Source organism: Frankia sp. AgB32, assembly GCF_023243045.1.
Classification (GTDB): Bacteria; Actinomycetota; Actinomycetes; order Frankiales; family Frankiaceae; genus Frankia.
The window spans coordinates 57,672-110,607 of the sequence record NZ_JALKFX010000007.1; the positions used below are offsets into that span (position 1 = coordinate 57,672).

Here is a 52,936-nt window from a genome sequence, read left to right on the forward strand (position 1 = left end):
TGTGGATGGCAGCGCCCACGAGGCGGCGGTCGCGAGTGTTGATCAGTTCGATGCGCCGGTAAGACCTCGGCGGCTGGAACGATCCACCCCGGTCGCTGCCGCGTCCGGCTCGCCTGCCCAGGCCCGCGGCCCGTCCGACAGCGTCCACGGCCCCGCCGGCCGGGCGCTGAACAACCCGGGCAACGGCGGCGGTCAGGTCACGGAGGATCGCGCTGATCCGGCGGATGCGCCGGTTCCGGACCGCCCGGGGGGTGGCGATGACCAGGGCGATGATCAGGGCGCTGTGCACCGCGCCGACGCGCCCGGCGACCCAGGCCGCGGCGACGCGGAGGGCGACGGCGACGGTCAGGACCCGACCGCTCGCGCGCCCGACCGGAGTGGCGGAGTGTCATCCCGCGGTGGTGGGTCGTCCCGCGGCGAGGTGACCATCCCGTCGGCGTCGCGACCCGCCAACCCGCCCCGCTCGTTCAGCCCACCCCCACCCCCGTCAGCGCCGACGCCGGCCGGCGCGGGCCCCGGCACCGAGAGTGTCTCGGTGGCGGTCCCGGGCGCCGTGCCCACCGGCCCGGCGCCCGCTGACCCGCCGGCAGAGCGTCCGCCGGCAGAGCGTCCGCGGAACGTGGGTCGGGAGACACCGGCCCGGCCGGTCGCGAACTCGGCCGAGACGGGCTCTGCCGGCCCGGAGCGGACGGGGACGGACGCCCTCCGCAGGGATCGCCGGTCGGATCTGGCCCATCTGGTGGGCGAACGATCGGGGCCACCCCGGTCCGAAGCGGCGGCGCCGGATGCCGGCGTGCTGCTGGACGTGGCTGACGGGGATGTGGGTGATCGTGGCCGGGACGGCTCCGACCGGAACGGCTCCACCGGCGTGGCACCGACGGACGACGCCGCGGGTGCGGGCTGGTTGGTGCCCCGTCGGCCGTCTGTGCCGCCGCCGGGTGAGGGCGGGGACCGGACACGCACGGCGCAGCAGGGCCCACGTCACGGCCGGCATTCCGGGCGTAGCGGCGGGGTCGGCGCGCCGGTGACCGCCGAGGGACCGGAACGGACCGGGCGCGGTGGCGGGCGGGCGTGGAGCCTGCGGGCCAGCGCCGAACGGGTGGCGCCCGCGATGCTCGGCAGATCCGCGGCGTCGGAGGGGCCGGCCAGCCGGGTCGAGCGCCCGGCGTCGGCGGCGCGCGGTGTCGAGTCCAGGTCAGCGCACTCCGGATCGTCACCGTCCGGCGGGCCGTCAGCGGGCTCCGCGGCCGGTGTCTCCGAGGTCGCCGGCCGTCTCGGCGGCCGGGACGCGACGGCGGACGCCGATCGGGTGTATCGCGCCCGCCGCGGCGGCGGGACCGTGACCATGCTGCGGCCGGGCGGCTCCGGACGGTCGGTGGACGGCGGCGCCGAGGGGTCTGTCGCGGTCGACCCGTTCCTCGACCTGGATGGCGACCGGGCCCACGACGCCGGGTCGTCGGCGGCCGGGGACAGGCGACAGACGCCTGGTCGGGCGGTGGCGGGACTGACCGGGCGGCCGGTCCAGCTCGGCTGGCGGGTGCTGCTGGCCTGCCTGCTCACCGCGGCGCTGCTCGGCGGCGGGGTCGGCGGGTTGTTCGTGTCCATCACCACCGGTGACACCACGGTGCAGCCGGTGAAGACGCTGGGTGTCGGCGACCCGGCGCCGGTCACCGATCGCCGATCGGTCGCCGCGATCGCGGCCGCGGCGCTGCCCACCGTGGTGACGATCGACGTCGGCGATGCCGGCGGCGACGGCGGCACGGGCTCCGGCGTGATCATCGGGTCGGACGGTTTCATCCTTACGAACAACCACGTCATCGCGCCCGCGGTCGCCTCCGGCTCACCGATCTCGGTCCGTCTGTACCAGGAGTTCGGCCAGATCCCCGCCCAGCTGGTCGGCCGGGATCCGCAGACCGATCTCGCCGTGCTGCGGATCACGACCACGTCCCACCTGCCGGCGGCGACCCTCGGCCAGTCCGGTTCCCTGGTCGTCGGGGCTCCGGTGGTGGCCATCGGCGCGCCGCTCGGGCTGTCCGGGACGGTCACGACCGGCGTGGTCAGCGCCCTGGACCGCAATCCGACCGTGCCGGCCGGCGAGGGGGTCGATCCGACGGTCCTCATCGGTGCCATCCAGATCGACGCGGCGATCAACCCGGGCAACTCCGGCGGCCCGCTGCTCGACGCGCTGGGCCAGGTCGTCGGGATCAACGCGGCGATCGCCGCGGTGCCCGGGCACGAGGACCAGACCCAGAGCGGCAGCATCGGCGTGGGCTTCGCCATCCCGATCGACTTCGCCCGCTCCGTCGCCCAGGAGATCATCTCGACCGGCCGGGCCACGCATCCGTATGTCGGCGCGTCCTCGGCCACGATCACCGCCGGGGAGGCGGCCGCGACCGGTGGGGTGGCGGGGGCCCGGATCGTGGCCACGGTTCCGGACGGACCGGCGGCGCGCGCGGGGCTGCGGCCCGGCGATGTCGTCACCCGGATCGACACGAGCACGATCCGCGGGACGAACGATCTTATCGTGGCGGCACGGCTGCACCGCGTGGGCGACCGGGTGTCGGTCACCTACGTGCGGCAGGGAGCTACCGAAACGGCGCAGATGACACTGCAGGAACAACAAGGGTGAGTATCCGACACCTTTTCGTTGCCCGGCGGCCTCTCCCGGCAACACCGGGGGAGGTACGCTCAGCCCGTGTTCAACGGTGTCGGGTGGGGTGAAGTCGTTGTCCTGCTGCTGATCGGGCTGTTCGTCTTCGGCCCCGACCGGCTGCCCAAGGCCGCCCAGGACGCGGGGCGGATGCTGCGTCAGCTCCGCCAGATGGCGAACGGGATGCGCAACGACCTGCGTTCGGAGCTCGGCCCCGAGTTCGACGATCTCGACATCCGCGACCTGCATCCGAAGACCTTCGTCCGCAAGCACCTGTTCGACGACGAGCCGATCCCGCCGTACCTCACCAAGCGCAGCTCGCTGGACGCGCTGCTGCTGGGAGACGACACCCCGGCCACCCCGTCGCTGACCAAGTCCTCCTTGCAGAAGGACCCCGTCGCGGGCCGACCCGCGGTCGACGGCGTCGCGTCGCCGACGTCCCCGCTGCTGTCGAAGTCCGCCTCGGTGAAGGCGATCGCCCCCCGGTCCGTGCCCGCGCAGCCGAGCCCCCCGACCGACGCCGGCCCGGTCCCGTTCGACCCCGACACCACCTGACCGACGCCGCTGGGCAGCGTCCGGGCGATCTTGCTTGTGGGTGAGTCGTCTCTGTGTGGGCTGTGGTCTGGTTGGCAGGTCGGGTTCCGTGGAGGGGCCCGGCCGCGCTGCCGACCGGTCGCTGTGCAGGGGTAGGTGCCCGGATGCCCTCACCGTGATCGGCCGGACACGACCTGGCGCCCTCGCAAAGACCGCACATCCCGTTCTGCGCGGCGGCGGGTGACAGCTTGCGGGGATCCGGTCGGTCGGTTCCGGTTGCCGTGCCCGTCCGGCGGGGTCAGGCCCTGCCGGACGGGCACGGCCGAGGTCAGCGGCCGGCCGGAGTCAGGTTGAGACTGCGGCCCGCGAGTCCGCGGGAGCGGTAGGTGAGGCGCTCGGCGACCGCCCGCAGCGCCTTGCTCGCCTCGCTGTCGGGCTCGCCGACGACGAGCGGCACGCCGTTGTCGCCACCTTCGCGCAGCCGGACGTCCACCGGGATCTGCGCCATCAGCGGCACGTCGTGGCCGAGCACGCGGGTGAGCCGTTCGGCGACCGCCGCTCCACCGCCGGAACCGAACACGTCCACCCGCTCCCCGCAGTGCGGGCAGGGCAGCCAGGCCATGTTCTCGACGACACCGACGACGTTCTGCCGGGTCTGCACGGCGATCGTGCCGGCACGCTCGGCCACCTCGGTCGCGGCGAGCTGCGGCGTGGTGACGACCAGCAGCTCGGAGGACGGCACGAGCTGCGCGAGCGAGATCGCGATGTCCCCGGTGCCGGGCGGCAGGTCCAGCAGCAGGACGTCGAGGTCACCCCAGAAGACGTCGGACAGGAACTGCTCCAGGGCCCGGTGCAGCATCGGCCCGCGCCAGGTGACCGGCTCGTTCCCGCGGGTGAACATGCCGGTGGAGATGACCCGCACCCCGTGTGCCTGGGGCGGCATGATCATTTTTTCCACCTGGGTCGGCGGCCGGTCGATGCCCAGCATGCGCGGGACGGAGTGACCGTAGATGTCCGCGTCGAGCACACCGACGGCGAGGCCCGAGCGGGCCATCGCGGCGGCCAGGTTCACAGTGATCGAGGACTTGCCGACGCCGCCCTTGCCGCTGGCGACGCCGTACACCCTGGTCATCGACCCCGGTTGGGCGAACGGGATCGCCTTGGGCGCGACACCGCCACGCAGCTTGGTGTGCAGGGCCGTGCGCTGCTCGTCGTTCATGACCTGGAGGTCGACCCGGACGGCACGCACCCCCTCCACAGCGCTGACCGCGCGGCTCACGCGGCTGATGATCTCATCGCGCATCGGACAGCCCGACACGGTGAGCAGCACCGTGACGTCGACCGAGCCGTCGTCGAGTACGTGGACCGACGAGACCATGTCCAGCTCCGTGATGGGGCGGCCGATCTCGGGATCGTGCACCGTCGCCAGAGCCGACTGGATCGCGTCGGAGGAAGGCCGGGATGGGGACAAGGGAAACCTCAGTCGCTGATTGGCATCAGAGATGCAGCCTTCGGGCCGCCTGTGGCTCCACGATAGCCCGCGGCGGGCCCGGCAGCGCCCGGCCGGCACCCCGGTGTGACCGGCCCGGCGACCCGCAACACAGCCAGGGCCGCCTCGCCACCTGGATGTCGTCTGGACGACGTTTACGGGACTTTGTACGCCGGCCCGGACTGTTGTGAGGAAGGGGGAGAGGCGACACGGCGGCATAGGCTGATCGAGGCGGCAGCGGGAGGGCGCATGGTGGTCAAGGAGATATTGGGCGCCAGTTCGGAGACGGACGTCGACTGGGTGGACGCGCGCGGCATGCGGGCCTGGCGGTCGCTGCTGCAGGCGCACGCGCACATCACCCGGGTGCTGGAGGCGGAGCTGGAGGCAGCGCACCAGCTGCCGCTGGCCTCCTACGACGTCCTGGTCCAGCTCGCCGAGGCGCCGGGCCGTGAGCTGCGGATGAGTGAACTCGCTCAGGCGGTGCTGCTGTCCCGCAGCGGCCTGACCCGCCTGGTCGACCGGATGGAACGGGAGGGACTGGTCGTCCGGCGCGCCTGTCCGTCCGACGCGCGGGGCACGCTGGCCACCCTCACCCCGGCGGGGCTCGACCGGTTGCGGGACGCCTCCGGCACGCATCTGAAAGGCGTCGGCCGGCACGTGCTGTCCCATTTCAGCCGGGCGGAGCAGGAGCTGCTCGCCGACCTGCTCGGGCGGCTGAACCCGCAGTCCGTCGAGCGCCGCGATGCCCGGGAGAGCGCCTGACCCACCGCGGCGGCGGTCTCAGGCCGCCGCGGTGATCGGCGCGGCGCCGCACGCCGCCGCGACCAGCCGCTGGTAGGCCGCGGGAGAGGTCGACTCGGCGCCGAGGCCCTGGGGTTTGCTGCTGCCGTGGAAGTCGCTGGAACCCGTCACGACCAGGTCGAGGTCGGCGGCGAGAGCGCGCAGGCGGCGCCGCTCGTCGCCGTCGTGGTCGGGATGGTCCACCTCCAGGCCGGTGAGTCCGGCGCCGGCCATCCGTTCGATCACCTCCGGCCCGACGGTGACGCCGCGGCGGCTCGCGAAGGGATGCGCGAACACGCTGACCCCGCCGGCCTGGCGAATCAGCCGCAGCGTCTCCCAGACGTCCGGCTGCCACTTGCCGACCCAGTAGGGCCCGCCGGTGCCGATCCACTCGCGGCTGAACGCCGCCGACACCGTCGGCACCAGCCCGGCCTCGACCATGGCCGCCGCGACGTGCGGGCGCCCGACCGTCCCCGCGGCCAGCTCGCTGACCCGTTCCCAGGTCACCTGGTGACCGTCGGTGGCGAGCAGGCGCACCATCTGGCGGGCGCGGGTCGCCCGGTGTTCGCGGATCTGGGCGCGCACCGCGGCGAACGCGGGCTCGGTGGCGTCGAAGAGGTAGGCGAGCACGTGCAGCGAGACCGACCGGCCGGCGACCTCGACGAAACAGGAGATCTCCGCGCCCGGTAGGAGGGTGAGCCCGGCCGGCAGCGCGGCGGCGGCGCGGGCGTGACCGGCGGTCGTGTCGTGGTCGGTCAGCGCCACCACGGTCAGACCGGCGTCGGCGGCGAGGCGCATCAGATCGTCCGGCTCGACCAGTCCGTCGGACGCCGTGGAGTGGGTGTGCAGGTCGATGCTCACCCGGTCATGCTGGCAGCCGCACCCGGGTGAGCGCGGCGACTTCCTCCCGGGCGGGCCGGTCTCACAGATCCAGACCGGTGAGGACGAGGACGCGCTCCTCGGACAGATCGGTCATCGCCGAGCGGACCCCCTCCCGGCCGATGCCGGAGCCCTTCGTGCCGCCGTAGGGCATCTGGTCGGCCCGGTAGGACGGGACGTCGCCGACGACGACCCCGCCGACGGCGAGTTCCCGGTGCGCCCGGAACGCGGTCGCCAGGTCGTGGGTGAACACGCCGGCCTGCAGGCCGAACGCGCTGTCGTTGATCCTCGCGAAGCCGTCGTCGAGTCCATCGACGGGGGACAGGACGATGACCGGGCCGAAGACCTCCTCCTGCACGACGCGGGCGTCGGCGGGGACGTCGGTGAGCACGGTCGGGGCGAGGTTCGCGCCGGTACGGGTGCCACCGCAGACCAGGGTCGCCCCGGCCGCGACGGCCTCGCCGATCCACGCCTCGACCCGCTGCGCGGCGGCGACGTCGATGAGCGGGCCGACATCGGTCGCCGGGTCGGCCGGGTCGCCGTCGCGCAGCGCCCCCACGGCCTTGACGACCTGGTCGAGCAGCTCGTCGTAGACCGACCGGTCGGCGTACACCCGCTGCACGGCGATGCAGGACTGGCCGGCCTGGTAGTTCGCGAACAGGGCGATGCGCCCGGCCGCGCGGGCGAGGTCGTCGGCGGCGCGGAAGTCGGGCGCCACCAGCACCGCGCCGTTGCCGCCGAGTTCGAGCACGACGTGCTTGCGCGGCACCGCGTCCCGGATCGACCAGCCGACCGGGCCGGAGCCGGTGAACGACACCACCGGCAGCCGCGGGTCCGCGACCAGCGCGCCGACGGCGTCGTTCGGCACCGTCAGCACCGACCACGACCCCTCGGGCAGGTCCGTGCCGGCGAGCAGCTCGCCGAGGAACAGCGCGGACAGCGGGGTGCGCGGCGCCGGCTTGATGATGATCGGCGCGCCGATCGCGAGCGCCGGCGCGACCTTGTGCGCCACCAGGTTCAGCGGGAAGTTGAACGGCGTGATCCCGAGCACCGGGCCGCGTGGGAAGCGCCGGGTCAGGGCGAGGCGGCCCTCCCCGGTCGGGTCGGTGTCGAGCCGGGTCAGCTCGCCGGCGAAGCGCCGGGCCTCCTCCGCGCCCCAGCGGAACGTCGAGCTCGCCCGCGCTACCTCGGCGCGCGCCCAGGTCAGCGGCTTGCCGCTCTCCGAGGTGATGATCCGGGCCAGCTCGTCGCCGCGGCGGGCGATCTCCTTGGACACGTGGGCCAGCGCCGAGGCGCGCACGTGCGCCGGCAGCGCGGAGAGCTGCGGGGCGACCGACGCGGCGGCGGCCACGGCGAGCTCCACCTGGTCCGCGCCGGGTTCGGCCACCGTCGCGAGGATCTTGCCGTCGTAGGGGCTGCGGACGGTGAACGTCGACGCGCCGGCCGTCAGGCGGCCCGCGAGCCAGAACTGGGTGGGGTCAGGCATCGTACGCCCATGTCGTCGCCATCACGACTCATCCTAGGCGCATCCCGATGGTCCAGGCCGGATTGCGGCCACCGGCGGGGCGATCGGCCAACGCGCGTCTTCCGGCACATCAGTGCTGGTAGGACGCTTGCATGTGGGTTGTGACGGTTGCCAGGGGTTGGCGGCGGGCACAGTTCTCCCGGATCCGCCGAAGTCCGGCGGCCGCGTCGACCCGATCCCTAGGAGGCGCCCGGTGACCACTGCCGCGGCCTGTCCTCGTTGTCTCGCTCCGCTCCGTCCACCGGACCTGTGGAGTAGTCAGTACCGGTGCGACGGGCACGGGGAGGTGACCCCCTACCGCACGGCGGCGTCCAGCCGGGAACAGGCGATGCACGCCATGGCCACCACCTCGACGGTGCCCGTCTGGCTGCCCGAGCCCATGCCGGTGCACTGGTACGTCAGCGGCGTCGGCTGGGCCGGCGACGAGCGTACCGGGCCGCGGGCCGCCGCCGTCGCCGCCGCCGGCCCGTCCCCCCTCGGCGGCCCGGCGGAGAGGGTGCTGGTCGGGGAGGCCCCCGGCATCGGCCTCGGCGCGCGCCTCGCCGGCAGCGCCGGCCCCGACCCGGAGACCCTGCCCGGGTCGGCGGAGGCGAAGGTCGAGGCCGCCGGGCGTCCCACCGCCATGTGGCCGGTGGCCGCCCCGGCCGACCGCGCCGCGTTCGTCGGCGAGGCCCGCGGGGTCTGGCTGTGGCTGGTGCTCTGGCCCGCCGACGCCGCGCTGATCCTGCTGGAGCACCTCGTCCTGCGGGACGTTCGGGACGCACCGGAACTCGGCGAGCGGTCGTTCTTCGGCGCCTTCAGCGAACACCTGGCCGCCCTGCCGTCGACGCTGCGCTGATCGCCTCCCCGGCGGCCATAGGCTGATCCCCGATCGAGCCCGGCCGGCGAAGGGGACCAGCCCACATGACGAATCCGCCTTCGGCGCCACCCGCGACGGGGTCCGGTTGCGTGCCGCCCGGTTGCGTGCCGATCGAACCGGCGCCGGCGGGGTGCGTGCCGGACGCCGCGATCGAGCCTGGTCGGCTCACCGTGGTGGTGAATCCGAGTGCCGGCCGCGGCCGGGCGCTGCGCCTGCTCGGCGAGGTGGGCACCGAGCTCGCCGGCTGGGCGGCGGACGTCCGGGTCACGCCGACCCGTGACCTAAAGCATGCCCGCGCGCTCGCGGTCGAGGCCACCGCCGGTGGCCGGGTGGTCGTGGCGCTCGGCGGCGACGGTCTGGCCGGGGCGGTCGCCGGGGCGGTGGCGGGCGTCGGTGGCGTGCTGGCCGTGCTGCCGGGCGGTCGCGGCAACGACTTCGTCCGCGGGCTGGGGCTCTCGGCCGACCCCCGCCGCGTCGCGGCGGACCTCGCCCGGTCCCGGGAGCTGCGGGTCGATCTGCCCGAGGTCGGCGGCCGCCCGTACCTGGGGATCGCGAGCGTCGGCTACGACTCCGACGTGCAGGTCATCGCCAACCGGACCCGCCTGCTGCGCGGCCGGCAGGTCTACACCTACGCGGCGCTGCGGGCGCTGGCCGCCTGGCGCCCGGCCCACTTCACCGTGACCCTGGACGACGAACCGCCCTTCGACCTGCACGGCTGGACGGTCGCCGCGGCCAACGCCCCGTTCTACGGCGGCGGAATGCGCTTCGCTCCCGCCGCGGACCTCACCGACGGCCTGCTGGAGATCGTGCTGGTCTCCCGCGCCTCCCGACTGACCTTCCTGGCGCTGTTCCCCCGGGTCTTCGCCGGCCGGCACGTCGACACCCCGTACGTCCGCGTCCTGCGCGGCCGCCGCGTCCGTGTCGAGGCCGACCGCCCCTTCGCCGTCTACGCCGACGGCGACCCGCTCGCCGACCTGCCGACAGAAATCATCATCCGCCCCCGCGCCCTACGCCTGCTGCTCCCCGCTACCTGAACCCCGCGGCCCCGGCTGGATATCCGATGAGCGCGCCGCTGCGATCGCGGTCCCATGACTATGGCTGGTCAGGTACTGCGTCGCCGCTGCCGTCACCGCTTACCGTGATGCCGAGGACGCCAGCTGGGTCGCTCGCGGTCGGATCCTGCCCGGCAAGCCGCAGCTGGCCCAGCTCGCCACCCTGCCGGCAGACGACGTACAGGACGAATACGCGGTCACCGCGGGTTCGGGTAACCCAATCAAGCACGGCGAGGACGTCCGTGTCGGTGATCTCGTAGGTGGTGGAATGCGGAGCGACGTGCGGATTACTATCCGGCGCCGACCAGAACTGAACGCGATACGCGGGCCGTTCCACCTCCCACCGAGTCTCCCGTGGGTCCACCATGCGCAAATTCATTGAAGAATTGTAGCACGGGCAGTGACTCGGTCGGCCGAACCTGGATTGCCCGACCGAGTCACTGCCACGAAATCCTGCACTCGACCAGCGTCATCCGCCGGATTCCTCGCCCCGCATGGGATTCGCCGCCGGAACCTACCGGCCAGATAGAAATTCACCTGGAGGATCGGGGAGTAGCTCGGCGACCGCTGTCGAGCTCACTGAAGAATTACGGCGTTGTTACGTAACGCAGAATCGAGCGGAAGTCTCCGTATGTTCCGCCGACGAGTCCGACGCGCGATGCACCTTGATACCAGGCGGTACCCTTAATGCTTGTCGGGGCGACATCCGGGGTGTAGAACGTATTATTCGAGGGAACGTTGACGGTCCTCTTCTCGGAGCTCGTCGCCTTGCTGATAAGCGGCCCGGCGGGCGGGGATCCCGGGCCGCCGCTAATCGAGCCAAGATTTCCGTAGAAGTCGATGGTCACGGGAGTGACAGTGCCTGTGCAGTTCACTCTTGTCTTGTAGATGACGCTGCCGGCGCCATTGCCCGAGGTGTCCGAGAAGTGCGGAGCATCCGCACTTACTGAGCACACCGTCGTTCCTATGCCGGGCGCCGCCGCTGCGCTGACGCCACTACTCCGCTCCGCCGGACTGGTGATTGTGATGGCCGTGGTACCCGAGGCAGGGCCAGGGACTGGCGGGGCCGCCTGGGCGGCGGCCGCAGGAACCCCGACGGTCGCCACTGCAAGCGCGACCGGCGCGCAGGCTCCGAGCGCGAGGCGTGCGGCATTTCTTCGCTGCATCTCTACTCCTTTAGTTCCTTCGTTTGCAAGGCCGATCATGGAACGGAGGTCCCTGTGGCCTCATGGTCGGCGCCACTAGCTAAAATGGCCATATGAATAGGTGACACGTGCGGGCGGCCGAGTGAAAAAAGACACCACGCGCTCTATTTTTTCGGGCTGCACGGCGAAAGTAATCACGTCTATTCCGGAAAGCGTTTCGTGGTCCCTGGAGTCCCGCATTGACCACCGAAAGCAGGCATAGCGGTTGTGGACATCAAGGTCGCCGACTCGCACCGGCCGGACTCCTGGAAAATCGCGCGATATATCGCCCAGGAGCGTCGAAATCGCTTCGGCTCCGCTGACCTGCGCCAGTGGGTTCGCGTAGATTACTGCAGAACTGCAGCAGCCCGCTAGGGTGGAGGTTCGAGCCGCCTGATCCGTCTGGGTCCACGCCGAAAGTAGGCTGGCGACCAGACGGGCTGCGATATTCTCGCTGACCGGCTGGGGAGAATCGGCATCTCCCGTAACAGCGCGGTCCTGGACCCGGTCGGCCCTGTACTCGGCTGTAGACGCCGATCGGCCGCGTGGTTCAGCGTCCGTCATGGTGCGTACATCCGAGCGGCCTCAGCCCGCTGAAGTTTCCCGGATGGCGTCTTTGGAATACTCCCCGGCGGAAGGACCCTGACGATGTGTGGGCGTACACCCACGTTCTCCCGCACCTCGAGTACTATCTTGCGTTGAATTTCGGCGATGCTTTCGGATCGACTCTCCACCGCGATCCCCAGGCATTCCCCGGACAGCGGGCCGAGTCGGCGGTAGGAAAATGCCACGGCATTCCCGGCGCGGACCTCGGCAACCAGCGTCGCGGCGCGCTCAACCTCTTCAGGATAAATATTTCGTCCGGCCACAATTATAACATCCTTACGGCGCCCGGTTACGACCAGCTCACTATCGACGAGGTAGCCAAGGTCGCCCGTGCGCAGCCAGCCGTCCCTCCCGGTCGCAAACTCCATGGCGGTTGGGCCTTTGCGATATCCGACAGCCACGGAGGGTCCCCGAACCTCGATCTCGCCCACGGAGCGCTCCGGAAGGACTCGGCCTGATTCCGATTCCACGACGCGGACGGACATCCCGGGGATCGGTGGACCAAGCAGCGGAAGTCGGCGGGCGCGGGTGCTACTGGCACCGGGTGCGACGGGAACAGCACGTGCCTGCTCGGCCAAAGCAGCACCGTCGACCGGGTCGCAACGAAGGCCGCGTCTCACGGGAGACATCGTGACCGCGACAGTTGCTTCGGCCAGCCCATAGGCGGTGACCGGGACGGCAGGACTCATGCCGTGCCTGGCACCCGCCTTAACGAATGCTTCCACGGCCTCGGGGTCGATGGCTTCACCGCCCGACAGAGCGATCTTCAGTGAGGACAGGTCTAGAGCCGGACCGGTGGACAGCAGCCTCGCGGCGAGGGAGTACGCAGAGTTCGGCGCGACGGTGGCGGTCGCTTGAAACCGTGACAACTGGCGCATCCAGTCCTCCGGACGAGCCAGGTAGTCGACCGGACTGGACAGCACTGTATCGCAGCCCCCACAGCTCATTGGGATGATGAGTCCGCCGACCAGCCCCATATCGTGGGACAGCGGCAGCCACGAGAGCATCCGCCCATGGATCTCGTCGTGACCTGTGGCCGTTTTAATGGCCTGGATGTTCGCCGCCAGGTTCCGGTGGCTGATCGTGACTATCCTTGGTGTGTCGGTAGTCCCGCTCGTCATCTGCAGAATTGCAGGATCGTCCTCGGAGATGTCCGGCGGCTGGCAGGTCCGCTCTCCCTGCGCAATGGCCTTGGCGACGAACACATCGAGGTCGGCGACGGTGCGTCCCGGGACGCGTAGGGCGGCCATGTCCTGGACCCATGGCTGGCCGACGAGAAGCAGCTGAGTCCCCAGGGCGGCCAGCCTTTCTCGGGTGGCGGCCAGATAGACTTCGGCTGTCATCGTGCGAGCTGGTGTGGGAGCGAATGTCACGCTTGCACCGGAAAGCCATCCGGCGAGTGCGGCGGTGACCGCGGCGCGCGAGGTGAGTGCCAGGATCACGAGTGGTCGGCCGGGCCCAACTCCGCGGACAATCAGGCCCGCTGCCAATCTGGCGGCGTCCTCATAGAGCTCGGTCCAGGCGACTTGGCGCGCCTCGCCGCGGACCAGGAATATAATTGATCCAGATTCTCTCGCCGCGCGGCTTACAGCGTCGAGGAGATAGACCACCGGAAGCCTCCCTTACCTGGGTCCGTGAAAAGGGGCAACCTGCTCCGCAACTCCGATCCTGCCTGCGTCGGCAGAGGGAGAGAAGCCGACGGTGAGCGGCTGGCGCCGTCTGACTGCGAGGATGAGCCTGTCCCAGTATCGGCCGCCGTAATAATCATGATCTTTGAGTCGCGCCTCGATCTGAAAATGCTCACTCTGTGCACTTGCGAACTGCTTGAAGTTGAATTCGGGAATTTCAAAGTACAATTTTCGAAAAGGCCAGACATCGAAGAGATACCGGATGAAGAGCTGCACCGGCTCCAGTGCGATTCCTGATCCACGGTAGCGGTTGATCATTGCGGCCCCGACGTAGGCATGGCCCAGGGTGAAGTCAGGGTTGTAACAGATCACGTTCCCGACCGGCTCGCCGGACTCCACGGACTCCACGACGAACTGGGACAGCGTGCTTGCCCAAAGTTCCTGCTCGAACTGGTGAACGTTTGGGACCGATCCTCGGTATCTCCACCTGAAACCCACATCTGGAGCTATCGCGAGCTCGTAGAGAAAGGCAGTCGAGGTCGGTAGCACGGGAGTCAGTCGGAAGAGCTTTCCATTCCACGTCGGCGGTTCGGCAGAACCGGTCGCAACGTCGAGCTTGTCGGTTTCCCTCTGCGGGTCGAGGTGAAGTGCGTCGTGGGGAGGCGCCAGCGAGCTTGCCCTTGGCCAGTCCTGAGCCCCCCGGTTTGTCGCGGGATCGAGGTGCGCCACGCCTTCCGGCTCTTGGGATTGGCATGCCTGGTGCAGCTCGGCGATGCTGTCGATGGCCAGCCAATCTCGTTCCGTAAGCTCTATTCCGAGGTCGGCCAGGCCGGCATGTAGCTCAAGGAGAACGAAGGAGTCGAAACCCAGTTCTGCGCCGAATCGAGCACTGTCGGAAAGTTGCTCCGGGTCTATCCCTGTAACCTTCGCGACAAGGTTTCTTACAGCGTCCTGGGAAGGCATCTCACCTCGTCTGGTCCGACGGCGAAAACTACTTTCAGCACCGACACCGGTGGTAACGATCTATTCGACGGATCGAAGATTCAAAGAGCGGTTGATGAAGGAGATGAACATCTTCACACGTCGGAGGATAGGTGATGGCAGCATGTGTCCGCGACATTCTAACGTCGGTGTGATGCTTGCCACGGTGGGGTTCATCGTGGTGAGGGTGTGGATATGGATCGCCAATCAGAGATCAAGGCTCAGGGGGTTTGGCCTGGACGCACGGACGCTTACGGCTGTTTGTTGTGACTTTTGAACGCGGAAGCGCCCTCTGAGCTGGGAGAATGGGAGTTCTCTGGGCTTCCGTCCACCAGAAGCCCCCACCTGTGCACGAAGGTCAACAGCAGGGTCGGGGGACTGAGCTGTGGCGAACATCGGCGAGATCGCCTACACGTCAACCTATAGCTCCTGGCTCAACCGCCTAGAAGCCCAGTTCACCGCCTTGCGCTCCTTCGCGCTCGACGGAACCGCCCACCGAGCCCAAGCGTCCGTGATCCGCCGCTACGTCGTCTGGCGGAACCAGCACGCCCACGACAAGGACCTCCGCGCGGTCGTCGCACGGGCAATCATTGCCTGTCGCGGCACTAGGGTGCAATCTTATTGAACGCCGCGCTGGGAGCCGCCTACCTTGATTTTCCCAATAGAACTGCTTGGCGAATTTCGAGCACTTCCGCTCCGAACCGAGCGGGGCTTCGGCCTGGGCGAGCGGGAACGGGCTGCCGGTGAACACGGTGTGATAGCGCCAGGTGGGGAACAGTTCTGTCTGGCCTGTGGTGTTCTGGTCTCGGACCCGGCGCACGATCAGGCGGCTGGGGTGCGGTGCGGCCGGATGCGAAGGCGGTGTGGCCGACTTCAAAGATGTCCGCGTCGGAGATCCAGGCCCCGGTGGTCTCGTCCCAGATGGCGCGGTAACGGATCGGGGTCCAGGCGTCCCGTGTGATCCCGTCGACGGTGCGGCGGATCTTCTCGTCGACGGGGGTGGTTATGGAGAACCGGCCGCCGGCAAGGCTGCAGGCTCAACGGCGAGACCGTCCACGCAGAGGATCACGGTCGGCTGCTCACCCGCCTCGGGACGACATGGCCCGTCTGCGATCGCTCGGAGGCGCTCGACCCGGGCCTTCTTCGGTTCGTACTCCGGATCCGTCGACCCTCATGGCTGATGTCGTCGACCACCTCTCGGCGACAAGGAGCTCCACTAGCTTCGACAGGCTCCAGGTCGAAAACGGCAACTGGTGCTCCGACGGGCGGAACTGTGCGATCCTCTTGATATCTCGACGTTCCGGGAGGGTGAACGTCCGCGGCTGGCCGCCGGCGTACTTCGAGTAGAGCGAGATAAATCCGTCGGCGTGGAATTGTGGATCACGTCGCGGGCCCGGTCCTCCGACGGGAACGTCACCGCCGCGATCTTCCCCGGGTTCGCAACCGCAGAGGCCGGAGATCGTTCGGTCGCGCCTCAGTCCCGGCCGGGGTGCTGCCGGTTGACGGCACCACTGCCCCTCTCACTATGGCGCGACTGTGGCGAGGACTGGCGATCCGTGAACCCGGCTGGTCCGCCCGGCTCCTGCCCTGGATCGTCGATCCGGTTTCCGGCCCCTGTCCGAAGAGGTGGCCGGCGCTATGGTTGCCGGCGCTGGCCGAGCGGGGGTGCGTCGCCGCCGCCGGTGAACTCGGGGGTCGCGTGGAAGTCGACGCGGCCGGCGACCCGGGGGTAGTGCAGGTCGAAGGCGGGTCGTTCCGATCGGATCGGCGCCAGTGAGTGGAAGTTGTGCCGCGGCGGCGGGCAGGACGTCGCCCATTCCAGCGAGTTGCCGTAGCCCCACGGGTCGTCGACGGCGGCGATCAGGCCGCGCCGATAGGAGTGCCACAGGTTGTACAGGAACGGCAGGGTCGACAGGGCGAGAAGGAACGAGCCGGCCGTCGAGAAGGTGTTCAGGGTGGTGAAGCCGTCGGCGGGGCCGTAGTCGGCGTAACGCCGCGGCATGCCGCGCAGGCCGAGCCAGTGCTGCACGAGGAACGTCGAGTGGAAGCCGAAGAACACCGTCCAGAAGTGGACCTTGCCGAGCCGGTCGTTCATCATCCGGCCGGTCGCCTTCGGGAACCAGAAGTAGGTGCCACCGAACGCGGCGAAGACCACCGTGCCGAACACGACGTAGTGGAAGTGGGCGACGACGAAGTAGCTGTCGCTGACGTGGAAGTCGATCGGCGGGCTGGCCAGCAGCACCCCCGTCAGCCCGCCGAACAGGAACGTCACGAGGAAGCCGAGGGCGAACAGCATCGGCGTTTCGAAGGACAGCTGCCCGCGCCACATCGTGCCGACCCAGTTGAAGAACTTGATGCCGGTCGGCACGGCGATGAGGAACGACAGGAACGCGAAGAACGGCAGCAGCACCGCGCCGGTGACGAACATGTGGTGCGCCCACACCGCCACCGACAGCGCCCCGATCCCGATGGTGGCGAACACCAGGCCCTTGTAGCCGAACAGCGGCTTGCGGGAGAACACCGGCAGGATCTCGCTGATGATCCCGAAGAACGGCAGCGCGATGATGTAGACCTCGGGATGCCCGAAGAACCAGAACAGGTGCTGCCAGAGGATCGCCCCGCCGTTGGCGGCGTCGAACACGTGCGCGCCGAAGCGGCGGTCCGCCTCCAACGCCAGCAGCTGCGCGGCGAGCACCGGGAACGCGATGATGACCAGGATCGACGTCACCAGGAACGTCCAGCAGAACATCGACAGCCGGAACATCGTCATGCCGGGGGCGCGCATGCACAGGATCGTCGTGATCATGTTGACGCCGCCGAGGATGGTGCCGAGACCCGAGACCGTCAGTCCGAGGATCCACAGGTCGCCGCCCGGCATCGGTGCGTACGTCCTGCTGTTCAGCGGGGCGTAGGCGAACCAGCCGAAGTCCGCCGCGCCGTCCGGGGCGAGAAACCCGGAGATGACGACCAGGCCACCGAACAGGAACAGCCAGTACGACAGCGCGTTCAGCCGGGGGAAGGCGACGTCCGGCGCGCCGATCTGCAACGGCACGAGCAGGTTCGCGAACGCGAACGCCAGCGGGGTCGCGAACATCAGCAGCATGAGCGTGCCGTGGATGGTGAACAGCTGGTTGTACTGCTCGTTGGAGAAGAACTGCAGCCCTGGCCGGGCGAGCTCGGCCCGCATCATGACGGCCAGGATCCCGGCGAACAGGAAGAAACCGAGCGCGGACACGAAGTACATGACCGCGATGTCCTTGTGGGACGTGGTGCGCAGGTAGCCGAGCAGGCCCGCCCGTGGCCGGGAATGGGCCGCGACGATGTCCTCCGCGCGGATGCGGGCGACCTCGTGCGGCTTCCGTGGCTCCTCGAGGGTCGTCACGCCGGCTCCCGTTGCTGTCGTCGGTCACGGGCTGCGGGGTGCGGCGCGGACCTGTGGGACCGCCTGGTCATCGACCCGCGGCCGAGCAGCTGGAATCCTATCGTGACGATCGAGATGCGAAGCGTAACTAGGCATCCGGAAGGATGGCCCGGCGCCGACCGGGCCACGGACTACGCGCGCTGGGCGCCCGGCCGGCCGTCCTCGATCACCCAGGAGGTGTCGGTGGTGACGGGGGAGTCGCGGTGCGAGATGTCCGCGACGACGCGCAGGTCGGCCTGGCACTCGTCGGCGCTCAGGCGGAAACGGGTGTAGCCGCGACGGTCCCCGCGGAAATAGCGGACGTGCGGGTTCAGCCGAGCGTTGTTGTCCCGGACGAAATCGTCGCTGATCAGGAAGAACGCCGAGCTGATCGAGGTGCAGACGAACTCCGAGGCCACGACCGGCGTCTCCGGCCGGTCGAAGTCGACCCGTAGGTCGTTCACCCACGCGCAGTGCAGGTCCCCGGAGAGCACGACCGGGTTGCGCGCCCCGCTGTCGCGCATGCCGGCGAGGATGCGCCGCCGGTAGGGCCGGTACCCGTCGTTCTGGTCCAGGTTCGTCAGGGTCTCGCCCTGGCCGATCGGCAGCTGGCCGTCGAGCTGGGCCATCATCGTCTGCTGCGCGATGATGTTCCAGCGGGACCGGGAGGCGTCCAGGCCGTCCCGCAGCCAGCGTTCCTGCTCGGCGCCGGCCATCGTGCCGCCGGCGTTGTCGCTGCCGAGGTCGGTCGCGCCGATCGCGCTCGGGGAGCGTCCCGGCGTCGGCGTGCGGTACTGCCGGGTGTCCATGACGTGCATCGTCGCCAGGCTGCCGAAGGACAGCCGCCGGTAGATCCGCAGGTCCGGGGAGCCCGGGTTCAGCTCGGCGCGGATTGGCATGTGCTCGTAGTACGCCTGGTAGGCGGCGGCGCGCTGACGGGCGAACACGGTTGGGTCCTGGTGGCGCGGGCCGGTGTCGCCGACCTCGTCGACGAGCCCCGCATAGTTGTTCTCGACCTCGTGGTCGTCCCAGGTGACGACCCAGGGCGCTGCCAGGTGCGCCGCCCGCAGCGCCGGATCGGCCTTGTACTGGCCGTAGCGGTTGCGGTAGTCGGCGAGGGTCTGGAGCTGGTCCAGGCCCGGGGTCTGCGGGGTGGTGTGCCGCCGGTCCGGGAACCTGCTGCTCGGGTCGTACTCGTAGATGTAGTCGCCGACGTGCACGACGAGGTCGGGCCGGTCCGCGGCGATCGCGTCGTAGGCGGGCCAGTAGCCGTTCTGGTAGTCCTGGCAGGACACCAGCGCGAAACTCAACGACCCGGCGGCCGCGTCCGGCCCGGCGCCGGGCGCGGCGGCCGTGCGGGTCCGCCCGACCGGGCTGAGCACCGTGCCGGCCCGGAACCGGTAGAAGTACTCCCGCCCCGGCTCCAGGCCCCGGACGTCGACGTGCACCGAGTGCGCGAACGCCGTCTGCGCGGTCTGCGTACCGGCCCGTACCACGGACCCGAAGCCCTCGTCCGTGGCGATCTGCCAGTCGACGGGCACGTCCCGGGCCGGCATCCCGCCGCCCTCGCTCGGCTTCGGCGCGAGCCGGGTCCAGAGGATCACCCCGTCGGGCAGTGGATCGCCACTGGCCACCCCGAGCGCGAACACCCCGTCCGTCACGCCGGGGACGGGCGTCGGCGCCCGCAGGGTCGGCGCCGGGGACGGCGTGGTGCCACCGGAGCTCGAGCAGGCCGCGGCCAGCGCGGCGCCGCCAAGGCCCAGCCCACCGAGCAGCACGGCCCGCCGATGCGGCCGGCCCCCACCGCCGTCGGCACGGTTGCTACCAGGAGGAAGCGGGATTCCAGCACCGTCGCGGCTCACAGAACCAGCACCTTAGACCCGAGATCGGGCGGCCGGACGGCCAACGGGTGTCAGGATTCCAACGAATCAGTACGAAGCTTCCCGGCCCGTCCCGAAGGCACCATCAACCGTGATCGGAAAGGTGTGCGGGGGCTGGACGGGCTCGGCACGCCAGCCCGATCCGAGAGGAGGAGCGGTGGCCGACTCCGGACGACCGTCAGGGTCCCCACGGGACGAGGGGGACCACGTACCCGGCGCGGTCCGCGCCTGGTGGGCGGCCGGCGAGGCCGGCGACCCGGCGGCCGCCGCTGCGTGCCTCGCCGATGTGGTGGTCGTGGACCTGCCGAAGATCGGCAGGTACCGGTTCGCCGGCCATCGCTCGATGTGGCTCATGCTGATGGCCGCCTTCGACCGCATCGAGGATCTCCGCCATGAATCCGTCTCCGGTGCGGACGACCAGTGGACGCTGTCCTTCCAGGCCCGTCTCTGCGGTCACCTGACCGCGGCGACCCAGCGTCTTACGCTGGACCCCACCGGCCACATCCACGAGCTGATGCTGCCGGGCCCCGCCCCGATGGATTTCCGCCTCGCGATGGAACGGTTCGGCGCACTGCTTGTCTCGCCGTTTCCGCGCCGTCCCGGCCAGCGTCGCGCCCACGGACGCCCTCGTCCCCACCGGACAGCGCGAGTCCCGCTGGTGGACCGGCCGGATCCGGCCGCGGAACCGCCCTGCGCCGAGTAGTGGGCCGCGGCGCACTCGACGGCGCGTCAGGTGAGGGCGACCTCGCGCCGCGACGGGTCACGCAGGTCGGTGCCGGCGGCGAGCCAGCGCTGGTGCAGCGAGTCCGGGCCGTGGACGCGCTTGTGGGCGGCCTCGTTCGCGGTCATCGGCAGCACCGGCAGGAAGCGCACCGGCGCGGCGGCGGGCTCGTCCGGCACGGTCAGGTCGGGCAGCAGGCCGCCGGGTTCGGCGACGAGCACGGCGCTGAACGGGGCGCCGTCCCACAGGGGTTCGCCGAGGTCGAGGACGGCGCCGGGGGCCACCGGGCGGGCCTCGACGACGGGGATCGCCGCGAGCACGGCGAGGCGGCGCAGCACGCTGTCGCGCCGGCCGCGCAGGGACAGCACCAGCTCGGCCCGCGGGCCGGCCGGGTCGCGCACGGCCGAGTCGGCGGCCGTCATCGGCTCCCGGGACATGCCCAGCGTGAGGTAGCGGACGATGCCACCGCGGTCGGGGCCGAAGCGGAGCACCTCGATCTGTTCGGTGCCGAGGAACGTCACGGCGGCCCGGCCGGTGTCCGGCCCGAACTCCCGCGCGGCGTGCCGCTCGACCGCCCGGCTCAGGGCACTGTCACTCACCGGACGACCACCTGCGCCGTGTCTGTCATGACATCGATCGTAGGGTCAGCCGGGAGAACGCGAGGTGCACGAGTGGGAACCCTCGCGACAGGTGGGGCCGTTGGACCCGGCAGGCGACCTTGCCGGGGCGGCGAGCGTGACGGGGCCGCGATTTTGGAGGGTCTATGGGACAGGCGTTGACGAAGGGCGGCAACGCGCCGCTACCCACTACCGACGTGCGGGTCGAGATCGCCTCGTCGAGCCCGCTGGACATCGCCGCGATCCTGGTGAACGCCGCGGGCAAGGTGCGCTCCGACAGCGACTTCGTCTTCTTCAACCAGCCGACCGGGCCGGGGGTGCGGCTGCTGCCGCCGTCGGCGCTGGAGTTCACCCTCACGGCCGTCCCGCCGGACATCGACAAGGTGGTGGTCACCGGCAGCCTCGACGGCAGCGGCCCGCCGACCTTCGCCGGCGTGCGCGGGCTCGGCATCGTGGTGCGCGACGCCCGAGGTGGCGCCGAGCTGGTCCGTTTCGACCCGCCCGGCTTCGGCCAGGAGACGGCGCTGATCCTCGTCGAGCTGTACCGGCGGGCCGGCGCCTGGAAGGCACGGGCGGTCGGGCAGGGATACGCCGCCGGACTCGCGGGAATCGCCACCGACTTCGGCATCTCCGTCGATGATCCCGGGCCCGCCGGCGCCGGCGCCGGCGCCGCGCCGACCGGTCAGCCGCAGTTCTCCTCGCCGCCCGTCCAGTCGCCGGCGTCCGGTCAGCAGTGGGCGCCGCCGGCCGCGCCACCGATGCCCCCGCATGCGCCGGCGGCCGGAACGCCCGGCGGTCAGCAGTGGGCGCCGCCGCCGGCGCCGCCCACGGCGCCGCAGTGGGGCGCGCCGCAACCGCCGCCGGGCCAGCCCTGGGGTCCGCCGCCGGGTCAGCCGCCGCCCGGCCAGCCCTGGGGTCCGCCGGCCGGCGGACAGCCCGTGCCGCCGCCGCCGCAGTGGGGCCCGCCGCCGCCCCCGCCCGGTCAGCCGTGGGGCCCGCCGCCCGGCCAGCAGCAGCCCCCGCCGCCGGGCCAGCAATGGGGGCCGGGGCCGGGTGCGCCCGTCCCCGCCGGCCCGCCCGCGGGTGGCGCTCGGGTCAACCTGGACAAGGGGCGGGTGTCGCTCACGAAGGGGCAGAGCGTCTCGCTGGTGAAGACCGGCGCGCCGCCGCTCACCCGGGTGCGGATGGGGCTCGGCTGGGATCCGGCCCAGCGCGGCCGGTCGATCGACCTGGACGCCTCCTGCATCCTGTTCGACGAGCGCGGCAAGGACGTGGACAAGGTCTGGTTCATGTCGAAGAAGGGCGCCCGCGGCGCGGTGCGTCACTCCGGCGACAACCTCACCGGTCAGGGCGACGGGGACGACGAGACGATCGCCGTCGACCTGTCCGCGCTGCCCCCCACCGTCATCACGTTGATCTTCACGGTGAACAGCTTCCAGGGCCAGCCGTTCACCGAGGTCCGCAATGCCTACTGCCGGCTCTACGACGACGTCACCGGGCAGGAGCTGGTCCGGTTCGACCTGTCCGAGTCCAAGCCGGCGACCGGGCTGGTGATGTGCCGGGTCCAGCGGGAGCGGGGCGCGCCCACCTGGGCGATGACGGCGATCGGCGAGTTCCATGACGGCAAGACCGTCCGGGCGATGGTCGCTCCGTCGAAGCAGTACCTCTAGACACCAGCCTCCGCCGACAGGCGATGGCTACCGTGAGTGACTACCATCCGACTCGGTGGTGGCCGCGGGAGGTGTCTACGGCATGGGCGGCGCGAAGGAGACGGCCGGCACCGGCGCGCGGCGTCGGGAGTCGGTGGAACCTGGACGGACCGGGCGGCCCGCCGCGGCGGTGGCGCTGCTCGCCGCCGGGATCTCGCTGGTGCTCGCCGTCGGTCCGCCGCTGTTTCGTCCCGGGTTCGGCGTGGGGGGGGGCCGCGGGGGCGCCCCCCCCGGGGCCGGGCCCGGCGGGCGGGGGGGGGCGCCCCCGCGGACCCTGATCGCGACGCTGGGGCGGAACGTCCCCCACTACCTCGAGCCGGACGGCACCGCGGTGGGCATCGTGCCCGGCCGGTGGCGCGACGCCGTCGCCGCGCTGCCCGTCATCGACCAGCGGCCGGGCTGGCTGCGGGTCCGGCTCGCGCAGCGGCCCAACGGGTCCACCGGCTGGGTGCGGCGTTCCGACGTGGGCCTGACCACCAGCCCCTACCGGATCGAGATCGACGCCCGGTCCGCCCGGCTGCGGCTCTTCGACGACGACGCCAAGGTCATGGACGTGCCGGCGGGGGTGGGCACCCTCGAACATCCCACGCCGACCGGCAACTACTTCGTCGCGCTGCTCGCCCCGTCGCCCGGCCCCGGGTACGGCGACGTGGTGCTGGTCACCTCGGCGCACTCGCCGACGACCACCGACTACGACGCCACCCTCGACGCGAGCGTCGCCATCCTTGGCCCGCTCGGTGCCGACGCCCAGATCGGTGTCGACGACCAGGCCGGTGTCGAGGGCCCGAGGCGGCAGGCCGGAGCACGGGTGTCGCGGGGCTGCGTCCGCCTGCACCTGGCGGACCTCGGCCGGCTGCGGGCGGTCCCCGCGGGCACCCCGGTCGACATCATCGCCGAAGCCGCGGTCTGAGCCCGGGTGGGCCATTCGGTCGGTGGGGGCGCGGGCGCGGGTTGCGCGACCGGTGTGGACGGGTAGCCTCCGGCCGTGAACAGGTCCGTAGCGTCCCACCGGCGCGGTATGTCCGCTCGCACGCGTAGCGGTCGGTGAGGGCGGCATGCCCCCGCGTCCGGCGCAGTCCCGCGTGTACTGCCGGCGCCTCGCCGGCCTGCTCGTCCTCGACCCCAACGGCGACCAGGTCGGCCGCGTCCACGACGTCATCGTGACCCTGCGGCTGGGGCACGAGCCGCCGCGGGTGCTCGGCCTCGCGGTGGAGGTGCAGCGCCGGTCGATCTTCGTGCCGATCGGCCGGGTCACGGGGGTGGAGTCGGGCGCGGTCGTGCTGTCCTCCGCCCGGCTGAGCTGGCGGCGGTTCCAGCAGCGGCCGAACGAGACCCGGGTGCTCGGCGAGCTGCTCGACCGGCGGGTGACGTTCATCCCCAACAGCGACGAGGCCGTCGGCGAGGAGGTCACCGTCGTCGACGCGGCGATCGAGCCGATCCGCGGCGGCGACTGGGTGCTCGACCAGGTCGCCGTGCGCACCGGGCGGGGACGGCGCGGCGAGGTCCGGACGGTCTCCTGGGACGAGGTCACCGGGTTCTCGCTGCCCGAGGAGGGGCAGGGCGCGGCGAACCTGCTGGCCGCGTTCGAGAAACTGCGCCCGGCGGACCTGGCCACGCTGCTGCACGACCTGTCCGGCAAGCGCCGCGCCGAGGTCGCCGCCGCCCTCGACGACGAACGGCTCGCCGATGTCCTGGAGGAGCTGCCCGAGGACGAGCAGGTGGAGCTGCTCGGCGGGCTGGCGGAGGAACGGGCCGCCGACGTGCTGGAGGCGATGGGGCCCGACGACGCCGCCGACCTGCTCGGCGAGCTGCCCGCCGAGGACGCCGAGCGGCTGCTGCGGCTGATGGACCCGGGCGAGGCCGCCGGGGTGCGCCGGCTGCTGCTCTATGCCGACGACACCGCCGGCGGGATCATGACCAGCGAGCCGGTGGTGCTCGCGCCGAGCGCGACGGTGGCCGAGGCGCTGGCCCGCATCCGCGAACCGGAGCTGACGCCGGCGCTGGCCGCCCAGATCTACGTCGTCCGCCCGCCGTGCGAGACCCCGACCGGGCGCTACCTCGGCCTCGCGCACTTCCAGCGACTGCTGCGCGAACCGCCGTCGACGCTGGTCGGAGGCGTGATCGACGTCGACATCACGTCGCTGCGCCCGGAGACCCCGCTCGCCGAGGTGACCCGCCACCTGGCGTCCTACAACCTGGTGGCGGCGCCGGTGCTGGACGCCTCCGGGCGGCTCGTCGGCGTGGTGACCGTGGACGACGTCCTGGACCATCTGCTGCCGGCCGACTGGCGGGAGCAGCAGCTCGACGCCGACGCGGACGTCGGCACCGCGCCTGGTGGGCTCACCCCACCGCCGGCCGGCGGGGTGGCACCCGGGGACCGCGGTGAGGTCGGCGCGAGCAGGCCGGCGACGCCGTGATCCGGCGGCGGCGTGAGCCGCGCCTGGACCAGCCGCGGCTGTCGCGCCGCACCCTGGTGCGCCCGCCCTACGAGTCGGACGCCTTCGGCCGGCTCGCCGAACGGGTCGCCCGGTTCATCGGGACGGCGCGCTTCCTGGTCGTCCAGAGCATCGTCATCGTGCTGTGGATCATCTACAACCTGGTCGCGCCGGCCGCGGTCCGGTTCGACTCGTTCCCGTTCATCTTCCTGACCCTGGCGCTGTCGTTGCAGGCCGCGTACGCGGCGCCGCTGATCCTGCTGGCGCAGAACCGCCAGGACGACCGGGATCGGGCGAACCTCGCCCAGGACCGGGAGCAGACCGTGCGGACCCGCGAGGACACCGAGTACCTCGCCCGTGAGGTCGCGGCGATGCGGATCACGATCGGCGAGCTGGCGACCCGTGACTTCCTGCGTTCGGAGCTGCGTGGACTACTCGCGGAGCTGGAGACCCCGCAGTCGCAGCGCGGCGACCAGTCCGACCGGGACCGGCGCGAACGGCGCCGGCGCCGGGACGGCGAACGCTCGTCCCGGCGTGACCGCGACGCGACCGGCGGCCCGGCGCGCTAGGTCGTGTCCGGCCGATCATGCCAGGGGCATCCGGACCCCGACCCCTTCACAGCGACCGGCCGGCGGCGCGGCGGGCCCTGCCGCGCGGGCACACCGGGCACCGAGCCCCAGCAGCCAACTGGAAACGCGCCCGGCCCCGCTAAGGGGCAATCCGGTCACCGGCCCCTGCGAAGCGACCAGTCGCCGGCGCCGCCGGCCCCTCCACGGAACCCGACCAGCCAACCAGGCCACAGCGCACACAGCGACAACTCGCCCACCAGCAAGATCGCCCGGACACGACCTGGGCCTGCTCAGGAACTAGGCCTGCCCAGGGACGCCGCGGCACAGGGTGAGCACCGCCATCGCGATCTCGACGCCGCGCGGGCCGAGCTGGTCGGCCCAGGCCGCGATGATTTCGTTCTCGCGGGCGTGCTCGATGCGCGGGCCGCCCTCGACCGACCGCAGGGCCTGGATCTGGCCGGACAGGTCGCGACGGCTTGCCAGCAGCGCGCGTACCTGGGCGTCGATGTCGTCGATGAGCTGGCGTCCTTCGGCGATCGTGCTGATCGTCGGCGCGCCGTCCGGGACCGGCAGGTGGGCGAGGACGCCGTCCGCGGCGGCCGGTGCGGGGATCGCGGTGTCGGGACGGTCGACGAGGTTCTCCACGAATGGACCTTTCGGTCGGAGGTCCGGCGCGCCCAGGCCACAACGACCCGGGTCGGACCGGGCCTGGGTCTGATGCTTGATCCGCGAGAGGTCAGCGGTTCAGCGGGGACCGAGCCCGGTCCCCATAAAACGGAGGCAGCAGCACGCCGTAGCGCGTGGTGCGGCTGCTCTCCATGGCGACAAGCATGCCAGCCGGGCGCGAATCCGTCCAGGAATGCGGGGGCGGCACGGCCACCTGCCGGTGTCTCCCGATCGGTTCCGGCGCCGTGAACCCGTCCCACACGGTGGGGTCAGGGGATGGTCGGGATGCCTTCGAACTCGTCGGCGGCCAGCCGGGCGCCTGGGCCGGGGACGTGCCGGATCTGGGTCACGTCCACCTCCTGCCGCACGTCTCGCAGCGGCGGCGCTCGTCGACGGGTCCGCCGCAGTCGCGGTGGATGATCCGGAACGGCGCCTGGCCGCCCATGACGTGCTGGTCACCCCACGTCATCAGGGCGTTCAGGACCGGCCAGACGTCCCGGCCCCGCCGGGTGAGCAGGTACTCGTGCCGCTCGGGCTGCTCCTGGTAGCGGTGACGCTCGAAGACACCCTCGGCGGTGAGCCGGGCCAGTCGGTCGCTGAGGACGGTGCGGGCGAGTCCGAGGCGGGGACTGGAAGGCGGCGAAGCGGGTGACCCCCAGGCAGGCCCCGCGGACGATCAGCAGCGTCCAGCGGTCACCCAGGATCTCCAGGCTCGCGGCCAGGGGGTCGGCCTGGTGATCCCGACGCTCGCGGCGGCGATCTCCGCGTCGCTGCCGGCCGCGCGACGGGCCACCGGCAGCGCCGTGTTCGCGATGTCCCGCCAGCTCGGCACGGTCCTGGGGGTGTGGCGCTGATGGCCGGTTCCGCCAACGACTCCAGCGCCGCCGGCTATGCGCGGGTGTGGGTGTTCATCGTGGTCGCCGAGGCGGGCGCCGCCGCGGTGTGCCTCGCCCTCGCGGGACGCCCCGGGCCGGCGACCGGCGCCGGTGCGGGGCGTGGTCGGCCACCCCGGCCAGCCGGCCGAGGTGGTGGAGGCGGCACCGGCGATCGGTACCGCGGTGCCGGAGCCGGTGGGATGAGGTAACCGGATTCGTCGGGCCGGGCCGATGCGATGATCGGGCGATGGCACAGATGGAGCTCGCCGGCATGCCCCGCAGGCTGTTCGCCTGTACGCCGTCGCGGCTGGCGGCCTTCGAGGACTGCCCCCGCCGGTACCGGATGATCTATCTTGACCGCCCGCGGCCGCCGAAGGGCCCGGCCTGGGCGCACGCGTCCTTCGGCGTGAGCGTGCACAACGCGCTGCGCAGGTGGTGGGAGGAGCCGTTCGAGCTGCGCACCCCCGCGCGGGCCGCGCAGCTCGCGCGGCTGCTCTGGGTCGATGAGGGCTTCCGGGACGCCGCGCACTCGGCGAGCTGGCGGGAGCGGGCGGCCGAGATGGTCGCCGGCTACGTCACCGGGCTGGATCCGGCGGCCGAACCGCGCGGCGTCGAGCGCTCGGTGGCCGCCCGCACCGAGGCGCTGGCCTTCTCCGGCCGGGTCGACCGCCTCGACGAGCGCGACGGGGAGCTCGTCGTCGTCGACTACAAGACCGGCCGGCGGCCCCTCACCGACGCCGACGCCCGCTCCTCCCCGGCGCTGGCGCTCTACGCCCTCGCCGCCGGCCGGATGCTGCGCCGGGCCTGCCGCCGGGTCGAGCTGCACCACCTCCCCACCGGCCGGGTCGCCGTCGCCGAGCACACCGAGGACTCGATCGCCCGCCATGTCCGGCGGGCCGAGTCGGTCGCCGCCGACGCGGTCGGCGCCACCGAGGCGCTGCGCGCGGGTGCCGACCCCGACCAAGCCTTCCCCCCGCGCCCCGGCAACCTGTGTTCGTGGTGTGACTTCCGGGCGCTGTGCTCCGAGGGCCAGGCGGTCGGGCCGCAGCGGCAGCCCTGGGACGCCCTCGGCGACGAACCGGCGGCCGCCGACGCCTGACCTGACGCGCCGCCGCGGGGAGCGCCGGGATGCCACCATGGGGCCGTGCCCGAACAGACCGCCCCGACCACGACGCCGCGGGTCTCCGCGAAGGCGATGACCTTCACCGAGTCCGTCATTCGGGAGATGACCCGGCTCGCCCTCGCGCACGACGCGGTGAACCTGGCCCAGGGCTTCCCCGACTTCTCCTGCCCGCCGCAGCTCAAGGAGGCGGCCAAGGCCGCCATCGACGCGGACGTCAACCAGTACGCGATCACCTGGGGCGCGGCGGAGTTCCGCGCCGCGATCGCGGCGAAGGTCGCCCGGACGTACCCGGGCTGGACGGTCGACCCGGACACCGAGCTCTGCGTCACCTGCGGTTCGACCGAGGCGATGATCGCCACGATGCTGGCGCTGGTCGACCCGGGCGACGAGGTCGTGGTGTTCGAGCCGTTCTACGAGAACTACGGCCCGGACACGATTCTGTCCGGCGCCCGGCCGCGGCTGGTCCGCCTGCACGCCCCGGACTGGTCGATCGACCCCGCCGAACTGCGCGCGGCCTTCAGCGATCGCACCCGCGCCATCATCCTGAACACCCCGCACAACCCGACCGGCAAGGTGCTGCGCCGCGACGAGCTCGAACTGGTCGCCGAACTCTGCCAACGGTATGACGTGCTGGTCATCACCGACGAGATCTACGAGCACATCCACTATCTCGGGCCCGGCGGCCACCTCCCGCCCGCCACCATCCCCGGGCTGGAGGACCGCACCGTCACCATCAACGCGCTGTCGAAGACCTACGCGGTGACCGGCTGGCGGGTGGGCTGGACGATCGCGCCGCCGGCCTACACCTCGGCGATCCGCAAGGTCCACGACTTCCTGACCGTCGGGGCGGCGGCGCCGCTGCAGGCCGGTGGCGTGGCGGCGATGGGGCTGCCGGCCGCCTACTACGACGAGCTCGCCGCGGCCTACCGGGCCCGCCGTGACCTGCTCTGCGCCTCGCTGGCGGCGACGGGCTTCACCTTCCGCGAGCCGGACGGCGCCTACTACGTGATGTGTGACACCACGGCGGTCGACCCGGCCGGCGACGACGTGGCCCTGGCGCGGCGCCTGATCACCGACATCGGCGTCGCCGCGGTGCCCGGTTCGTCGTTCTTCGCCGACCCGGCCGACGGGCGGCACATCATCCGCTTCGGCTTCCCGAAGAAGCTCACCACCCTGCAGGCCGCCGCCGAGCGCCTCACCCGGATGACCGCTGGCTGACCCCCCGGGACGGCCCCGCGGGACGGACGTGATCAGCTCTCCGGGCCGGTCGGCGCCTCCGCCCGCACGCCAGCGGGTCCCGTCGCCGGCGGGCGGGGCACGGGATAACCGGTGGCGGCGGCCCGGGCGTGCCCTGCCCGCCGCTCCCGGTCCCGCTCGGCGCGGGCCGCGCGGCCCGCGCCGCCGCGGCGCGGACGGCCGGTCGCGGTGGCGGCGTCCATCGCCGCGGGCTCGGGCAGGGCGTACCGCCCGCGCAGGTACTCGCCGATCCACCGGCCCTGCGCGGTGGCCAGCTCCGGCGGGTCGGTCACGTGGAAGGCCCAGACGACCCGCCGGTCGAACACGCCACCGAACCGGGGCGATCCCGTCCTGACCGGCAGCAGCCGCTCGGTGTGGCCCGTCAGCACCACCGCGTCGAAAATCCCGAGCAGATCATCCGCCGCGGTGTCGGCGGGCGTCGGGTCCGGGCCCGGGTCGGTGGGCGGGTCCGTCCGCACGCCGTGGATCGCGAACGGCGGGGTCGCCGGGTCGGCCGTCGCCAGGCGCAGCGTGTCGGTGGCCACCCCGACGAGCCGGTCCTCGCAGCCATATGCGGCCAGGGCGGCGCGGGCGTCCGAGGGGATCGGCCCGCAGGCGAAGGTGGTGACCTCCAGTCCGCCGTCGACCAGGGAGATCGTCGCGGCGGCGGAGGCGACGTCGAGGCCAAGGACGGCGAGCCGGGGAAGTCCAGTCACGTCCGCGCACTCTAGTGGCGTGTCGCACCGGTCGGCGCACTACGGTGAGGAGATGAGCGTCGTCAAGATCAACGCACTGACCGTTCCCGCGGAGATGCGGGCCACTCTGGAGCAGCGGTTCGCGGGCCGAGCCGGGATGGTCGAGCAGGCCGACGGGTTCGAGTGGTTCGAGCTGCTGCGCCCGATCGAGGGCACGGACTCCTACCTCGTCTACACCCGGTGGCGCAGCGAGGAGGACTTCCAGAAGTGGCAGGCCTCCCAGGCGTTCGGGGAGGGCCATCGCGGGGCGGCATCCGGACCCGCGCCGCAGGGCGGCCAGCACGGCGGCCCGTCGGGCGGCCCGGGCGGGCACGGCGGTCCGGCCCCGGCGGCGACCGGGGCCACGCTGTGGTCGTTCGAGGTGGTGCAGTCCGCGTCGCCCGGCACGAACTGACCTGGTCGCTCAGCCCGCATCGTGATCGCTGGCGTCGTGATGGCTGGAGTCGGTGACCTCGCCGACGAACTGGACGACCACGTCCTCCATCGCCACGACCCCGACGGTCCGCCCCGCGGCGTCGGTCACCCGGCCGAGATGGCTGCCGGTCCGCTGCATCCGGCGTAGCGCCTGGTCCAGGGGAGTGTCGGCGGCCAGCTCCGCCATCCGGTGCAGCCGCCGCGGGGCGAGCGGGGCGTCGACCTCCTCGGGCGTGATGCCCAGGACGTCCTTGGCGTGCAGGAAGCCGGCAAGGCCCGCTCCCTCCTCGGTGTCGGCGGGTGCGAGCACCGGGAACCGGGAGAATCCGGTGCGCACGACGACCGCCTCCAGCTCGCGGGCGGAGGTGGTCCAGGGGACCGTCACCGTCCGCGCGAGCGGGATCATCACGGTGCCGACCGCGTGCTCGGAGAGTTCCAGCGCGCTGGTGAGGCGCTCGTGTTCCGCCTGTTCGAGCAGGCCCTCCTGGGTCGACTCGGCGATGAGCACCGCGAGTTCCCGCGGGGTGTAGGCGGAGGCGAGCTCGTCGCGCGGAACGACCCGAAGCAGCCGTAGCACCCGGTTGGCGAACCCGTTCAGCAGCAGCACGAACGGTGAGGTGGCCCGGGCGAACACGATCAGCGGCGGGCCGAGCCAGCGCAGCGCCTGCTCGGGCCCGGCGATCGAGAGGTTCTTCGGCACGATCTCGCCCAGCACCATGTGCACCGCGGAGACGATGGTGAGGGCGACCGCGAACGCGATGGCATGCCGCCCGGCGTCGGGCACCCCGACCGCGTGGAGCAGGCCCGCCAGCAGGTCCGCCACGCTCGGTTCGGCCACCGCGCCGAGCGCCAGCGAGCACAGGGTCACGCCGAGCTGGGTGGCGGCCAGCAACGGCGAGAGGTGCTCCAACGTGCCGATCACCGCCCGCGCCCGCCGGTCACCGGCCTCGACCATCGGCTCCAGCCGTTCCCGGCGGGCGGAGACGAACGCGAACTCGGCGCCGACGAAGAACGCGTTGCCGGCGACGAGCGCGAACCCGACGACGATGGCGAGCAGCGTCATCATCGGTGCACCTCGTCCCTCGCCCGCCCGCCGCGGGCCGCCGGGCGGTCGGCGGGCGCCGTCGCCGGGGCGGTCAGCCGGATCCGGTCGATGCGGTGCCGGTCGAGCGCCACGACCGTCAGGGTGGCGCCGTCGACGTCGACCGTGTCCCCGACCGCGCCGAGCCGGCCGAGCCGGGTGAGGACCAGGCCGGCGACGGTCTCGAACGGGCCCGCCGGCAGCCGCACCCCGGTGCCGTCGGCCGCCTCGTCCGGTCGCAGCAGGCCGGAGAGCAGCCACGAGCCGGGCCCGTCGGGTACCACGCCGGGCGGCGCGGGCAGGTCATGCTCGTCGGACACCTCGCCGACGAGCTCCTCGACGAGATCCTCCAGGGTGACGATGCCGGCCGGGCCGCCGTACTCGTCGATGACGGTCGCCAGCTGCAGCCCCTCGCGGCGCAGGCGGGTGAGCAGGGAGTCGCAGTCGAGCGAGGCGGGCACGAGCAGCGGCGGCGTCATGATGTCGCGCACGGTCACCGCGGTGCGGTGCGCCGTCGGGACCCGGAAGACGTCCTTGACGTGCACGACGCCGATCACTCCGTCGACGTCCACGATCTCCTCGGCGTCGGCGCCCGTGCCCGTGCCCGCGACGGGGCGGCCCAGCACGGGGAAGCGGGAGTGGCCGGAGCCGCGGGCCACCTGCAGCAGCGCGGCGACGGGTTCGTCGGCGTCGGCCCAGACGGTGCGCACCCGGGGGGTCATGACGTCGGAGGCGTCCCGGTCGCCGAATCGCAGCGACCGGCGCAGCAGCGCCGCCGTCGACGGCGCAAGCGTGCCCTGGCGGGCGGAGGCGCGCACGATCGATCCCAGCTCGGCCGAGGAGCGTCCGCTGTGCATCTCGTCCTGCGGCGCGACACCGACCGTGCGCAGGATTGCGTTCGCGACCCCGTTCAGCACGGCGATCAGCGGCCCGGCCAGCCGCGAGAACCACACCTGTGGCAGCGCCACGGCCCGGCCCACGCGCAGGGGCTCGCTGATCGCCCAGTTCTTCGGCACCAGCTCGCCGAACACCATCTGGCCAACGGTGGCGACGACGAGGGCGATGGCGAGGGCGAGCACCGAACTCGGCGCCGCCGGCAGGCCGACGGCGCGCAGCACCGGGCGCAGGAGCGCGGCCAGCGCCGGCTCCGCGAGGAAGCCGACGGCCAGCGACGTCACGGTGATGCCCAGCTGCGCGCCGGAAAGCTGGAACGACAGCGACCGCACCGCCCGGGCGAGGGCCCGGGAACGTCGATCGCCACCGCCGTTCCCGCTGTCCCCGCCGTTCCCGCTGTCCCCGCCGGTGGCGGACCGCTCGGCCTGGTGCGGCTCGATCGCGACGAGGGCGAACTCGGCCGCCACGAACAGCGCGTTCCCGACGATCAGCAGCAGCACGATCGCGAGCCGGATGACGGCCTCGATCACCCGGCGGCACCCGTGGCGGGCCTCGTCATCGTCACGTCCGTCCGTCTCGCGGGAACGTCGCCGTCGGCCACCGCCCCGATCCGGGCACGGCCGCAGGCGGGGCCGGTCGCGGGGGCGCCGTCGACAGCGCTCGACGCAGGGTCCGCTACCCCGCCGCGCCGCCGCCCACACCCGGCCGGGGGCCGTGCCGGAGGCGCGCTGAGATTTCCGCCCGTCAGATGTTGTGACCACTCGATTACGCAGCCACACTGATCGGCGTGGCCCACATACTCACGGTAGCTAATCAGAAGGGTGGCGTTGCCAAGACGACATCCGTGGCCAGCCTCGGCGCCGCCCTGACCGAACTGGGCCGCCGGGTGCTGCTGGTCGATCTCGACCCGCAGGCGTGCCTGACGTTCTCCCTCGGCCTCGATCCCGACGCCCTCGAGCTGTCCGTGCACGACGTGCTGCTCGGTCGGCTGTCCGCCGGCATCGTCGTCACGACCACCGTCGACGGCACCGACCTGCTGCCCGCGACGATCGAGCTGGCCGGTTGTGAGGCGGTGCTGCTCTCGCGCCCCGGACGCGAGCACGCACTGCGCCTCGCTCTCGCCGAGGTCGTCGACGGCTACGACTTCGTGCTGGTCGACTGCCCGCCGTCGCTCGGCGTCCTCACGATCAACGGGCTCACCGCGGCCGACGAGGTCATCGTGCCGCTGCAGTGCGAGACGCTGTCGCATCGCGGTGTCGGCCAGCTCCTCGACACCGTGCACGACGTGCAGCGGCTGACGAACCCGCGGCTGCGGGTGCGGGGAGTGCTGCCGACCCTGTACGACGGGCGCACGGCGCACGGTCGCGCGGTACTGGCCGACGTGTCCGCCCGTTACGGCCTCGCGGTGCTCGCCCCGCCGGTCGCCCGGTCGGTGCGGTTCGCCGAGGCGCCCGGCACGGGACGGTCGGTTCTCAGCACCGCCGGCCGGTCGAAGGGCGCGGAGGCCTACCGAGCACATGCCCGCGCGATCGCCGGCCTGCCCGCGGTGCCCGTGGCGTCGGCGGTTCTGCCGGCGCCGACACGTCCGGCGACGCTCCCGATCGGGGCGCCGCCGGTGGCCGCGGGCCGAGCGGCGCGCGGTCGGCTGCCGGCGGCGGTTCCCGTCGGCGCGGACAGGCGCGGTCAGTGACCCCGAGAACAGCGGGCGCCCCGAAGGCAGCGGGAGGCCCGGCGAAGGCGGTGGGGCCGGGGCAGCGCACGGCAGCGCGTCCGCAGCCGTCGACGCAGCAGCGTGCCTCGGCCGGATTCGACCGGCTGCACCGGCGCGGTGATCGGCCGCCGTCGGCGCCGCCCGCCAGGGCGGGTTCGGTCGTCGGGCGCGACGCGCACGGCAAACGCGTCCTTTACAGCGGGGTGCGCCCGGCGACGGCTGCGGTCGCGCGGCTGCGCGTCGACTGTTCCCGCTGCGGTGAGACGTGTCTGCTCGGCGGATGGCGGGCGCTGCGGGCTCTGACGCCCAGCGTGCACCTGCCGGTGATGCGCCAGCGGCACTTCTCGCTGGTCCGTTGCCCGGCCTGCCGGCGGATGAGCTGGGTGCGGCTGGCGCTGCACCTACGACCGGCCGGCTGATTCCGGGCAACCACCGAGGTCCCTCGCCGGCCCGGGGCCACGTGGGCTGGGCGAGGGTCGCGGCGGTCAGCACCGTCGCGTCGGGTCCTGCTCCGACAGCCGCTTCGCGGCGGCCGGGGGCGGGACCAGTCAGGCGGATTCGGCGCGCGGGGCGTTTTCCTCGACGGTCCGGTCGGCGTCGACCTCACTCAGGTCGGCTCCCTCGGCCCGGATCGTTCCGGAACCGCGTCCGCGGTTGCCGCGCCGACGGCGTCGGCGGGTCGACTCGCCGGCTTCGGGAGTCAGCGTCGACACGACCTGGGCTGTCTGCACGACACCGGTCGACGCGTCGCCCTCGGCGGCCGGCACCGAGCTGTCCCCCAGGTCGGGGGTGGTGTCGGCGGCGGTGGTGGTGTCCTCGGCGATGGACAGGCCGGACGCGGCTGCGGCGGCACCTCCGCCGCGGGTGCGCTGACGGGCCCGGGTGCGAGGCTGAGCCGGCGGCGGGCTCTCGGCCTTGGACGGTTCCCGCCCGGGACGCGATCCGCGCCGTCCGCGGCGGGATTCGCCCAGGTCCTCGAGGTCCTCCGCGTCGAGGCCGGCGCGGGTGCGCGCGGCGTGCGGGAGGGTGCCGGTCGCCCCGGTCGGGATGTTGAGCGCCTCGAACAGGTGCGGCGAGGTCGAGTAGGTCTCGAGGGGACCCTCGAAGGGCAGCCCGAGAGCCTTGTTGACCAGCGTCCAGCGAGGCAGGTCGTCCCAGTCGACGAAGGTGACGGCCGTGCCGCTCTCGCCCGCCCGGCCGGTGCGGCCGATGCGGTGCAGATAGACGTTCTCGTCCTCGGGGCACTGGTAGTTCACGACGTGCGTGACGCCGCTGATGTCGATACCGCGGGCGGCCACGTCGGTGGCGACCAGGACGTCGACCTTGCCGGCGCGGAACGCGCGCAGCGCCTGCTCGCGCTGGCTCTGCCCGAGGTCACCGTGCACGGGGGCGGCGGCGAAGCCGCGCTTGTCGAGTTCCTCGGCGACCTTGTCCGCGGTGCGCCGCGTGCGGACGAACACCATCGCCAGACCGCGGCTGGTGGCCTGCAGGACCCGGGCGAGCACCTCCATCTTGTCCAGCGCGTGCGCGCGGAAGACGTGCTGGTGCGTCGTCGGCACCGTCCGGGTCTCGTCCGGCTGCTCGGCGCGGACGTGCACGGGGCGCTGCATGAACCGGCGGGCCAGCGAGATGACCGGCCCCGGCATGGTCGCGGAGAACAGCATGGTCTGCCGGCCGTCGGGCAGCTGCGCCATGATCCGCTCGACGTCGGGCAGGAAGCCCAGGTCCAGCATCTCGTCGGCCTCGTCGAGCACGAGGGTGCGCACGGCGGCGAGGTCGAGGACGCGCTGACGGGCCAGGTCGAGCAGCCGGCCGGGGGTGCCGACGACGACGTCGACGCCCGACCGCAGCGCGGTCAGCTGCGGTTCGTAGGCGCGGCCGCCGTAGACGGACAGCACCCGTACGCCGCGTCGCGCACCGGCCCGGGTGACGTCCGAGGTGACCTGGACACACAGCTCGCGGGTCGGGACGACGACGAGGGCCTGCGGGCGGCCGTCGGCACCTTCGCCGGGGGCCAGCACCGTCTGCACGACGGGGATGCCGAACGCGAGGGTCTTGCCGGTACCGGTGCGGGCCTGACCGATGATGTCGTTACGGGCCAGCGCCAGGGGAAGCGTGAGCTCCTGAATGGGGAAGGCGTGCAGGATGCCGGCCTCGGCCAGCGCCTCCACCGTCTCGGCGCGAACGCCCAGCTCGGCGAAGGTCGGCCGGACGGGTGCCGCGGGGAGGTCGCTCTGCGGATTGTTCGTGGGTGTTTCAGCTGAAGATGTTGCGGTTGTGACGGACAGCGGGACGCTCCTGGTCTTCTCTGAGCGGTGTCTACGCTGAACCCGCTCGCGGTGAGCCGCGAGGCGCCCGCGGCCCGATGTCCGTGTGCCCGGTGCCCTTCAACGGCAACTCTGGGTGCACAGGTGACGAGGCGACGCCCTGCTACGCGGCAGCCGAGGTGACATAACGACCCCTGGCTACGTACTAGCATAGCGGCTCGAAGGCCGGGACGGGGGCTCCTTCGCGGAGGATCGCGACCGCTGCCGCCGGCGGATGCCAGAATCGCACTGTGACGCAGACATCCTCCCCGCCGTCCGGCACGCCGGCACCGGACGGGGCGGCCGCCCCTGACCAGGCCACTGTCGACCTGTTGGGCCTGCTTGCCTATGGCGAGCTGACCGCCTTCGAGCGGATGGCCACCGACGCACGGATGTCCCCGACACTCGGCGACAAGATGGCCCTCGCCGCCATGGCCGCGGCCGAGTTCACGCACTTCCAGGCGATCTGTGAGGAACTTGACCGGCTCGGGGTCACCCGAGAGTCGGCGATGGCACCGTTCGTCGCGCCGCTGACCGCGTTCCACAACTCCACCGCGCCGGCGGACTGGCTGGAGAGCCTGGTCAAGGCGTACGTGGGCGACAACATCGCCGCGGACTTCTACCGGGAGATCGCCACTCGCCTGCCGTCGCCGTCGCGCGAGCTGGTGCTGCGGGTGCTCGACGACACCGGGCACGGCGCGTTCGCGATCGAGCGGGTGCGGGCCGCGATCGGGGAGAACCCCATCGTTGCCGGCCGGCTCGCGCTGTGGGCCCGCCGGCTCGTCGGCGAGGCGCTCACCCAGGCCCAGCGGGTCGGGGTGGACCGCGACGCGCTCACCGGCCTGCTCGTGGGAGTCGGCGACCTGGACGCGCTGGCGGCCATCTTCAACCGCATCATGGCGGCGCACAGCGCCCGGATGGCCGCCCTCGGCCTGTCCGCCTGAGCGGATACGGGGGTAGGAACAGCGGTGGCCGGCCCGGGCGGGGTTCTACCCGCCCGGCCGGCCCACGGTCACGTGGTGGTCAGGCGCCGAAGCCGACCCGACGGCCCGAGCTCGCCGCGATCTCCACATAGGCCAGGGAGGCGATGGGAACCACCACCTGGCGACCCTTGTCGTCCGCGAGGGTCAGCACGCCGTTGTCGGCCTTGACAGCCTCGTCCACCAGCGCGGCCACGGCCTCCGCGGACTGGTCGCTCTCCAGCACCAGCTCCCGGTTGCTCTGCCGCACGCCGATCTTGACCTCCACCGATGACCTCCGCCTTCGTCGGACTGCACGCCGGCGGACACCCGCCGCCGAGCTTGGATCACCGCCCACACTATGGCTTCCGGGACTTCTCCACCGGGGCAGGTGCGGCGTGTTCGCTCCGGGCACACCACGGGTGGTACGCGCGGGCCGACCGCAATGTCACGGCTCGGAGGCGGCTGGTGCCGATCCGGCACCGTCGGGCGGCCCGGCGGCAGCGTCCAGGCCGTCGGCCTGATCCGGCTGCCCGGGAGGGCGTTCCTGCCGTGGATAGCCGCTGATGCCGCGCCAGGCGAGCTCGACCATCGACTCGACCGCGCGTTCCTTGGACACCGTGCCGCCACGCACGAGCCACCAGCGCGAGGTCGTCTCGGCGAGGCCCACCAGCCCGACGGCGAGCAGGTCGGCCTCGTCCTGCGTGAGCCCGGTGTCGGCGACGATCGTCGCGGCGATGGCGCGCACGCACCGGGCGAACGCGGTCTCGATGAGCTGGCGCACGGCCGGCTCGCTGCGCAGGTCGGACTCCAGCACGAGCTGGTGCGCACCTGAGGGATCGTTGACGAAGTCGAAGTACGCCTGCACCGACCGGACGATGCGGGTGTGGTTGTCCGTCGTGGACTCGAGCGCCTCCTGGACGCTGGTGACCAGCTGGGCGGAGTGTTCCTCCAACAGGGCCAGGTAGAGCTCCAGTTTGCCCGGGAAGTGCTGGTAGAGAACGGGCTTGCTGACGCCGGCGCGCTCGGCGATCTCGTCCATCGCGGCCGCATGATAACCCTGCGCGACGAAGACCTCGCGGGCAGCTCCGAGGAGCTGGAAGCGCCGGGCGGTGCGAGGCAGCCGGGGCGTCCTGCCCGGGCGCGTGCCAGGCGAGGCTGGCTCGGCGGTCACCGGCGCACCTCCTGATCGATGTGGTCAAACAGTACCCGCGCGGACCCGAAAGCCCGGCGGGCCGGCGGCTTCGCGGCACCGCTGCGGGCTCAGGCGGGAAGCACCACTTTCGCACAGCTGACGGTCGGCACGCCCGGGCCACCGGATGCCGGCCGCAGCCGCGGGACGCCCATCGCCGGCGCCTCGACCGGCCCCGGCAGGCCGGGCGCGGATCAGCGGTAGTCGTCCTCGTCTGTTTCCACGATGATGCTCTGCTCGACCAGGTCGAACTCGTCTACCTCGACCGTCGGCGCGGCGGGAACCGCCGGCGCGACCTGCTGCGGCGGACGAACCTCCCTGGCCTGCTCGGCGGCGTCGGCGTCCGGCGCCTCCAGCGGCAGCTCGGAGCCCGGTAGGTCGGTGGGTGCTCCCATGGGAACGTCCTCCTGCGCTCGTGGGTGGGGGCGTTGCGCGACGGCGCGACGCCCGCGATGGACGGTCCGGACCCGCGGGGGTCCGGACCGCGGTGTGCCCGGGATCGGCCGGTCTCACGCGGAACCGTCCGACTCGCCTGCCCGGGCCTCCCCGTCCGCCCCGGGTGGGCCGCCGAGCAGGGGGGCGAACAGATCGCCGTGCTGGTCGACCCGGCGCAGCACGTCGGCGGCGGTGAAGACCAGATCCTCGGGCCGGCGGCAGTCGCGGATCTCCTCCCAGGTCACCGGGGTGGACACGGTGGGCCGCTGCCGACCGCGCAGCGAGTAGACGCTCACCGTCGTCTTCGCCGGATTGTTCTGCGACCAGTCGAGCAGCACCCGCCCGCCGCGCAGGTCCTTGCGCATGTTCGCCACCACGAGGTCGGGATGGTCCCGTTGCAGCTGGGTCGCCACGGCCCGCATGTCGGCGCGCACCTCCATCGAGGTCCGCCCGTCGGTGACCCGGCCATACACCTGTAGGCCCTTCGACCCGCTGGTCTTCACGCACAGTGGTCCGGGCAGGACCTCGCGCAGCAGCAGAGCCACCTTCGCGCAGTCGACCGCCCTCGCCGGCGGGCCGGGGTCGAGGGCGGCGCCGCCGAGGTCGGGGTGGCCGGTGGAGATCCGCCACATCGGCGTGTGCAGTTCCAGCGACGCCAGGTTGGCCAGCCACACCAGGGTGGCCCGGTCGCCGGCGACCAGGTAGTCGATGGTCGAGCGGTCCTTCGTCGACCCGGGGGAGGGCAGGGTCGCCACCGTCGTCCAGTCCGGGCGGTGCGACGGCGCGTTCTTGGTGAAGAAGCTCGACTCGCCGACGCCGTTCGGGAACCGCACGACGGTGAGCGGCCGGTCGGCCAGGTGCGGCACCGCGACCGGGCTGATCCGGTGGTAGTAGTCGATGACCTGGGCCTTCGTGAAGCCGTCGGCCGGGTAGAGCACCTTGTCCAGGTTCGACAGGCGCAACCGCCGGCCGTCCACCTCCACCGACGGCTGGTCCGCCGTCCCGCTCACCGCCGCGGCGTCCGCGCCGGTCGACTCGTCGTCACGCCTTCACCCCCTCATCCAGGACGGCACTGTGAGCGACCAATGTGGTCTTGACGTACTCCGATCGCGATCCGCCGCCGAAGCGGTGGCGACTGCTGATAACTTCGGGCGTTTCGTCGATCTGGCTTACTCGTGGGCGTCCGGTGGGTCACCATAGTGGGTAATCGACGTGAGGGGCGAACATGCGTTCGATCTGGAAGGGTGTCATCTCCTTCGGCCTCGTGTCGATACCCGTTCGGCTCTACTCCGCCACCCAGGAACGGGACGTCGCGTTCCACCAGGTCAGGCGCTCGGACGGATCCCGCATCAGGTACCGGCGGGTGGCCGAGGCCGACGGCGACGAGGTCAACTACGCGGACATCGCGAAGGGCTTCGAGCTGCCCGACGGCCAGACCGTCGTGCTCACCGACGAGGACTTCGCGAACCTGCCGCTGTCCACATCCAAGGCGATCGACGTGTTGGAGTTCGTGCCGCTGGAGCAGGTCGACCCGATCTACTTCGCCAGGAGCTACTACGTCGAGCCCGACCGCACCGGCGCCAAGCCCTACGTCCTGCTCCGCGACGCGCTGGCCGAATCGGGCCGCGTCGCGCTGGTGAAGATAGCTCTGCGTCAGCGCGAGCAGCTCGCGACGCTCCGGGTGCGCGACAGCGTCTTCGTCCTGGAGACGATGATGTGGCCCGACGAGGTGCGGGAGCCGGACTTTCCCTTCCTCGACGACGAGGTCTCCGTGCGTCCGCAGGAACTGGCGATGGCGGGCTCGCTCATCGACACCCTCTCCGCCGACTTCGACCCCGGCCGCTTCACCGACCAGTACCGCGAGGCGCTGCAGGCCGTCATCGACGCCAAGGTCGCTGGCCGGGAGGTCGTCGGCCCGCCGGAGGCCGCCGCGTCCGAGCCGGTCGGCGACCTGATGGCCGCCCTGCGCGCCAGCATCGCCGCCGCCCGCGGCAACAGCCCCGACGGTTCCACCGGCAGCCCCGACGGCTCCGCGGACAGCTCTGGCGAGGGCCCGCGCGGCTCTGGGGACCTGCGCCCGGTGTCCTCTTCTGCCGCCGCGCAGGACGCGGCGGATCCCGACCATGACTCGAAAGCGGCCGGTTCGCGGACGCCCGCGACCCGGCGCGCGGCACCGCGGAAAAGGGCGAAGTCGTCACCGTCGACCGCCGCGAAGTCGGCTTCTCCGGCGAAGTCCGATTCGTCGCAGGACGCCGCACCGGCGTCCGCGTCCTCCCCGGGGTCGACCTCGGGCAAGGCCGGGGCCCCGTCAAAATCGCCCGCCCCGCCGAAGTCGACCGCGTCCACATCGGCGCCGTCGAAGTCGGCCGGGTCGACGTCGCGCCCGCCGAAGTCGGCGCCCTCTCGCTCCACGGAACGGACCCGCCGCTCCGCCTGACGCGTCGTCCGCGACCCTTTCGGTCGACATCGTGACCGATCGCAGCGGCCGACCTGCCCGTTTTATCCGACTTCTGGGCGTCAAACGGATCCCGGTGGTCCCTCTGTGCGGTTCCGCGTCCGGTTTGTCTGTACGTACAGAGGGACCACGAAGAAGCATTTCCACGATCGTCCAGGTCGGCGTAGATCAGGCTCGCGCCGCGGAGAGCGCCGTCAGGCGCGTCGATCCGTCGAGGCCGCGGCGGGGATACCGGTCAGCGGCGGAAGGCGTCCTTCGTCTTCTCGCCGGCCTGGCGCAGGTCGGCGACGCTCTGCTTGCCCCGGCCCTCGGCCCGCATGTCGCGGTCGCCGGTGGCCTGCCCGGCGGTGGCCTTGCCCCGACCCCGGAGCTCGTTCATCTTGTTCCTGACCTTGTCGGCGAACGACATGGTGCTCAACTCCCACTGTCGGCGGTGTGCACGGTCGGTCGTCAGCGGTCTACCCACCGGCGATCCGGGAACACCAGACGGCCGGCCCGCGCTGCACCGAGGGGTCGTTCCCGCGGGCCCGCGAGCGCACGTCGACCGCGTGCCCCGGAACGGATGGCTCATTCGCGACGACGCCGCGTGCCAATGTGGCATCGTCGAAGAACGACAGCGAACGCGAGGAGCAAGCGTGTCCCTACCGCCCCTGGTCGAGCCCGCGGAGGGCCTGACCGTCGACGAGGTTCGCCGGTACTCGCGGCATCTGATCATCCCGGATGTCGCGATGGACGGTCAGAAGCGGCTCAAGAACGCCAGGGTGCTGGCCGTCGGCGCCGGTGGGCTCGGTTCGCCGACGCTGATGTACCTGGCCGCCGCCGGTGTCGGGACGCTCGGCATCGTGGAGTTCGACACGGTCGACGAGTCGAACCTGCAGCGCCAGATCATCCATGGCCAGTCCGACATCGGCCGGTCCAAGGCGGAGTCGGCGGCCGACTCGGTGCGCAACATCAACCCGTACGTGAACGTCGTGCTGCACGAGACCCGGCTGGACACCTCCAACGTCATGGAGATCTTCAGCCAGTACGACCTCATCGTCGACGGCACCGACAACTTCGCCACCCGGTACCTGGTCAACGACGCGGCCGTGCTGCTCGGCAAGCCGTACGTCTGGGGTTCGATCTACCGGTTCGACGGTCAGGCCAGTGTCTTCTGGTCCGAGCACGGCCCGTGCTACCGCTGCCTCTACCCGGAGCCGCCGCCGCCGGGGATGGTCCCGTCGTGCGCCGAGGGCGGCGTGCTCGGCGTGCTGTGCGCGTCGATCGCGTCCATCCAGACCACCGAGGCGATCAAGCTGCTCACCGGGATCGGCGATCCGCTGGTCGGCCGGCTGATGGTCTACGACGCCCTGGAGATGACCTACCGGTCGATCAAGGTCCGCAAGGACCCGGAGTGCCCGCTGTGCGGGAAGAACCCGTCGATCACCGAGCTGATCGACTACGAGGCGTTCTGTGGCGTCGTCTCGGAGGAGGCGCAGCTCGCCGCCGCCGGCTCCACGATCACCGCGAGTGAGCTCAAGGGCTGGCTGGACGCCGGCGAGCCGATCGAGCTGATCGACGTCCGCGAGCCAGCCGAGTGGGAGATCGTCCGTATCCCCGGCGCCCGGCTGATCCCCAAGGGCGAGCTGCCGGCGCACCTCGCGGAGCTGCCGCAGGACCGCCGCGTGGTCGTCTACTGCAAGTCCGGGGTGCGTTCCGCCGAGGCCCTCGCGACGCTCAAGGGCGCCGGGTTCGCCTCCGCGGTGCACGTCCAGGGCGGCGTGACGGCCTGGGCCACCCAGGTCGACAAGTCCCTGCCGGTCTACTGAACCGGCCCGCGCACGTGTACCGGCCCGCGAGCGCGTGGGTCGGTCGCGCAGCGGTGCTGGTCTCGGCCGGTGGGCCGGGTTGGCCAGAGGGGTCCGAGATGATCGGTTCCACGTGAGCGGCCGGCCTCGCGCGCGGCGCGAGTCCCCGCCGGCGAGCCTGTCGGCGGGGCTCGGCACGCGGATCCGGCTCGGCGGCGCCGCGCCGAGCCCGCGCGCGCTGGAGGTGCTCGACGCCGTCGCCCGGATCCCGCCGGGCAAGGTGATGACCTACGGCGACATCGCCGAGTACGTCGGCGCCGGGTCGGGCCGCACCGTCGGCGCGGTGCTGTCCCGGTATGGCGACGACGACCTGCCCTGGCACCGGGTGATCCGCGCGACCGGTGAGCCGAACCCGGCCAACCCGGCCGAGGCGCTGCGCCGCCTGCGTGCCGACGCCACCCCGTTGACCGCCTCCGGCGACCGCGTGGCTCTTCCCGCCGCCCGCTGGGACGGCACCTGACCGGCGGCGATGTCAGGTGCGTCGGCCGGCCGCGGGGCTAGCGGGCGGAGAGGCCGCCGTCGGCGAGATAGACGCTGCCGGTGACCAGCGAGGCGCGCCGGGAGAGCAGGAAGACGACCACCTCGGCGACCTCCTCGGCGGTGCCGAGACGGTTCATCGGCGAGAGCAGCGCCGCGCCGCGTTGCGGCCGGCCGTCGACCTGGATCAGCTCGGTGTCGACGAAACCGGGCGCGACGGCGTTCACCCGGATCCCCCGGGTGGCGTAGTCCAGCGCCGCGGTCTTGGTCAGGCCGATGACGCCGTGCTTGGCGGCGACGTACGGAGCCGACCCGGCGAACCCGACGGTGCCGAACACCGACGCCATGTTGACGATCGAGCCGCCGGTGCCGCCGTGCAGTATCGCGGTGATCTCGGCGCGCATGCTGTAGAAGACCCCGGACAGGTTCACGTCGAGGACCCGCTGCCAGTCCTCGGCGGCGGTCAGGCCCACCGGTTCGCGCCCGGCGGTGATCCCGGCGTTGTTCAGGGCCAGGTCCAGCTTGCCGAAGGTGCCGACGGCGGCCTGCACGGCCCGCTCGAGGGCGTCCGGGTCGGTGACGTCCGCCTCGACCGCGATGGCCTCGCCGCCGGCCCGTTCGATCTCGGCGGCGACGTCCTTCACGCGGTCGCCCTGTCGGTCGGTGACCACGACTCGGGCACCCGCGCTGGCCAGCCGGCGGGCGCAGGCGGCGCCGATGCCGGAGCCCGCACCGGTAACAAGTGCAACATTTCCGCCGCAATCGGTCATAGTCTTTGACAGTGCCACGTCCATTCGGATGAGTGAACACGTCCCCGATCGGGCGCGCCCAAGGGTGTCGCCCCGTCGGCGTTTCGATCGTCACCCTCAGCACACCGTCAGATGGCCACCCGCGCGGGCGCACGCGGGACTGTCGGACCGCCATGGTGTGCTGTCGGGGTGAGTTCGCCGCCCGCCGCCGCGCCGCCCGCCGCCGCGTCGCGCACCGGTCACCGCCTGGTGGCCGCGCCGATCGCCGCGCCCCGGCCGCTGACGGCGGATGCGGCCCAGCGGCGCGTGATCGAGCATCCGGGTGGCCCGCTGCTGGTCCTCGCCGGGCCCGGCACCGGCAAGACGGCCACGCTCGTCGAGGCCGTCGCCGCCCGGGTCGAGGCGGGGGCGGACCCGCGGTCGATCCTGGTGCTCACGTTCAGCCGGCGCGCGGCGGCGGAACTGCGGGAGCGGATCACCGCCCGGCTCGGGCCGACCGGCGCCGGGCGCGGGCCGGGCGCGTGGACCTTCCATGCCTGGTGCCTGGCCGTGCTGCGCGCGCACGACCGGCCCGCGCCGCGGGGCGGGTTCCGGCTGCTGTCCGGCCCGGAGCAGGACAGCCGGCTGCGCGAACTCGTCGAGGGTTCGCGGGAGGACGGCCGGCCGGCCTGGCCGGAGTCGCTGGCCCGCTGCCTGGGCCCCCGCGGGTTCACCGAGGAGGTGCGGGCGCTGCTGGCGCGGGCCCGCGAGGTCGGGCTGGAACCGGTGGGTCTGGCGCAGCTCGCGCGGCGCACCGCCCGGCCGGAATGGGCCGCCCTGGCCGAGTTCTACGAGATGTATCTCGACGTGTTCGGCTTCGAGGGCGCGCTCGACTACGCCGACCTCGTGCAGCGGGCCGCCCTCGTCGCCGAGGGCGCCGCGGCGGGGGAGGAGCTGCGGACCCGCTACCAGCACGTCTTCGTCGACGAATACCAGGACACCGACCCGGCCCAGGAGCGCCTGCTGCGGGCGCTCGCCGGCGGCGGGGGCAACCTGATCGCGTTCGGTGACCCGGACCAGTCCATCTACGCCTTCCGCGGCGCGGAGGTGGCCGGCCTGCTCGACTTCCCCCAGCGGTTCCGCGCGCCGGGCGGCGGCCAGGCACCGATCGTCGCGCTGCGTACCTGCCGGCGGATGGCGCCGGGACCGCTGCTGGCGAGCCGGCACGTGGCGCGGCGGATCCCGGCGGCGGGCCTGCCGGTCGCCGCCATCCGCGCGCACCGGGACCTCGTCGGCCGCAGCGACCTCGGTGCCGGCCAGGTCGAGGCACGCACCTACCCGAACGCCGGTGCGGAGGCCGATGCCGTCGCCGACCTGCTGCGCCGCGAGCACCTGGAGCGTGGCACGCCCTGGCCGGCGATGGCGGTCCTCGTCCGCACGGCGGAGCGGATCGGCCGGTTGCGCCGGGCGCTGACCGCCGCCGGCGTGCCTGTCAGCGTCGACGGGGACGAGCTCCCCGTCGCCCAGGAACCAGCCGCGGCGCTGCTGCTGCTGGCGCTGCGCTGCGCGGGCGACCCGGCCGGCGCGCTCACCCCCGACGCCGCCCGCACGCTGCTGACCTCCCCGCTCGGCGGCGCGGACCCGGCCGGTGTGCGCGAACTGGGCCGCGCCCTGCGCGCCTTCGACCGGGATGCCGGCGCCGGGCGGGCGGCGGCGTCCGCCGAGCTGGTGCGGGCGGCGGTCGCCGATCCGGACCGCCTGCTGCTGCGCGTTCCCGACCCGGTCGCGGCACCCGCGCGGCGGGTCGGCGGCCTGCTGCGCGTCTGCCGCCGTGCGCTGCGGGACCCGGCCGGCTCGCCGGAGCAGGCGCTGTGGGCGCTGTGGGCGGCGTCGGGCTGGCAGGAGCGGCTGGTGGCGGCGGCCGCGGCGGGCGGCGCGGCCGGGCGCGCCGCCGACCGCGACCTCGACGCGGTGGTGGCGCTGTTCGACGCGGTCGCCCGGCTGGCCGAGCGGCGCGGGCCCGGTGCCGGCGCGGCGTCGCTGGTGGACGAGCTCGGCCGCCAGCAGATCGCCGCCGAGGCCATCGCCCCCGTCGGGGAGGACGTCCGGCGCCGCGGCGTGCGGCTGCTGACCGCGCACCGGTCGAAAGGCCTGGAATGGGACGTCGTCGCTGTCTGCGGGGTGCAGGACGGCGCCTGGCCCGACCTGCGCCAACGGCATTCGCTGCTGGCCGCCGAGGAACTCGACGCGCCGTCCCGCGGCGGCCTGCGCCCGCCGCTGACCCGCCAGGACCTGCTTGCCGACGAGCGGCGGCTGCTCTATGTCGCCCTCACCCGGGCCCGGCGCCGCCTGCTGGTGACCGCCGTCAACAGCCCGGACGACGACGGCAGCCTGCCGAGCCGCTTCCTCGACGAGCTCGGCGTGCCCGTCGAGGCGGTCGCCAGCCGCCCGCCCCGGCCGCTGAACCTCGTCGGCCTGGTCGCGCCCCTGCGCCGGCTGGCGACGGAACCGACCTCCAGCCCGGCGAGGCGCACGGCGGCGCGGCGCCGTCTCGCCGCGCGCGCCGCGGCGCGCGACGCCCCGCGCCGCCCGGTGGTCCCCGCCGCGCCTCCGCGGACCTGGTGGGGGCTGCTGGACGTCACCGAGTCCGACGTCCCGGTCGTGGCCCCGGGCGCGCCGCTGCGGCTGTCCGGGTCGTCGCTGTCCAGCATCGGCGCCTGCTCGCTGCGCTGGTTCCTGGAGCACGAGGCGCACGCGGTCACCGTCGCGACCACCGCGCAGGGCTTCGGCCGGGTCGTGCACGCGCTCGCCGACGAGGTCACCACCGGCCGCACCCCGGCGGACCTGGCCGCGCTCGACGCCCGGCTGGACACGGTCTGGCGGCATCTGGACTACGAGGCCCGCTGGCGCAGCGACCAGGAGCGCGACGCCGCCCGTGAGGCGCTGGCCCGCTTCCTGGACTGGCACGCCGCCGAGCGCGGCCGGCGCGTCGTCGACGCCGAGGTCCGTTTCACCTGCCGGTTGGCGGTCGCCGGCCGGGAGGTGCTGCTGCGCGGCTTCATCGATCGGCTGGAGCTCGACGACACCGGCCGGGTGCACGTCATCGACTTCAAGACCGGCCGCACGGCGGTGACCACCGCGCAGCTCGCGGCGCACCCGCAGCTCGGCAGCTATCAGCTCGCCGTCCGGTCCGGCGCCCTCGACGAGGCGCTGGACTCCGCGGGGGCAGACGCGGGCGCGGGCGCGGCGGGCGGCTCCCTGTCGTCGGCGGTGCCGGGTGGGGCGGAGCTGGTCCACCTGCGGCTGGACGGGGACCGGGACGGTTCGGCCCCCCGGCTGCCCGAAGACGGCACCGGGCCGCCCAAGGTGCAGGCCCAGCCGCCGCTGCCGGCCGATGGCCCGACCTGGATGGACGAGGTCCTCACCGACGCCGTGCGGACCATCGACGCGGAGGCGTTCCGCCCGGCGCCCGGCGACCACTGCACGATGTGCACCTTCCAGGCGAGCTGCCCCGCCCGGCCGGAAGGCCGACAGGTGGTCGAGTGAGCACCCTCGGTACGGGCGGGGCGATCCCACGCCAGCCGCTGCTGCCCGGGTTCGGCGCCGACCCGGCCGACGACGGGGACGGCGGGCCGGTCGGGCGCCAGCTCGACCCCGACGACCTGCGGGAACTGCTGGAGGTTCCGTACACGGACGAGCAGATCGCCGCCGCCACCGCCCCACTGGCACCCGGGGTGATCGTCGCCGGCGCGGGCTCCGGGAAGACCTCGGTGATGGCGGCCCGGGTGGTGTGGCTGGTGTCCACCGGCCAGGTGCGCGCCGAGCAGGTCCTTGGGCTGACCTTCACGACCAAGGCGGCGGCGGAGCTCGCCGGGCGGGTCCGGCTGGCCCTGCGCAGGGCCGGCGCCGCCGAGGTGGGTGACTGGACGGGCGCGCCCGGGTCGGCGGCGGGAGCGTCGGACGAGGCCGACGGTGAGCCGACCGTCGCCACCTACCATGCCTTCGCCGGCCGGCTCGTCGTCGACAACGCGCTGCGCCTCGGCCTGGAACCGGACATCGCGCTGATCTCCGGCGCGGCGCGGTACCAGCTCGCCGCGCGGGTCGCGCGGGCCCACGGCGGGGCGGTGCGCGCGCTGACCCGGCCCCTCGCCGCGGTCGTCGGCGAGATCGTCGCGCTCGACGCCGAGATGAGTGAGCATCTCGTCGACCCGTACCGGCTCGTCGTCCACGACGAGGAGTTCGAGGAACAGATCGCGGCCGCGCGGGCCGCGGCGGCGGCCCGGCCGCGGACCAAGGGCGTCCAGGACCGGCTGCGGCGCTGGGCGCTCGCCGCCCGCGGGCGGAGCGAACTCGCAGCGCTGGTCGCCGAGTACCGCGCGGCCCGCCGCGAGCGGGACGTGCTCGACTTCGGCGACCAGGTCACCTACGCCGCCCGCCTCGCCGAGTCGATACCGGAGGTCGGCCGGGCCGAACGGGCCCGCGCCGCGGTCGTCCTGCTCGACGAGTACCAGGACACCTCCGTCGCCCAGCGCCGCATGCTGACCGGCCTGTTCGGCGGCGGACACCCGGTCACCGCGGTCGGTGACCCCTGCCAGGCGATCTACGGCTGGCGCGGCGCGTCGGTCGCGAACCTCGACCACTTTCCGAGCCACTTCCCGCGCGCGGACGGCACGCCGGCGGTCGTCTACGAGCTGTCCGTGAACCAGCGCAGCGGCGGGCGGCTCCTCGAGCTCGCCAACACCGTCGCGGCGCCGCTGCGGGCCCGCCACCGCGTCGTCGAGCTGCGTCCCCGGGCGGACGTCGCCGAGCGCGGCGAGACGGTCGTCGCCCTGCACGAGACGTGGGCGCAGGAGGTGTCCTGGATCGCCGCGCGGCTGCGCCGGGTGGTCGACGCGGGCACCTCGCCCGGGGACATCGCCGTGCTCGTCCGGGCCCGCGGGGACATCCCCCCGCTGCTCACCGCCATGCAGGGGGCGGGCCTGCCGGTCGAGGTCGTCGGGCTGACCGGCCTGCTCACCGTGCCCGAGGTCGCCGAGATCGTGGCGATGCTGGAGGTCCTCGACGCCCCGACGGCGAACGCGGCGCTGGTCCGGCTGCTCACCGGCCCGCGGCTGCGTCTCGGCACCCGGGACCTCGCCGCGCTCGGCCGCCGCGCCCGCGAGGTCGTGCGCCGCCCGACCGACTCGCCGGCCCCGCCCGACGTGCCAGCACCGGTCGACCCGGCCGGCGGCGGCGCGGGCGACGAGCCGGGGGGGATGGAACCGGACCCGCCGGGGCGGGAGGATCCGCTCACGGCGGCGGTCGCCGACGTCGACCCGGCGGACGTGGTCGCGCTGTCCGACGTCCTCGGCGATCCCGGGCCGGAGATGTCCGTGGAGGGCCGGCTGCGGCTGCGCCGGCTCGCCGCGGAGATCGCGGACCTGCGCGGACATATCGGCGAGGGCCTGCTCGACCTGCTGCACCGGGTCATCGCCACGATCGGCCTGGACGTGGAACTCACCGCCTCCGAGGCGGCCGTGCGCGCCCGCCGCCAGGAGAACGTCGCGGCCTTCCTCGACGTCGCCGCCGCGTTCACCGACCCGGACGGGACGACGTCGCTGCACGCGTTCCTCGGCTTCCTGCGCGCGGCCCGCGAACACGAGCGCGGCCTCGACGTCACCGGCCCGTCCGGCGCGAACGCCGTCGCCCTGATGACGATGCACCGGTCCAAGGGCCTCGAATGGGAGGTCGTCGCCGTGCCGAACCTGAGCCGGACGGTCTTCCCGGACGTCACCGTCCGCGACCAGTGGACGACCTCGGCGGGGGTCCTGCCGGTGCCGCTGCGCGGCGACGCGGCCGACCTGCCGGCCGTCATCGCGTCCGACCAGAAGGCCGACCACGACGCGTTCGCCGCGGACGCCGCCGCCTACGCCGAGCGGGAGGAACGCCGCCTCGCCTACGTCGCGGTGACCCGGGCCAAGTCGCTGCTGCTCGCCAGCGGCCACTGGTGGGGGCCGACGCAGAAACGCCCGCGCGGCGCGTCGGTGTTCCTCGACGAGCTCGCCGGGCACGCCCGGGCTGGCGGCGGGCGGGTCGAGCACTGGGCGCCGAAGCCGCCGGAACGCCTCAACCCGGCGCTCGCCACCCCCCGCGAGTTCGTCTGGCCGGCGCCGTACGAGCAGGAACCGTACGCGCGCCGCCGCGAGGCCGCCCTGGAGGTCCTCGCCCGCCTGGACGCCGCACTCGCCGCCCTGCCGGACGGCGGCGACGGAACACCGGGCGGTGACGACCCGGACACGCGCGTCCCCGCGGACGACGGCCGAGCCCGGACCGACCCCGACGAGAGTGAGCCCGCGGCCGGTACCGGCGATGACGGGACTGCGCCCGGCGGCGGCGAAGGCGGCGATCCGCCGGGGCTGACCGGGCCTGACCGGGCGCTGCTCGCCGAGCTGGACCGGGAGGCGGCGCTGCTGCTCGCCGAGGAACGGGCGGCCCGCATCCCGATGCTCGACGTGCCCCTGCCGGCGAACCTGACCGCCTCGGAGATCGTCCGGATGCACGCCGACCCGGCGGCGTTCGCCCGTGAGCTCGTCCGGCCGCTGCCACGCCAGCCGGTGGCGGCGGCCCGGCGCGGCAGCCGCTTCCACGCCTGGGTCGAGGAGCTGTTCGACCACCGGGCGCTGATCGGCGACGACGACCTGCCCGGCGCCCGCGACGCCGAGCTGACCGAGGACGACCTGGGTGAGCTGCGCGAGGCGTTCCTGCGCACCCCGTACGGCGCCCGCCGGCCGTTCGCGATCGAGGAGCCCTTCGAGCTCCCGCTCGCCGGGCGGATCGTGCGCGGTCGCATCGACGCCGTCTACGACCTCGGCGGCGGCCGCTGGGAGGGCGTCGACTGGAAGACCGGCCCGGCCGCCGCCGACGAACTCCAGCTCGCGGTCTACCGGCTGGCCTGGGCCCGGCTGCGCGGCGTCGACCCGTCCGCCGTCGACGCGGCCTTCCTCTACGTCCGCTCCGGCGCGGTGGTCCGCCCGGCGCCCCTGTCCGAACAGGAGCTGGCCGAACTGCTCACGTCGCCGGCCGACCTGGCGGATCAGCGGCCACCACCACGTCAGCGACCACACAGCTGATGTTGTCCGCCCCGCCGGCCGCCCTCGCCAGCGCGACGAGTTCGTGCACCGTCCGCTCCGGCTCGGCGCCCCCGGTCAGGACTCGCCGCAGCGCGGCCGGCGGCACGGCACCCGACAGCCCGTCCGAGCAGAGCAGGTAGCGGTCGCCCCGCCGCACCTCGCGAAACCCAAGGTCGGGAAGCACGCCGGGGCCACCGTCGAGGGCCCGGAGCAACAGCATCCGCTGCGGGTGGGCCGAGGTCTCCGCAGGCTGTAGCCGCCCGTCCTCGACCATCGCCTGGACGAGAGTGTGATCCTGGGTGATCTGACGCAGCTCGCCGTCTCGTAGCAGGTAGGCGCGGGAATCGCCGATGTGGACGAAGGCCAGTGCCGATCCGGTCCACAACAGCGCGGTGAGCGTCGTGCCGATCGGGTGCGATGCAAGGCTCTGATCACCGGCGGCCGGCCCAGGGCTGCCGCCCAGGTCCGGGATCGGGCCGTACGGGACCTCCCGGGCGACCGAGATGGCCGGGGCCGACTGGCCGACCAGCGCACGTACCGCCTGGTTCGCGCGGGTGAGCGCGTCGGCGAGAAACGGGAGCAGCTCATCGGGGCGCACCGCCGTGGGGTCCAGCTGGCGTAGGGCGCCGACGGCCGCCGCTCCGGCTTCGGCCCCCGCGGGGCCGAAGCCGTCCGCCACCGCGAGGACCCCCGAACCGGCGTGCACAGCGTCCTGATTACCTGGGCGGACCAGGCCCTGGTCGGACAGCGCGGCGTGCCGCAGTGTCAGTCGTTCGCCCGCGATGACCCGCGCGGCGGGATCGGCGGGGTGGGCGGGGTGGGGGATCGGAGAGTTCACGGGCATGGTGATGTCCTTTCGGCCCCTGGCCTCAGCTCGGCCAAGGTGCTCGACGAGGATGGCGGCCAGCGGCCAGCGGCCAGCGGGCGGCGGGCGGCGGTCGTCCGCTCGGCCTCGGCCCAGAACAGACCGATCTCCGTGGCCGCGGCGGCGGGGTCGAGCCCGCAGACTCGCCGGATACGCGCGAGAGGCATGTCCAACCGGCGCAGCCAGGCCACCAGCCGGGCCCGCTCCAGCTGATGCGGAGAGTAACGCCGGTACCGTTGCGAGTCATGAAGCATGAGTAAGCCTCTGCCTCGCAGCCGTCGTCGACAGGACGGCGCTCCCGGTCTGACCC

44 protein-coding genes and 1 pseudogene are annotated in these 52,936 nt (G+C 72.9%); 22 read left to right on the top strand and 23 right to left on the bottom strand.

From position 1 onward, the window contains the following. Positions 1-793: 793 nt before the first annotated feature. Positions 794-2,629, top strand: a complete 1,836-nt coding sequence (locus MXD60_RS03875) for a S1C family serine protease (RefSeq protein WP_248817549.1) — start codon at positions 794-796, stop codon at positions 2,627-2,629. Between the two features lie 66 nt (positions 2,630-2,695). Next, positions 2,696-3,205 (top strand): Sec-independent protein translocase protein TatB, encoded by a 510-nt coding sequence (gene tatB, locus MXD60_RS03880; RefSeq protein ID WP_248817550.1) that lies wholly within the window; start codon positions 2,696-2,698, stop codon positions 3,203-3,205. A 307-nt stretch (positions 3,206-3,512) separates the two neighbouring features. On the opposite strand, the gene MXD60_RS03885 is transcribed toward tatB, so the two are convergent. After that, positions 3,513-4,655, bottom strand: coding sequence for an Mrp/NBP35 family ATP-binding protein (locus tag MXD60_RS03885; RefSeq protein ID WP_248817551.1), 1,143 nt, complete (start codon positions 4,653-4,655; stop codon positions 3,513-3,515). Between the two features lie 267 nt (positions 4,656-4,922). Between MXD60_RS03885 and MXD60_RS03890 the strand changes: the two genes are divergently transcribed. Continuing rightward, positions 4,923-5,435, top strand: a complete 513-nt coding sequence (locus MXD60_RS03890) for a MarR family winged helix-turn-helix transcriptional regulator (RefSeq protein ID WP_248817552.1) — start codon at positions 4,923-4,925, stop codon at positions 5,433-5,435. A gap of 18 nt (positions 5,436-5,453) precedes the next feature. Here MXD60_RS03890 and MXD60_RS03895 read toward each other — a convergent pair whose 3' ends face one another. Further along, positions 5,454-6,314, bottom strand: coding sequence for a PHP domain-containing protein (locus tag MXD60_RS03895; RefSeq protein ID WP_248817553.1), 861 nt, complete (start codon positions 6,312-6,314; stop codon positions 5,454-5,456). A gap of 61 nt (positions 6,315-6,375) precedes the next feature. Then, a complete protein-coding gene (locus MXD60_RS03900; protein ID WP_248817554.1) occupies positions 6,376-7,818 on the bottom strand; it encodes an aldehyde dehydrogenase family protein in 1,443 nt (480 codons plus the stop codon). Positions 7,819-8,050: 232 nt separating this feature from the next. Between MXD60_RS03900 and MXD60_RS03905 the strand changes: the two genes are divergently transcribed. After that, a complete protein-coding gene (locus MXD60_RS03905) occupies positions 8,051-8,695 on the top strand; it encodes a DUF6758 family protein (protein ID WP_248817555.1) in 645 nt (214 codons plus the stop codon). 155 nt (positions 8,696-8,850) lie between these two features. Further along, a complete protein-coding gene (locus tag MXD60_RS03910; RefSeq protein WP_308222358.1) occupies positions 8,851-9,750 on the top strand; it encodes a diacylglycerol/lipid kinase family protein in 900 nt (299 codons plus the stop codon). Between the two features lie 58 nt (positions 9,751-9,808). On the opposite strand, the gene MXD60_RS03915 is transcribed toward MXD60_RS03910, so the two are convergent. The 3 genes from MXD60_RS03915 to MXD60_RS03925 all read right to left on the bottom strand — a co-directional run bounded on the left by MXD60_RS03915 (position 9,809) and on the right by MXD60_RS03925 (position 14,149). Further along, positions 9,809-10,135: a hypothetical protein gene (locus MXD60_RS03915; protein ID WP_248817557.1), complete on the bottom strand. Its 327-nt coding sequence runs from the start codon at positions 10,133-10,135 to the stop codon at positions 9,809-9,811. Between the two features lie 1,377 nt (positions 10,136-11,512). After that, positions 11,513-13,168: a long-chain-fatty-acid--CoA ligase gene (locus MXD60_RS03920; RefSeq protein WP_248817558.1), complete on the bottom strand. Its 1,656-nt coding sequence runs from the start codon at positions 13,166-13,168 to the stop codon at positions 11,513-11,515. 12 nt (positions 13,169-13,180) lie between these two features. Beyond that, positions 13,181-14,149, bottom strand: a complete 969-nt coding sequence (locus MXD60_RS03925) for a phosphopantetheine-binding protein (protein ID WP_248817559.1) — start codon at positions 14,147-14,149, stop codon at positions 13,181-13,183. 403 nt (positions 14,150-14,552) lie between these two features. Here MXD60_RS03925 and MXD60_RS03930 point away from each other — a divergent pair, with 403 nt between their 5' ends. Then, entirely contained in the window at positions 14,553-14,792 is a 240-nt protein-coding gene (locus MXD60_RS03930; protein ID WP_248817560.1) for a hypothetical protein, read from the top strand. Between the two features lie 1,011 nt (positions 14,793-15,803). Here MXD60_RS03930 and ctaD read toward each other — a convergent pair. Then, positions 15,804-17,549, bottom strand: a complete 1,746-nt coding sequence (ctaD, locus tag MXD60_RS03935; protein ID WP_518467297.1) for an aa3-type cytochrome oxidase subunit I — start codon at positions 17,547-17,549, stop codon at positions 15,804-15,806. 170 nt (positions 17,550-17,719) lie between these two features. Continuing rightward, positions 17,720-19,408, bottom strand: coding sequence for an alkaline phosphatase D family protein (locus MXD60_RS03940; protein WP_248817594.1), 1,689 nt, complete (start codon positions 19,406-19,408; stop codon positions 17,720-17,722). 196 nt (positions 19,409-19,604) lie between these two features. Here MXD60_RS03940 and MXD60_RS03945 point away from each other — a divergent pair, with 196 nt between their 5' ends. Further along, entirely contained in the window at positions 19,605-20,150 is a 546-nt protein-coding gene (locus tag MXD60_RS03945; RefSeq protein ID WP_248817561.1) for a hypothetical protein, read from the top strand. A 26-nt stretch (positions 20,151-20,176) separates the two neighbouring features. On the opposite strand, the gene MXD60_RS03950 is transcribed toward MXD60_RS03945, so the two are convergent. Further along, on the bottom strand, positions 20,177-20,767 hold the full coding sequence (locus MXD60_RS03950) for a suppressor of fused domain protein (protein ID WP_248817562.1): 591 nt from the start codon (positions 20,765-20,767) through the stop codon (positions 20,177-20,179). Positions 20,768-20,931: 164 nt separating this feature from the next. On the opposite strand from MXD60_RS03950, the gene MXD60_RS03955 reads away from it, so the two are divergent. The 4 genes from MXD60_RS03955 (at position 20,932) to MXD60_RS03970 (ending at position 25,498) form a co-directional block, all read left to right on the top strand. After that, positions 20,932-22,455, top strand: coding sequence for a TerD family protein (locus tag MXD60_RS03955; protein ID WP_248817563.1), 1,524 nt, complete (start codon positions 20,932-20,934; stop codon positions 22,453-22,455). Between the two features lie 55 nt (positions 22,456-22,510). Next, entirely contained in the window at positions 22,511-23,404 is an 894-nt protein-coding gene (locus MXD60_RS03960) for a L,D-transpeptidase (RefSeq protein ID WP_248817564.1), read from the top strand. A gap of 145 nt (positions 23,405-23,549) precedes the next feature. Further along, complete coding sequence (locus MXD60_RS03965) at positions 23,550-24,911, top strand: magnesium transporter MgtE N-terminal domain-containing protein (protein ID WP_248817565.1); 1,362 nt, start codon at positions 23,550-23,552, stop codon at positions 24,909-24,911. Then, entirely contained in the window at positions 24,908-25,498 is a 591-nt protein-coding gene (locus tag MXD60_RS03970; RefSeq protein ID WP_248817566.1) for a DUF1003 domain-containing protein, read from the top strand. Before MXD60_RS03965 ends, MXD60_RS03970 begins: the two co-directional genes overlap by 4 nt. Positions 25,499-25,795: 297 nt before the next feature. Here the strand turns inward: MXD60_RS03970 and MXD60_RS03975 are convergent, their stop codons facing one another. After that, complete coding sequence (locus MXD60_RS03975) at positions 25,796-26,143, bottom strand: chorismate mutase (protein WP_248817567.1); 348 nt, start codon at positions 26,141-26,143, stop codon at positions 25,796-25,798. Positions 26,144-26,510: 367 nt separating this feature from the next. After that, a pseudogene (locus MXD60_RS29700) lies at positions 26,511-26,768 on the bottom strand (winged helix-turn-helix transcriptional regulator); the annotation flags it as partial. Between the two features lie 518 nt (positions 26,769-27,286). Between MXD60_RS29700 and MXD60_RS03980 the strand changes: the two are divergent. Continuing rightward, positions 27,287-28,138 carry a RecB family exonuclease gene (locus MXD60_RS03980; protein WP_248817568.1) on the top strand — a complete coding sequence of 284 codons (852 nt, stop codon included), beginning with the start codon at positions 27,287-27,289 and terminating at the stop codon, positions 28,136-28,138. A gap of 96 nt (positions 28,139-28,234) precedes the next feature. Beyond that, positions 28,235-29,380 carry a pyridoxal phosphate-dependent aminotransferase gene (locus MXD60_RS03985; protein ID WP_248817595.1) on the top strand — a complete coding sequence of 382 codons (1,146 nt, stop codon included), beginning with the start codon at positions 28,235-28,237 and terminating at the stop codon, positions 29,378-29,380. Positions 29,381-29,412: 32 nt separating this feature from the next. Here the strand turns inward: MXD60_RS03985 and MXD60_RS03990 are convergent, their stop codons facing one another. Then, the gene (locus MXD60_RS03990; RefSeq protein WP_248817569.1) at positions 29,413-30,114 is read right to left on the bottom strand and encodes a hypothetical protein; all 702 of its coding nucleotides are present in this window, start codon (positions 30,112-30,114) and stop codon (positions 29,413-29,415) included. 52 nt (positions 30,115-30,166) lie between these two features. Between MXD60_RS03990 and MXD60_RS03995 the strand changes: the two genes are divergently transcribed. Continuing rightward, entirely contained in the window at positions 30,167-30,547 is a 381-nt protein-coding gene (locus tag MXD60_RS03995; protein WP_248817570.1) for an antibiotic biosynthesis monooxygenase family protein, read from the top strand. Between the two features lie 9 nt (positions 30,548-30,556). On the opposite strand, the gene MXD60_RS04000 is transcribed toward MXD60_RS03995, so the two are convergent. Both MXD60_RS04000 and MXD60_RS04005 read right to left on the bottom strand, forming a co-directional pair. Beyond that, positions 30,557-31,633, bottom strand: a complete 1,077-nt coding sequence (locus MXD60_RS04000; protein ID WP_308222359.1) for a CNNM domain-containing protein — start codon at positions 31,631-31,633, stop codon at positions 30,557-30,559. Further along, positions 31,630-33,072 carry a hemolysin family protein gene (locus MXD60_RS04005; RefSeq protein ID WP_248817571.1) on the bottom strand — a complete coding sequence of 481 codons (1,443 nt, stop codon included), beginning with the start codon at positions 33,070-33,072 and terminating at the stop codon, positions 31,630-31,632. Before MXD60_RS04005 ends, MXD60_RS04000 begins: the two co-directional genes overlap by 4 nt. Before the next feature lie 314 nt (positions 33,073-33,386). On the opposite strand from MXD60_RS04005, the gene MXD60_RS04010 reads away from it, so the two are divergent. Together MXD60_RS04010 and MXD60_RS04015 are read left to right on the top strand one after the other, a co-directional pair. Further along, entirely contained in the window at positions 33,387-34,232 is an 846-nt protein-coding gene (locus tag MXD60_RS04010; RefSeq protein ID WP_518467302.1) for a ParA family protein, read from the top strand. Then, a complete protein-coding gene (locus MXD60_RS04015; protein WP_248817573.1) occupies positions 34,229-34,672 on the top strand; it encodes a hypothetical protein in 444 nt (147 codons plus the stop codon). The genes MXD60_RS04010 and MXD60_RS04015 overlap by 4 nt, the downstream gene beginning before the upstream one ends. A 129-nt stretch (positions 34,673-34,801) precedes the next feature. Here the strand turns inward: MXD60_RS04015 and MXD60_RS04020 are convergent, their stop codons facing one another. Beyond that, a complete protein-coding gene (locus tag MXD60_RS04020) occupies positions 34,802-36,424 on the bottom strand; it encodes a DEAD/DEAH box helicase (RefSeq protein WP_248817574.1) in 1,623 nt (540 codons plus the stop codon). Positions 36,425-36,810: 386 nt separating this feature from the next. Between MXD60_RS04020 and MXD60_RS04025 the strand changes: the two genes are divergently transcribed. Further along, positions 36,811-37,503, top strand: coding sequence for a ferritin-like fold-containing protein (locus MXD60_RS04025; RefSeq protein WP_248817575.1), 693 nt, complete (start codon positions 36,811-36,813; stop codon positions 37,501-37,503). 79 nt (positions 37,504-37,582) lie between these two features. On the opposite strand, the gene MXD60_RS04030 is transcribed toward MXD60_RS04025, so the two are convergent. The 4 genes from MXD60_RS04030 to MXD60_RS04045 all read right to left on the bottom strand — a co-directional run bounded on the left by MXD60_RS04030 (position 37,583) and on the right by MXD60_RS04045 (position 40,155). Then, entirely contained in the window at positions 37,583-37,807 is a 225-nt protein-coding gene (locus tag MXD60_RS04030) for a DUF3107 domain-containing protein (RefSeq protein WP_248817576.1), read from the bottom strand. A gap of 159 nt (positions 37,808-37,966) precedes the next feature. After that, positions 37,967-38,692 carry a TetR/AcrR family transcriptional regulator gene (locus MXD60_RS04035; RefSeq protein ID WP_248817577.1) on the bottom strand — a complete coding sequence of 242 codons (726 nt, stop codon included), beginning with the start codon at positions 38,690-38,692 and terminating at the stop codon, positions 37,967-37,969. A gap of 212 nt (positions 38,693-38,904) precedes the next feature. Beyond that, the gene (locus tag MXD60_RS04040) at positions 38,905-39,105 is read right to left on the bottom strand and encodes an Rv3202a family protein (RefSeq protein WP_248817578.1); all 201 of its coding nucleotides are present in this window, start codon (positions 39,103-39,105) and stop codon (positions 38,905-38,907) included. A 114-nt stretch (positions 39,106-39,219) separates the two neighbouring features. Beyond that, complete coding sequence (locus MXD60_RS04045; protein ID WP_248817579.1) at positions 39,220-40,155, bottom strand: DNA polymerase domain-containing protein; 936 nt, start codon at positions 40,153-40,155, stop codon at positions 39,220-39,222. Positions 40,156-40,370: 215 nt separating this feature from the next. On the opposite strand from MXD60_RS04045, the gene ku reads away from it, so the two are divergent. Next, entirely contained in the window at positions 40,371-41,582 is a 1,212-nt protein-coding gene (gene ku, locus MXD60_RS04050; RefSeq protein WP_248817580.1) for a non-homologous end joining protein Ku, read from the top strand. 253 nt (positions 41,583-41,835) lie between these two features. On the opposite strand, the gene MXD60_RS04055 is transcribed toward ku, so the two are convergent. Then, positions 41,836-42,009 carry a CsbD family protein gene (locus MXD60_RS04055; RefSeq protein ID WP_248817597.1) on the bottom strand — a complete coding sequence of 58 codons (174 nt, stop codon included), beginning with the start codon at positions 42,007-42,009 and terminating at the stop codon, positions 41,836-41,838. A 226-nt stretch (positions 42,010-42,235) separates the two neighbouring features. On the opposite strand from MXD60_RS04055, the gene moeZ reads away from it, so the two are divergent. Continuing rightward, complete coding sequence (moeZ, locus tag MXD60_RS04060; protein WP_248817581.1) at positions 42,236-43,408, top strand: adenylyltransferase/sulfurtransferase MoeZ; 1,173 nt, start codon at positions 42,236-42,238, stop codon at positions 43,406-43,408. Between the two features lie 112 nt (positions 43,409-43,520). Beyond that, a complete protein-coding gene (locus tag MXD60_RS04065; RefSeq protein WP_248817582.1) occupies positions 43,521-43,907 on the top strand; it encodes an MGMT family protein in 387 nt (128 codons plus the stop codon). A gap of 37 nt (positions 43,908-43,944) precedes the next feature. Here MXD60_RS04065 and MXD60_RS04070 read toward each other — a convergent pair whose 3' ends face one another. Continuing rightward, positions 43,945-44,718, bottom strand: a complete 774-nt coding sequence (locus MXD60_RS04070; RefSeq protein WP_308222360.1) for an SDR family oxidoreductase — start codon at positions 44,716-44,718, stop codon at positions 43,945-43,947. 87 nt (positions 44,719-44,805) lie between these two features. Here MXD60_RS04070 and MXD60_RS04075 point away from each other — a divergent pair, with 87 nt between their 5' ends. Next, the gene (locus MXD60_RS04075) at positions 44,806-48,198 is read left to right on the top strand and encodes an ATP-dependent helicase (RefSeq protein ID WP_248817584.1); all 3,393 of its coding nucleotides are present in this window, start codon (positions 44,806-44,808) and stop codon (positions 48,196-48,198) included. Continuing rightward, a complete protein-coding gene (locus MXD60_RS04080) occupies positions 48,195-51,761 on the top strand; it encodes an ATP-dependent DNA helicase (RefSeq protein WP_248817585.1) in 3,567 nt (1,188 codons plus the stop codon). Before MXD60_RS04075 ends, MXD60_RS04080 begins: the two co-directional genes overlap by 4 nt. On the opposite strand, the gene MXD60_RS04085 is transcribed toward MXD60_RS04080, so the two are convergent. Together MXD60_RS04085 and MXD60_RS30200 are read right to left on the bottom strand one after the other, a co-directional pair. Then, positions 51,700-52,605, bottom strand: a complete 906-nt coding sequence (locus MXD60_RS04085) for a PP2C family protein-serine/threonine phosphatase (protein ID WP_248817586.1) — start codon at positions 52,603-52,605, stop codon at positions 51,700-51,702. The genes MXD60_RS04080 and MXD60_RS04085 overlap by 62 nt on opposite strands. Next, positions 52,596-52,880 carry a MerR family transcriptional regulator gene (locus MXD60_RS30200; RefSeq protein ID WP_248817587.1) on the bottom strand — a complete coding sequence of 95 codons (285 nt, stop codon included), beginning with the start codon at positions 52,878-52,880 and terminating at the stop codon, positions 52,596-52,598. The genes MXD60_RS04085 and MXD60_RS30200 overlap by 10 nt, the downstream gene beginning before the upstream one ends. Between the last annotated feature and the right edge of the window lie 56 nt (positions 52,881-52,936).

Bases quoted from the DNA above. Each gene is read 5' to 3' on its own strand.
- MXD60_RS04040 (WP_248817578.1), bottom strand. From the start codon at position 39,105: ATGGGAGCACCCACCGACCTACCGGGCTCCGAGCTGCCGCTGGAGGCG.
- MXD60_RS03900 (WP_248817554.1), bottom strand. From the start codon at position 7,818: ATGCCTGACCCCACCCAGTTCTGGCTCGCGGGCCGCCTGACGGCCGGC.
- MXD60_RS04085 (WP_248817586.1), bottom strand. From the start codon at position 52,605: ATGCCCGTGAACTCTCCGATCCCCCACCCCGCCCACCCCGCCGATCCC.
- ku (WP_248817580.1), top strand. From the start codon at position 40,371: ATGCGTTCGATCTGGAAGGGTGTCATCTCCTTCGGCCTCGTGTCGATA.
- MXD60_RS04055 (WP_248817597.1), bottom strand. From the start codon at position 42,009: ATGTCGTTCGCCGACAAGGTCAGGAACAAGATGAACGAGCTCCGGGGT.
- MXD60_RS03995 (WP_248817570.1), top strand. From the start codon at position 30,167: ATGAGCGTCGTCAAGATCAACGCACTGACCGTTCCCGCGGAGATGCGG.
- MXD60_RS04000 (WP_308222359.1), bottom strand. From the start codon at position 31,633: ATGATGACGCTGCTCGCCATCGTCGTCGGGTTCGCGCTCGTCGCCGGC.
- MXD60_RS03915 (WP_248817557.1), bottom strand. From the start codon at position 10,135: ATGGTGGACCCACGGGAGACTCGGTGGGAGGTGGAACGGCCCGCGTAT.
- MXD60_RS03925 (WP_248817559.1), bottom strand. From the start codon at position 14,149: ATGCCTTCCCAGGACGCTGTAAGAAACCTTGTCGCGAAGGTTACAGGG.
- MXD60_RS04070 (WP_308222360.1), bottom strand. From the start codon at position 44,718: ATGGACGTGGCACTGTCAAAGACTATGACCGATTGCGGCGGAAATGTT.
- MXD60_RS03965 (WP_248817565.1), top strand. From the start codon at position 23,550: ATGCCCCCGCGTCCGGCGCAGTCCCGCGTGTACTGCCGGCGCCTCGCC.
- MXD60_RS03890 (WP_248817552.1), top strand. From the start codon at position 4,923: ATGGTGGTCAAGGAGATATTGGGCGCCAGTTCGGAGACGGACGTCGAC.
- MXD60_RS04075 (WP_248817584.1), top strand. From the start codon at position 44,806: ATGGCCACCCGCGCGGGCGCACGCGGGACTGTCGGACCGCCATGGTGT.
- MXD60_RS03980 (WP_248817568.1), top strand. From the start codon at position 27,287: ATGGCACAGATGGAGCTCGCCGGCATGCCCCGCAGGCTGTTCGCCTGT.
- MXD60_RS03985 (WP_248817595.1), top strand. From the start codon at position 28,235: ATGACCTTCACCGAGTCCGTCATTCGGGAGATGACCCGGCTCGCCCTC.
- MXD60_RS03955 (WP_248817563.1), top strand. From the start codon at position 20,932: ATGGGACAGGCGTTGACGAAGGGCGGCAACGCGCCGCTACCCACTACC.
- MXD60_RS30200 (WP_248817587.1), bottom strand. From the start codon at position 52,880: ATGCTTCATGACTCGCAACGGTACCGGCGTTACTCTCCGCATCAGCTG.